The organism is Enterobacter sp. SCRI0065 (assembly GCF_059766475.1).
Genome location: NZ_JCBAJB010000006.1, coordinates 1 through 57,671, shown reverse-complemented (window position 1 = coordinate 57,671; position 57,671 = coordinate 1). Strand labels below are relative to the sequence as shown.

47 protein-coding genes and 1 rRNA gene (1 of these 48 running past the window's edge) are annotated in these 57,671 nt (G+C 53.9%); 13 read left to right on the top strand and 35 right to left on the bottom strand.

Going from position 1 to position 57,671, the window contains the following annotated elements; translation table 11 throughout:
* Nucleotides 1–1,023 carry the 3' portion of an MFS transporter gene (locus AC6EMZ_RS16180; protein WP_498403648.1) on the top strand. The gene continues 300 nt to the left of window position 1, outside the view, so the window shows 1,023 of its 1,323 coding nt (coding positions 301–1,323); its start codon lies off the left edge, out of view; the stop codon is at nt 1,021–1,023.
* A gap of 412 nt (nt 1,024–1,435) precedes the next feature.
* Here AC6EMZ_RS16180 and AC6EMZ_RS16175 read toward each other — a convergent pair whose 3' ends face one another.
* Nucleotides 1,436–3,496 carry an AsmA family protein gene (locus tag AC6EMZ_RS16175; RefSeq protein ID WP_498403645.1) on the bottom strand — a complete coding sequence of 687 codons (2,061 nt, stop codon included), beginning with the start codon at nt 3,494–3,496 and terminating at the stop codon, nt 1,436–1,438.
* Nucleotides 3,497–3,563: 67 nt separating this feature from the next.
* Nucleotides 3,564–4,337, bottom strand: coding sequence for a cyclic-guanylate-specific phosphodiesterase (gene pdeH, locus AC6EMZ_RS16170; RefSeq protein ID WP_498403643.1), 774 nt, complete (start codon nt 4,335–4,337; stop codon nt 3,564–3,566).
* A 236-nt stretch (nt 4,338–4,573) separates the two neighbouring features.
* On the opposite strand from pdeH, the gene kdgK reads away from it, so the two are divergent.
* Nucleotides 4,574–5,503: a 2-dehydro-3-deoxygluconokinase gene (gene kdgK / locus AC6EMZ_RS16165; RefSeq protein WP_498403641.1), complete on the top strand. Its 930-nt coding sequence runs from the start codon at nt 4,574–4,576 to the stop codon at nt 5,501–5,503.
* Between the two features lie 99 nt (nt 5,504–5,602).
* Here the strand turns inward: kdgK and ssb1 are convergent, their stop codons facing one another.
* Entirely contained in the window at nt 5,603–6,133 is a 531-nt protein-coding gene (gene ssb1 / locus AC6EMZ_RS16160) for a single-stranded DNA-binding protein SSB1 (protein WP_498403639.1), read from the bottom strand.
* A gap of 245 nt (nt 6,134–6,378) precedes the next feature.
* Here ssb1 and uvrA point away from each other — a divergent pair, with 245 nt between their 5' ends.
* Nucleotides 6,379–9,201: an excinuclease ABC subunit UvrA gene (gene uvrA / locus AC6EMZ_RS16155; protein ID WP_498403637.1), complete on the top strand. Its 2,823-nt coding sequence runs from the start codon at nt 6,379–6,381 to the stop codon at nt 9,199–9,201.
* Between the two features lie 3 nt (nt 9,202–9,204).
* Here uvrA and AC6EMZ_RS16150 read toward each other — a convergent pair whose 3' ends face one another.
* The 5 genes from AC6EMZ_RS16150 to dnaB form a co-directional block, all read right to left on the bottom strand.
* On the bottom strand, nt 9,205–9,558 hold the full coding sequence (locus tag AC6EMZ_RS16150) for an MmcQ/YjbR family DNA-binding protein (protein WP_498403636.1): 354 nt from the start codon (nt 9,556–9,558) through the stop codon (nt 9,205–9,207).
* 112 nt (nt 9,559–9,670) lie between these two features.
* Nucleotides 9,671–10,384, bottom strand: a complete 714-nt coding sequence (aphA, locus tag AC6EMZ_RS16145; protein ID WP_498403634.1) for an acid phosphatase AphA — start codon at nt 10,382–10,384, stop codon at nt 9,671–9,673.
* Nucleotides 10,385–10,577: 193 nt separating this feature from the next.
* Entirely contained in the window at nt 10,578–11,771 is a 1,194-nt protein-coding gene (gene tyrB, locus AC6EMZ_RS16140) for an aromatic amino acid transaminase (RefSeq protein WP_498403632.1), read from the bottom strand.
* Between the two features lie 119 nt (nt 11,772–11,890).
* The gene (gene alr / locus AC6EMZ_RS16135; RefSeq protein WP_498403631.1) at nt 11,891–12,970 is read right to left on the bottom strand and encodes an alanine racemase; all 1,080 of its coding nucleotides are present in this window, start codon (nt 12,968–12,970) and stop codon (nt 11,891–11,893) included.
* A 16-nt stretch (nt 12,971–12,986) separates the two neighbouring features.
* The gene (gene dnaB / locus AC6EMZ_RS16130; RefSeq protein WP_498403629.1) at nt 12,987–14,399 is read right to left on the bottom strand and encodes a replicative DNA helicase; all 1,413 of its coding nucleotides are present in this window, start codon (nt 14,397–14,399) and stop codon (nt 12,987–12,989) included.
* A gap of 62 nt (nt 14,400–14,461) precedes the next feature.
* Here dnaB and AC6EMZ_RS16125 point away from each other — a divergent pair, with 62 nt between their 5' ends.
* Nucleotides 14,462–15,445: a quinone oxidoreductase gene (locus AC6EMZ_RS16125; RefSeq protein ID WP_498403627.1), complete on the top strand. Its 984-nt coding sequence runs from the start codon at nt 14,462–14,464 to the stop codon at nt 15,443–15,445.
* A gap of 185 nt (nt 15,446–15,630) precedes the next feature.
* On the opposite strand, the gene pspG is transcribed toward AC6EMZ_RS16125, so the two are convergent.
* From pspG to AC6EMZ_RS16105, 4 genes are all read right to left on the bottom strand, one after another.
* A complete protein-coding gene (pspG, locus tag AC6EMZ_RS16120; RefSeq protein ID WP_498403625.1) occupies nt 15,631–15,873 on the bottom strand; it encodes an envelope stress response protein PspG in 243 nt (80 codons plus the stop codon).
* Between the two features lie 136 nt (nt 15,874–16,009).
* A complete protein-coding gene (gene dusA, locus AC6EMZ_RS16115; RefSeq protein WP_498403623.1) occupies nt 16,010–17,005 on the bottom strand; it encodes a tRNA dihydrouridine(20/20a) synthase DusA in 996 nt (331 codons plus the stop codon).
* A gap of 81 nt (nt 17,006–17,086) precedes the next feature.
* The gene (locus AC6EMZ_RS16110; RefSeq protein WP_498403622.1) at nt 17,087–18,397 is read right to left on the bottom strand and encodes a conjugal transfer protein TraF; all 1,311 of its coding nucleotides are present in this window, start codon (nt 18,395–18,397) and stop codon (nt 17,087–17,089) included.
* A 167-nt stretch (nt 18,398–18,564) separates the two neighbouring features.
* A complete protein-coding gene (locus AC6EMZ_RS16105; RefSeq protein WP_498403621.1) occupies nt 18,565–19,056 on the bottom strand; it encodes a cupin domain-containing protein in 492 nt (163 codons plus the stop codon).
* A 115-nt stretch (nt 19,057–19,171) separates the two neighbouring features.
* Between AC6EMZ_RS16105 and zur the strand changes: the two genes are divergently transcribed.
* Nucleotides 19,172–19,687: a zinc uptake transcriptional repressor Zur gene (gene zur / locus AC6EMZ_RS16100; protein WP_498403620.1), complete on the top strand. Its 516-nt coding sequence runs from the start codon at nt 19,172–19,174 to the stop codon at nt 19,685–19,687.
* 83 nt (nt 19,688–19,770) lie between these two features.
* On the opposite strand, the gene AC6EMZ_RS16095 is transcribed toward zur, so the two are convergent.
* The 4 genes from AC6EMZ_RS16095 to AC6EMZ_RS16080 all read right to left on the bottom strand — a co-directional run bounded on the left by AC6EMZ_RS16095 (nt 19,771) and on the right by AC6EMZ_RS16080 (nt 22,597).
* On the bottom strand, nt 19,771–19,980 hold the full coding sequence (locus AC6EMZ_RS16095) for a CsbD family protein (RefSeq protein ID WP_498403619.1): 210 nt from the start codon (nt 19,978–19,980) through the stop codon (nt 19,771–19,773).
* Between the two features lie 145 nt (nt 19,981–20,125).
* Entirely contained in the window at nt 20,126–21,445 is a 1,320-nt protein-coding gene (dinF, locus tag AC6EMZ_RS16090) for an MATE family efflux transporter DinF (RefSeq protein ID WP_498403618.1), read from the bottom strand.
* A gap of 65 nt (nt 21,446–21,510) precedes the next feature.
* Complete coding sequence (gene lexA / locus AC6EMZ_RS16085; protein ID WP_498403617.1) at nt 21,511–22,119, bottom strand: transcriptional repressor LexA; 609 nt, start codon at nt 22,117–22,119, stop codon at nt 21,511–21,513.
* Nucleotides 22,120–22,228: 109 nt separating this feature from the next.
* Nucleotides 22,229–22,597 carry a diacylglycerol kinase gene (locus tag AC6EMZ_RS16080; RefSeq protein WP_498403616.1) on the bottom strand — a complete coding sequence of 123 codons (369 nt, stop codon included), beginning with the start codon at nt 22,595–22,597 and terminating at the stop codon, nt 22,229–22,231.
* A gap of 154 nt (nt 22,598–22,751) precedes the next feature.
* Here AC6EMZ_RS16080 and plsB point away from each other — a divergent pair, with 154 nt between their 5' ends.
* Nucleotides 22,752–25,172, top strand: coding sequence for a glycerol-3-phosphate 1-O-acyltransferase PlsB (plsB, locus tag AC6EMZ_RS16075; protein WP_498403615.1), 2,421 nt, complete (start codon nt 22,752–22,754; stop codon nt 25,170–25,172).
* Between the two features lie 39 nt (nt 25,173–25,211).
* Here the strand turns inward: plsB and ubiA are convergent, their stop codons facing one another.
* The 5 genes from ubiA to malK all read right to left on the bottom strand — a co-directional run bounded on the left by ubiA (nt 25,212) and on the right by malK (nt 30,299).
* The gene (gene ubiA, locus AC6EMZ_RS16070; RefSeq protein WP_498403614.1) at nt 25,212–26,081 is read right to left on the bottom strand and encodes a 4-hydroxybenzoate octaprenyltransferase; all 870 of its coding nucleotides are present in this window, start codon (nt 26,079–26,081) and stop codon (nt 25,212–25,214) included.
* Between the two features lie 12 nt (nt 26,082–26,093).
* Nucleotides 26,094–26,591, bottom strand: a complete 498-nt coding sequence (gene ubiC / locus AC6EMZ_RS16065; protein WP_498403613.1) for a chorismate lyase — start codon at nt 26,589–26,591, stop codon at nt 26,094–26,096.
* Between the two features lie 181 nt (nt 26,592–26,772).
* Nucleotides 26,773–27,723, bottom strand: a complete 951-nt coding sequence (gene malM / locus AC6EMZ_RS16060) for a maltose operon protein MalM (protein ID WP_498403612.1) — start codon at nt 27,721–27,723, stop codon at nt 26,773–26,775.
* Nucleotides 27,724–27,836: 113 nt separating this feature from the next.
* Entirely contained in the window at nt 27,837–29,147 is a 1,311-nt protein-coding gene (locus AC6EMZ_RS16055; RefSeq protein WP_498403967.1) for a maltoporin, read from the bottom strand.
* Between the two features lie 42 nt (nt 29,148–29,189).
* On the bottom strand, nt 29,190–30,299 hold the full coding sequence (gene malK, locus AC6EMZ_RS16050; RefSeq protein ID WP_011915502.1) for a maltose/maltodextrin ABC transporter ATP-binding protein MalK: 1,110 nt from the start codon (nt 30,297–30,299) through the stop codon (nt 29,190–29,192).
* Between the two features lie 372 nt (nt 30,300–30,671).
* On the opposite strand from malK, the gene malE reads away from it, so the two are divergent.
* The 3 genes from malE to malG all read left to right on the top strand — a co-directional run bounded on the left by malE (nt 30,672) and on the right by malG (nt 34,376).
* The gene (gene malE / locus AC6EMZ_RS16045; RefSeq protein ID WP_498403611.1) at nt 30,672–31,862 is read left to right on the top strand and encodes a maltose/maltodextrin ABC transporter substrate-binding protein MalE; all 1,191 of its coding nucleotides are present in this window, start codon (nt 30,672–30,674) and stop codon (nt 31,860–31,862) included.
* 64 nt (nt 31,863–31,926) lie between these two features.
* On the top strand, nt 31,927–33,471 hold the full coding sequence (malF, locus tag AC6EMZ_RS16040) for a maltose ABC transporter permease MalF (RefSeq protein ID WP_498403610.1): 1,545 nt from the start codon (nt 31,927–31,929) through the stop codon (nt 33,469–33,471).
* 14 nt (nt 33,472–33,485) lie between these two features.
* Nucleotides 33,486–34,376 carry a maltose ABC transporter permease MalG gene (gene malG, locus AC6EMZ_RS16035; protein WP_498403609.1) on the top strand — a complete coding sequence of 297 codons (891 nt, stop codon included), beginning with the start codon at nt 33,486–33,488 and terminating at the stop codon, nt 34,374–34,376.
* Nucleotides 34,377–34,591: 215 nt separating this feature from the next.
* On the opposite strand, the gene psiE is transcribed toward malG, so the two are convergent.
* The 6 genes from psiE to pgi all read right to left on the bottom strand — a co-directional run bounded on the left by psiE (nt 34,592) and on the right by pgi (nt 40,949).
* A complete protein-coding gene (gene psiE, locus AC6EMZ_RS16030) occupies nt 34,592–35,002 on the bottom strand; it encodes a phosphate-starvation-inducible protein PsiE (protein ID WP_498403608.1) in 411 nt (136 codons plus the stop codon).
* A 157-nt stretch (nt 35,003–35,159) separates the two neighbouring features.
* Complete coding sequence (locus AC6EMZ_RS16025) at nt 35,160–37,256, bottom strand: YjbH domain-containing protein (protein ID WP_498403607.1); 2,097 nt, start codon at nt 37,254–37,256, stop codon at nt 35,160–35,162.
* A complete protein-coding gene (locus AC6EMZ_RS16020; protein ID WP_498403606.1) occupies nt 37,256–37,993 on the bottom strand; it encodes a capsule biosynthesis GfcC family protein in 738 nt (245 codons plus the stop codon). Before AC6EMZ_RS16020 ends, AC6EMZ_RS16025 begins: the two co-directional genes overlap by 1 nt.
* Nucleotides 37,990–38,628, bottom strand: coding sequence for a YjbF family lipoprotein (locus tag AC6EMZ_RS16015; protein WP_498403605.1), 639 nt, complete (start codon nt 38,626–38,628; stop codon nt 37,990–37,992). The genes AC6EMZ_RS16020 and AC6EMZ_RS16015 overlap by 4 nt, the downstream gene beginning before the upstream one ends.
* Nucleotides 38,629–38,691: 63 nt before the next feature.
* The gene (gene yjbE, locus AC6EMZ_RS16010) at nt 38,692–38,934 is read right to left on the bottom strand and encodes an exopolysaccharide production protein YjbE (protein ID WP_498403604.1); all 243 of its coding nucleotides are present in this window, start codon (nt 38,932–38,934) and stop codon (nt 38,692–38,694) included.
* 365 nt (nt 38,935–39,299) lie between these two features.
* Nucleotides 39,300–40,949, bottom strand: coding sequence for a glucose-6-phosphate isomerase (pgi, locus tag AC6EMZ_RS16005; protein ID WP_498403603.1), 1,650 nt, complete (start codon nt 40,947–40,949; stop codon nt 39,300–39,302).
* A gap of 303 nt (nt 40,950–41,252) precedes the next feature.
* Here pgi and lysC point away from each other — a divergent pair, with 303 nt between their 5' ends.
* The 3 genes from lysC to AC6EMZ_RS15990 all read left to right on the top strand — a co-directional run bounded on the left by lysC (nt 41,253) and on the right by AC6EMZ_RS15990 (nt 43,974).
* Nucleotides 41,253–42,602: a lysine-sensitive aspartokinase 3 gene (gene lysC, locus AC6EMZ_RS16000; protein WP_498403602.1), complete on the top strand. Its 1,350-nt coding sequence runs from the start codon at nt 41,253–41,255 to the stop codon at nt 42,600–42,602.
* 92 nt (nt 42,603–42,694) lie between these two features.
* Nucleotides 42,695–43,639 carry a ketopantoate/pantoate/pantothenate transporter PanS gene (gene panS / locus AC6EMZ_RS15995; RefSeq protein ID WP_498403601.1) on the top strand — a complete coding sequence of 315 codons (945 nt, stop codon included), beginning with the start codon at nt 42,695–42,697 and terminating at the stop codon, nt 43,637–43,639.
* A gap of 62 nt (nt 43,640–43,701) precedes the next feature.
* Complete coding sequence (locus AC6EMZ_RS15990) at nt 43,702–43,974, top strand: YjbD family protein (protein ID WP_498403600.1); 273 nt, start codon at nt 43,702–43,704, stop codon at nt 43,972–43,974.
* Here AC6EMZ_RS15990 and rluF read toward each other — a convergent pair whose 3' ends face one another.
* The 3 genes from rluF to metH form a co-directional block, all read right to left on the bottom strand.
* A complete protein-coding gene (rluF, locus tag AC6EMZ_RS15985) occupies nt 43,975–44,844 on the bottom strand; it encodes a 23S rRNA pseudouridine(2604) synthase RluF (RefSeq protein ID WP_498403599.1) in 870 nt (289 codons plus the stop codon). It abuts the gene before it with no gap.
* A gap of 168 nt (nt 44,845–45,012) precedes the next feature.
* Complete coding sequence (locus AC6EMZ_RS15980; protein WP_498403598.1) at nt 45,013–46,644, bottom strand: Na/Pi cotransporter family protein; 1,632 nt, start codon at nt 46,642–46,644, stop codon at nt 45,013–45,015.
* Nucleotides 46,645–46,765: 121 nt separating this feature from the next.
* Complete coding sequence (gene metH / locus AC6EMZ_RS15975; RefSeq protein ID WP_498403597.1) at nt 46,766–50,449, bottom strand: methionine synthase; 3,684 nt, start codon at nt 50,447–50,449, stop codon at nt 46,766–46,768.
* A 192-nt stretch (nt 50,450–50,641) separates the two neighbouring features.
* Here metH and iclR point away from each other — a divergent pair, with 192 nt between their 5' ends.
* The gene (gene iclR / locus AC6EMZ_RS15970) at nt 50,642–51,472 is read left to right on the top strand and encodes a glyoxylate bypass operon transcriptional repressor IclR (RefSeq protein ID WP_498403596.1); all 831 of its coding nucleotides are present in this window, start codon (nt 50,642–50,644) and stop codon (nt 51,470–51,472) included.
* Here the strand turns inward: iclR and aceK are convergent.
* The 5 genes from aceK to rrf form a co-directional block, all read right to left on the bottom strand.
* Nucleotides 51,426–53,189 (bottom strand): bifunctional isocitrate dehydrogenase kinase/phosphatase, encoded by a 1,764-nt coding sequence (gene aceK / locus AC6EMZ_RS15965; RefSeq protein ID WP_498403595.1) that lies wholly within the window; start codon nt 53,187–53,189, stop codon nt 51,426–51,428. The genes iclR and aceK overlap by 47 nt on opposite strands.
* Before the next feature lie 45 nt (nt 53,190–53,234).
* Nucleotides 53,235–54,539, bottom strand: a complete 1,305-nt coding sequence (gene aceA, locus AC6EMZ_RS15960) for an isocitrate lyase (RefSeq protein WP_498403594.1) — start codon at nt 54,537–54,539, stop codon at nt 53,235–53,237.
* A 33-nt stretch (nt 54,540–54,572) separates the two neighbouring features.
* Complete coding sequence (gene aceB, locus AC6EMZ_RS15955; RefSeq protein ID WP_498403593.1) at nt 54,573–56,174, bottom strand: malate synthase A; 1,602 nt, start codon at nt 56,172–56,174, stop codon at nt 54,573–54,575.
* 270 nt (nt 56,175–56,444) lie between these two features.
* Nucleotides 56,445–57,374 (bottom strand): homoserine O-succinyltransferase MetA, encoded by a 930-nt coding sequence (gene metA / locus AC6EMZ_RS15950; protein WP_498403592.1) that lies wholly within the window; start codon nt 57,372–57,374, stop codon nt 56,445–56,447.
* Between the two features lie 172 nt (nt 57,375–57,546).
* Nucleotides 57,547–57,662: ribosomal RNA gene (gene rrf, locus AC6EMZ_RS15945) — 5S ribosomal RNA — on the bottom strand.
* Nucleotides 57,663–57,671: the final 9 nt, after the last annotated feature.

Here is a 57,671-nt window from a genome sequence, read left to right as displayed (position 1 = left end):
CTGCTGACGATGGGGATCTCCACCGTTGCGATTGGCCTGCTGCCAACCTACGAAACCATTGGCATTCTGGCTCCGGTGCTGCTGGCGCTGGCACGTTTTGGTCAGGGTTTGGGTCTTGGCGGGGAATGGGGTGGCGCGGCGCTGCTCGCCACCGAGAACGCACCACCGCGCAAGCGTGCGCTGTATGGTTCATTCCCACAGTTAGGTGCGCCAATTGGCTTTTTCTTCGCGAACGGCACTTTCCTGCTGCTCTCGTGGCTGCTGACCGACGAACAGTTTATGAGCTGGGGCTGGCGTATTCCGTTTATCTTCTCTGCTGTGCTGGTCCTGATTGGCCTCTATGTCCGCGTTTCGCTGCATGAGACACCGGTTTTTGCCAAAGTTGCCGCCGCAAAAAAACAGGTCAAAATCCCGCTGGGAACGCTACTGACCAAACACGTTCGCGTGACCGTACTCGGTACGTTCATCATGCTGGCAACCTACACGCTGTTTTACATTATGACGGTCTATTCCATGACCTACAGTACCGCAGCAGCCCCGGTAGGCTTGGGTCTGCCGCGTAACGAAGTGCTATGGATGCTGATGATGGCGGTGATCGGCTTTGGCGTAATGGTGCCGATTGCGGGTCTGCTGGCAGATAAATATGGCCGTCGTTCGAGCATGATCGTGATTACTTCATTGATCATCCTGTTCGCGCTGTTCGTGTTCCCGCCGCTGTTAAGCTCGGGGAGCCCGGCGTTAGTGATGGCGTATCTGCTGATTGGCCTGAGTCTGATGGGGCTGACGTTTGGCCCGATGGGCGCACTGTTACCTGAGCTGTTCCCAACCGAAGTGCGCTACACCGGAGCATCGTTCTCGTATAACGTCTCTTCTATTCTGGGCGCGTCCGTAGCGCCGTATATCGCCACATGGTTGCAATCGAACTATGGCCTGTTCTACGTCGGTGTCTATCTGGCATCGATGGCGGCTCTGACGCTGATTGCGCTGCTGCTGACGCATGAGACTCGGGATCAGTCATTGTGATTTGGTGATGATTTGCACAAATGGCTCCCTCTCTATTTTTAGGGAGAGGGATGGTGTGAGGGGGAATATGCAGCTCTGCTGGCTATTCCGTTCACTTCCAGACCAGTGCTTCTCTATGATTTCGGAACCGGTGAACGTGCCATGGCGGCTCAATCGCCGCCGCCCTGGCGACCCGGGCTCCCGGCAAGAAAATCGTCGCTACGCGATACCTTCGTCTTATTCCCTACAGCTTCGGGTCGGGCGCGATCCTGCATCCATGCAGGTCGCACCCTCTCCGCGCTTCCATGCGCGTCGCCCCGGCCTTCGGTCAACAACTCAGCGATTTACAGCCGGACCATGGAGCCGCTTTTATTGCTGAATCTCCATAAACACTTTTCTTGCTGCTGGAAATAGTAGCCATTACACAGGCTCCTTATTTCTTCATCTGCGACAAGATCGTCCGGCACTGATTTGCCTCGCCTTCAGACGGGGAGATCAGCGCCAGTAGCGCAGCGGCTGGCGTTACCAGCGTCGCCAGTGCTGCCGCGACGGCACCACGTGCAATCAACGGCCCAGCTTTTACACCCGCCTGCGGATTTTTGAACGAGCCACGCACGTACAGCGGTGAGCGTAAGGTGATAATGCGGAAACCTTTGCTCTCCGGATCGATCGTTAAATCCAGCTGTTCCGATGCCAGACTCGCCGTACCCGTGACGTTAATCACTGAGTTTTCGGTATCGAACGCAAAGATTTGCGGACGCGCAACGCCGTTGACCAAATCCAGATTAGCTGCTGCGCAATTGACCCTGACTTCATCATCACCAAAAATCTGCCCGACGATAAAGTTGCCCACATTCAGCCCCAGAATCTCCATCAGGTTACGGCTGACCAGTCCGTCATTCATCAGTAGCTTAAGGTTACCGTTACTGCTGCCCAGCAAGGCGGCCACTGAGTTACCGACGCCACGAATATCCGCATCACCGTTCATTTCACCCAGCGTTTTCTGCATCAGTTCCACGTCTGGCATCAGCGCTTTCAGCTTCAACCTGCGCGCCTGAATATCCGCCCGGCCCTGCATTGGCTTTTTATCGCCTTCAAGGTGAATGTTCGACGAAATGGTTCCACCTGCCATGCCAAATTTCAGCGGCTGTAAGCGCAGGTCAGCATTTTTGAGGATGATATGCGTTGAGAGGTCACTGAGCGGCAATGAGCTGCCGTGCTCAATTTTACGCCCTTTAAAGCGCACGTCGGCATCCATTACGTCCCACTTGTCGGTTTCGAAACGATCGTAAGGCAACACTTTGTCCGCAGGCTGGAGGTCTTTCTCACCCTTTTTCTGCTCCGAGCTTTTTGCCTGCTGCGCGCCTTTACCGGAATCAACGCCAATCAGTGGGCCAAGATCCGCCAGACGCAGCTGGCGAGACTCCAGGTCCCCTTCCAGTTTCGGGCGCGGCTTGCCGGTGGTGTAGGTCAGCGATCCGTGAATATCGCTGTCGCCGATGCGACCGTTAAAACCGCGGTAGTCAAATACGGAGGATTTTTCAGTATCGATTTTTGCCACCAGCCGTCCATCGGTTTCAAACGGCGGGGTATCTGGCAGCAGCACGCCAGTGAGATCGTAGAGTTCGCCCAGCGAGTCGCCCGCAAATTTCAGCTGAAGGTCAACTCCGCCCATGTTCATCGGGTCATTAACGGTGCCGACAAACGCCACGCGGGTATTACCGGATCGGAAATCAGCCTGTACCGGGAAAGGTGTGCCTTCGCTACGCAGCGCCAGCACACCACCCATTTTTCCCGTACCCGTAAGAGGTTGCCCGTTGTAGCGCCCTTTCGCCTTCAGCCCAAAAACATAATCGCCGACCTGGCTATTATCGTCTTTGCCTTTGTTACCCGTCACCTCGCTAAAGGGCAGCGGTTTACCTAACGGATCAACCAGGATCTCTACATCGGCTTTGCTGACTTTATCATCGATCGCGATGCGCCCTTGATCGAAGAGAATATTGTCCAGACGGAAGGACCAGGATGACGGCTGCGCATTGGGATCGTTATCGCCATTGCTCGCCATGTCGAAGGTCCAGTTGTTATTTTTTTCCGACAGACGGATCAGGCGTGCATCCGGTTTTTGCAGTTTGATCCAGGGTAAATAGACCGTCTTTGTGAGGAGTGCCAGCGGCGCTAACGTCGCTTCCACGCGCGGCAGATGCACCATTGTCACTTCAGGAATATCAGGCGGATTGCCGAGAATAATATCGTTGGCATGAACGTGCGGCCAGGGAACCCAACTGCGCCAGCCGGTTTCGTCTTTCTGACGTTCCCACACCACGCCAAGATCGCCGCGAATGGCGAAGGGTCGGTTAAGTTCGGTTGAGACTTTCTGGTTGATGGTCGGTTTGAGACGGTTCCAGTCGAACGTCGCAATAATGATGATTGCTACCACAATCAACAACAAGAAAATCCCTACCACCCAGGTGATGATCCTGGTTGTTTTTGTCATCGTCGTCCCCTTTATTTATTACCTTGCCTTTCATCAATATAGTTCAGACCAAGGCAAACGGCAGGGGCTACAGGGTGATAATGACGTTATCCAGGGTATCCATAGGAACCGGACGAGATAGGAAATAGCCTTGTGCTGCCGCCGCTGGGGAATTTTGGACATCACGCCACTCTTCCAGCGTTTCGACCCCTTCAACAATGACGCCCTGGCAATAGCGGTTCATCAACTGCAATAAGAGGGTAAACAGGTTACGGCCTTCAGGGGTCTGTCGCAGCATGATAAACAGGTCGCGTGCCACCTTGATATAGTCGTAACGCACCTCACTCAGCGCGGAGAAGTTCGCCATTCCTGTCCCGAAATCATCCAGCCACAGCGGACCAAACTCACATATTGATGCAAACGAAGAATCTTGCGGCAACCGCACGTGTTCGACCAGCTCAAAGCGCATCCATGACAACGACGCGACGAGTTTTTGCAGCCCCGAGTTCTGGCGCAGGGCAATTAGGGTTGGGCCATCGACGTTGACCGAGGCGAGAATATTATGTCTCGCAAAGAACGGCTGCTTCGTCGCCAGCATTTCAAGCTGTTCTTCCAGCACATCCAGGCGCTGACGCACGCTGACTTCCGCAAAATAGCGATCCGGAGCGATACGCTGTGTCGGATTAGACGGATGCGTGACAACCGTGAGAATTTCAATCGCCATCAGCGTACCGTCAATACGGTAGATAGGCTGATAAGTATAAGCACGCTCACATTGCAGCCAATAACGATGCTCCTGCAAGCTTTCAATACTTGCTTCTGGAGTGGTGCATAGCCGCTGGATAACCTGCTCTGACTTCATTTCAGATGTCCTGTTGAAAAGAGATGACCTGTCTGGACTCGTCAAAGGGTTATCGGCCTGGGGTTTGAGAACTTTATGTCCAGTTAGTTTGGAAGATGAAATTAAGATGACAAGAATCTTTCAAGAACACGCGCTGGCTCAAAATAATTTTTGGAACGTCGTTTTAATATGGTTGACCATAAATTCCCCACAGCGCACACTATCTTTAATTAACTTATCTGTTCAGGTTCACGACTATGTCCAAAAAAATTGCCGTGATAGGCGAATGCATGATTGAGCTGTCACAGAAAGGTGCGGAAGTCAGCCGCGGCTTTGGTGGCGACACGTTAAACACCTCGGTTTACATTGCCCGTCAGGTTGCGCCTGAAGCACTGGCCGTGAACTACGTGACCGCTCTCGGCACCGATAACTTCAGCCAGCAAATGCTCGAAGCCTGGCAGAGTGAAAACGTTAAAACGTCGCTGATTCAGCGCATGGAAAACCGCCTGCCAGGGTTGTATTACATCGAAACCGACAGCACTGGCGAACGGACGTTCTACTACTGGCGCAATGAAGCCGCCGCTAAATTCTGGCTGGAAAGCGAAAACACCGCCGCCATTTGTGAAGAGTTAGCGACCTTTGATTATCTTTACCTCAGCGGTATCAGCCTTGCCATTTTAAGCCCGACCAGCCGCGAGAAACTGCTTTCCCTGCTGCACGAATGTCGCGCCAATGGCGGGAAGGTGATCTTTGATAATAACTACCGTCCGCGTCTGTGGGCCAGCCGCGAAGAGACGCAGCAGGTTTATCAACACATGCTGCAATGCACCGATATCGCGTTCTTAACGCTGGATGACGAAGATGCTTTGTGGGGTGAGAAACCGGTTGAAGAGGTGATTGCCCGTACGCATGAAGCAGGCGTGACAGAAGTGGTTATCAAGCGCGGCGCGGACTCTTGTCTGGTGTCCGTTGCGGGTGACGCTGTGGTTGACGTGCCAGCAGTCAAATTAGCCAAAGAGAAAGTCATTGATACGACGGCGGCGGGTGATTCGTTCAGCGCCGGATATCTGGCAGTACGTCTGACGGGCGGAACGCCTTCTGACGCGGCAAAACGCGGTCACCTGACGGCAAGCACGGTGATTCAGTATCGTGGGGCCATTATCCCACGCGATGCCATGCCTGATTAATTCACTAAAGCATCGGGAAACGGGTGCTTTAAGCTGGATAACAAAAAACCCTGCATTGCAGGGTTTTTTTTGAGAATAGCAAATGCGCTTCTCGTGTTATCAGAACGGAATATCGTCGTCGAAGTCCATCGGCGGTTCGTTAGACGGTGCCGGTGCAGACTGTTGCTGTGGACGAGACTGCGCGCCGCCGCTGAACTGGTTGCCGCCGCCCTGTGGCTGCTGAGGCTGACCCCAACTGCCCTGCTGCTGCTGACCGCCACCTGCCGGAGCACCACCGCCCTGACGTCCACCCAGCATCTGCATGGTGCCGCCAACGTTCACTACCACTTCCGTAGTGTATTTCTCAGCGCCGGCCTGATCGGTCCATTTGCGAGTACGCAACTGGCCTTCAATATAAACCTGAGAACCTTTACGCAGATATTCACCGGCCACTTCTGCCAGTTTGCCAAACAGCACAACACGGTGCCATTCAGTCTGCTCTTTCATCTCACCGGTCGCTTTATCACGCCAGGATTCGGAAGTAGCCAGCGTAATGTTGGCAACTGCGCCACCACTCGGCATGTAGCGTACTTCCGGGTCCTGGCCCAGATTACCGACGAGAATCACCTTGTTTACGCCTCTGCTGGCCATGATCGTGTCTCCTGAATACGTTTCTTAATAGTGTAACGCGCGAGTGTATCATTTCCATGTAGCATTTTGATAGTTGCGTAGCATGTTCCAGAGTTCTCTCGCGAACTCGACATTGTTACATAGCCAATCCGAAAATGCATTCCAATACTGTATATTCAAACAGGTCAGATTGTGTCATAATTAGCCGTTTCTGCCGTTTGTCCTTCAAACAAACCAGGCATCCGAGTCTCTACCGGGAAAGGTGAATGGATAAGATCGAAGTACGGGGCGCCCGCACCCATAATCTCAAGAATATCAACCTGATAATCCCTCGCGACAAGCTAATTGTCGTGACCGGGCTTTCGGGGTCTGGCAAATCATCACTGGCTTTCGACACCTTGTATGCCGAAGGACAGCGCCGTTACGTTGAATCGCTTTCCGCCTATGCGCGTCAGTTCCTGTCGCTGATGGAAAAACCGGACGTTGACCATATTGAAGGGTTGTCGCCTGCCATTTCTATTGAGCAGAAGTCGACGTCGCATAACCCACGCTCAACGGTCGGCACCATCACAGAAATTCATGACTACCTGCGCCTGCTGTTTGCTCGCGTGGGTGAGCCGCGCTGCCCTGACCACGACGTGCCGCTGGCGGCACAGACCGTCAGCCAGATGGTGGATAACGTGCTGGCACAGCCGGAAGGCAAACGCCTGATGCTGCTGGCACCTATCATCAAAGAGCGTAAAGGCGAACACGCGAAAACGCTGGAGAATCTGGCAAGCCAGGGCTACATCCGCGCCCGTATCGACGGTGAAGTGTGCGATCTCTCTGATCCACCTAAGTTAGAACTGCAAAAGAAACACACCATTGAGGTGGTCATCGATCGCTTTAAGGTGCGTGACGATCTCACGCAGCGTTTGGCTGAATCGTTCGAAACCGCGCTGGATCTTTCCGGTGGCTCGGCAATCGTGACCGACATGGACGATCCAAAAGCGGAAGAGATGCTCTTTTCTGCCAACTTTGCCTGCCCAATTTGCGGCTACAGCATGCGCGAGCTGGAACCCCGCTTGTTCTCGTTCAACAACCCGGCGGGCGCATGTCCAACCTGTGACGGCCTGGGTGTGCAGCAATATTTCGATCCGGATCGCGTGATCCAGAACCCGGAACTGTCGCTGGCGGGTGGCGCTATTCGCGGCTGGGATCGCCGTAATTTCTACTACTTCCAGATGCTTAAATCGCTGGCTGAACATTATAAATTCGACGTTGATGCGCCTTGGGGTAGCCTGGGTGCAACCGTACATAAAGTCGTGCTGTACGGTTCCGGTAAAGACAACATCGAATTTAAATACATGAACGATCGCGGTGATACCTCCGTGCGCCGTCATCCGTTTGAAGGCGTGTTGCATAACATGGAGCGCCGTTACAAAGAGACCGAGTCCAGCGCGGTGCGCGAGGAGCTGTCGAAGTTCATCAGCAATCGCTCCTGCACCTCCTGTGAAGGGACTCGTCTGCGTCGCGAGGCTCGTCACGTCTTTGTTGAGAACACTGCGCTGCCGACCATCTCCGATATGAGCATTGGTCATGCAATGGACTTCTTCACCAATCTGAAGCTTGCTGGCCAACGTGCGCAAATTGCAGAGAAAATATTAAAAGAGATCGGCGATCGCCTGAAGTTCCTGGTGAACGTTGGTCTGAACTATCTGTCACTTTCCCGCTCAGCAGAAACGCTGTCCGGCGGTGAGGCGCAGCGTATTCGTCTGGCGAGTCAGATTGGCGCAGGCTTGGTCGGCGTGATGTACGTTCTGGATGAGCCGTCTATCGGCTTGCATCAGCGCGACAACGAACGTCTGCTCGGTACGTTGATCCACCTGCGAAACCTCGGCAACACCGTGATTGTGGTGGAGCACGATGAAGACGCAATCCGCGCCGCTGACCACGTTATCGATATCGGTCCGGGCGCAGGCGTACACGGTGGTCAGGTGGTGGCAGAGGGTACGCTGGAAGACATTATGGCCGTGCCGGAATCCTTGACCGGCCAGTTCATGAGCGGCAAGCGCAAAATCGACGTGCCGAAACAGCGCGTAGCGGCTAATCCGGAAAAAGTGCTGAAGCTGACGGGTGCCCGTGGCAACAACCTGAAAGACGTAACGTTGACGCTGCCGGTGGGCCTGTTCACCTGCGTGACCGGCGTGTCCGGCTCGGGTAAATCCACGCTGATTAACGACACGCTGTTCCCGATTGCCCAGACCCAGCTCAACGGTGCAACCCTTGCGGAACCCGCGCCGTATCGCGAGATTCAGGGACTGGAACATTTCGATAAGGTTATTGATATCGACCAAAGTCCGATTGGTCGTACGCCGCGCTCTAACCCAGCAACCTATACGGGTGTGTTTACGCCGGTACGTGAACTGTTTGCCGGTGTGCCGGAATCCCGTTCGCGCGGGTATACGCCAGGACGTTTCAGTTTTAACGTGCGCGGCGGACGCTGCGAGGCCTGTCAGGGCGATGGCGTTATTAAAGTCGAGATGCACTTCCTGCCGGATATATATGTGCCGTGCGATCAGTGCAGGGGTAAGCGCTATAACCGCGAAACCCTTGAGATCAAATACAAAGGCAAAACAATCCACGAAGTGTTGGATATGACCATTGAAGAAGCACGTGAGTTCTTTGATGCGGTACCTGCACTGGCGCGTAAGCTGCAAACGCTGATGGACGTAGGGTTGACCTACATTCGTCTGGGACAGTCTGCTACGACGCTGTCCGGCGGCGAAGCACAGCGCGTGAAGCTGGCGCGTGAGCTGTCAAAACGCGGCACTGGCCAGACGCTGTATATCCTGGATGAACCTACCACCGGCCTGCACTTTGCCGATATTCAGCAGTTGCTTGAAGTACTGCATCAGTTGCGCGATCAGGGCAACACGATTGTGGTTATCGAACACAACCTGGACGTCATCAAAACCGCAGACTGGATTGTGGATCTTGGCCCGGAAGGCGGCAGCGGCGGCGGTGAAATTCTCGTCTCCGGTACGCCAGAGACGGTCGCAGAGTGCGAAGCCTCGCACACCGCGCGCTTCCTCAAACCCTTGCTGTAGTTTCTAGACTGAGAGCTGCTGTCGGGTATTTTGCGGCAGCAGCTCAATAGCCTGCTGATAAGACGCGTCCACCAGATAGTAAATTTGCGAATCCGGGAGCGATCCGTCGAGATAAATCGTACTCCAGTGCGCTTTGTTCAGATGCTGACTGGGCCGCACATCGCTGTGCTGTTGGCGCAACAAATCTGCCAGTTCCGGGCTGGTTTTCAACGATGCCGCCGGACGCCCTTCCACGTCTTTCACCATGGCAAACAAAACGTCCGCCACTTTAATCTGCGTGGCTTTCCAGTCGCTGTGAACGCTTTGCTCGGCACCGGTTTTGTTCATGCAATATTGCAATATCTCCGAAATTGTCATCTGAGCTCCCCTATGGGTAGGTTGAGTACGGCCTTTTCCTGCCTTTAAGTGTGCAGCAAGACGACAAAAGGTAAACCCGGCAGGCCAAATTTGTTCAAAAAACCAGCGCAGCTTAGTATTCGGAATTCACAATCACCTCTTCACCAAAGGCACCTGCCATCGGCAACGGTCGATAAGTGGAGTTTGAAGCGCGTAATACGCGAATGCCTCTGATCCCGACATCGCGAGCCGCTGTAATGTCGTTATCCGAATCGCCATAAAACACTTTGATATTTTTCTGTTCCAGCCATTGGGTTTTGGTGTTTTGCCCTGCTTTATCACCTGCAAAAATCACCGGATTCATGTTGGCGGCTGGGATAGAAAAAGCGCCTTGCAGCGTTTTAGAGACCGTTTCGGTTTTAGTCTGGCTACGGCCAGTAACGAAAAAGATGCTGTCGCCGCGCTTAACGTGCATAGCGATGAGCGAACGGGCCACCTCTTTCGGGATGCTGAATTCATCCCAGCCGTTATTCATCTTTTCCCAGAATTCTGGATTTTTTAGATAGTCCTCACTGCCCGGCGAGAAGGTTTTTTTACCGCGCCAGAAGCCTGGACTAGAGAAAAGGACGGTGTCATCAATGTCGAAACCGACAGCCATTGGCGCGCGGCCCATCAGACTGTTTTCAATTTGTGCCACAGAGACCCAGTGAATGGGGGCTTGTTCAGCCAGAATGGCGGCGGTCGTTCCGGTGTAAAGCGGCGTCGGTGCTGAAGCTCGGGCACCCACTGCACTATTAAGTGAGAACAATAAGCAGGCGGCGCTGAGCGCCAGTGTGATCTTGCGCATGTATTCCCCTGAATATTCAATTTGTTATCGTTATGGATTGAACAAATGGTCAAAAAACTATCAGACCTTAACCCCTGAGTCAGGTGAAGGGAAGGTAATTTTTTATATAAACCTGAATAAAAGGAGGGATATCACAGGAACCAGAGATCATCGTCCGGGGAATGAATTTCCTCCGGACGATGTAAGTGAGCACTTACATTACAGCAGCAAACGCCTGAGCCACGCGATGCACGTTGTTGACGTTCAGACCTGCCACGCACATACGCCCGCTGGCGATCAGGTAGACGCCAAACTCGTCACGCAGACGATCGACCTGCGCCGCCGTGAATCCGGTGTAGCTAAACATGCCGCGCTGCTTAAGCAGATAGTCAAAGTTATGACCCGGAACGGCCACTTTCAGCACATCAACCAGCTCCTGACGCATTGCCAGGATTCGCTTACGCATCGCTTCAACTTCTACAAGCCAGACCGTTTTTAGCTCATGGTCACCCAGCACTGTCGCGACCACTTGCGCGCCAAAAGCTGGCGGGCTGGAATAGATACGACGCACGGTAGCTTTAAGCTGTCCCAGCACGCGTCCGGCGGCGTCTTCATCTTCACAAACGATGGATAATCCGCCAACGCGCTCACCGTACAGCGAGAAGATTTTAGAAAATGAGTTACTGACCAACGCAGGTAGCCCGGCGCTGGCAATGGCGCGAATGGCATAGGCATCGTCTTCCATGCCTGCGCCAAAACCCTGGTACGCGATGTCGAGGAACGGGATCAGGTTGCGCGTCTTTAGCACCTCAATCACCGCATCCCATTGATCGTGAGTCAAATCGGCACCGGTTGGGTTATGGCAACATGGGTGCAGTAGCACAATGCTGCGTTCCGGCAGGGTATGCAGTTTTTCCAGCAGTGCATCGACGCGTACGCCATTGGTTTGGTTGTCAAACCACGGATACGTATTGACGACAAAACCCGCGCCTTCAAAGATTGCCACGTGGTTTTCCCACGTCGGGTCGCTGACCCATACGCCGGATTCCGGAAAATACTTTTTCAAGAAATCGGCACCCACTTTCAGCGCACCGGAACCGCCCAGCGTCTGGATAGTCGCCACACGCTTTTTCTGCAACACCGCATGATCGGCCCCAAACAGCAGCGGAGCGATGGTGTTACGGTAGGTATTGAGTCCTTCCATCGGTAGATAAAGCGACGCACCGTGCGGTGTGGCATTCAAACGCGCTTCGGCTTCGGTTACCGCCTGCAACTGAGGAATAATGCCATCTTCATTGTAATAAAGACCAATGCTGAGGTTCACCTTGTCGCTGCGAGGATCTTCTTTGAAACGCTCCATTAAGGAGAGAATGGGGTCGCCGGTGTAGGCGTCTACTTTCTGAAACACGCGATGGTTCTCCGGATATCGATGAGGCAGGAAATTCAACAATAAACCGGAAGTGAAAGAAGGTCGAGAGGATGTTAATAAAGATGGAGTGAAGACAGATTCCTCACTCCATTCAGGCGTTAATCCACGTACTTCATTGCCACGCGAGACGTGAGCCGGGTGATAAGTTCGTAAGCACTCACTTTCGTGATTTCCGCGATGCGTTCAACGGGTAAACCTTCACCCCACAACACCACCGGATCGCCCGCTTTATCCTGCGCTTCGGGTCCTAAATCGACGCAAATCATGTCCATCGCTACGCGACCGACAATGTTCACTTCGCGACCGTTGACCAGCACCGGCGTACCGGACGGTGCCGCACGTGGATAACCGTCGCCGTAGCCCATAGCGACGACGCCGAGGCGAGTATCGCGCTCGCTGGTCCAGGTTCCGCCATAACCGACCGGCTCACCCGCCTTGTGCTCGCGCACAGCAATCAGGTTAGAGACCAGCGACATCACCGGCTGTAAGCCAAAATCTGGCCCCCAGGGCTTGCTCTCAAGCGGCGATACGCCGTAAAGAATGATGCCCGGACGCGCCCAGTCAAAGTGCGATTGCGGCCACAGCAGAATACCACCCGATGCAGCAATCGAGCGCATTCCTGGCTTGCCTTCGCAGAAGGTATTGAAGATATCGAGCTGCTGCTCGGTAGCACCACATTCAGGCTCATCGGCACGGGCAAAGTGGCTGACGATATTCACCGGCTGGCGCACGTTTTTGCACTGACTTAGGCGCTGATAGAACGCATTCGCCTGTTCCGGGCGCACGCCCAGACGGTGCATGCCGGTGTCGAGCTTCATCCAGACGGTGACCGGCTCGCTCAGTTCAGCCGTTTCTAATGCTGCCAGCTGTTCTTCGTTATGGACCGAGGTCTGCAGTTGCTGGCTGGCAATCGTTGGCAGATCGCTGGCTTCAAAGAAGCCTTCCAGCAGCAGAATCGGTTGGGTGATGCCGCCCGCACGCAGGCGCAGGGCTTCTTCGAGACGGGCAACGCCAAAGGCGTCGGCATCGGGGAGCGTTCGCGCGGTCTCAAGAAGACCGTGTCCGTAAGCGTTCGCTTTCACGACTGCAACAAGCTTGCTGGCAGGTGCCAGTTCACGCAGACGTTGCAGGTTGTGTCGCAGAGCGCGGCGATTAATGACTACTGTTGCCGCTTGCATTTGAATTCCTTAGAAATTATTCGTCATCGTACTGAGGGCCGGCATAATTATCAAAGCGCGACCATTGTCCGTTAAAGGTCAGACGCACCGTACCGATCGGGCCGTTACGCTGCTTACCAATAATTATTTCTGCGATGCCTTTCATGTCGCTGTTTTCGTGATAAACCTCATCACGGTAAATGAACATGATTAAGTCGGCATCCTGCTCGATGGAGCCCGATTCACGTAGGTCGGAGTTAACCGGGCGCTTATCGGCACGTTGTTCCAGAGAGCGGTTAAGCTGCGACAGTGCGACGACCGGAACCTGCAACTCTTTGGCTAACGCTTTGAGAGAACGCGAGATTTCAGCAATCTCCAGCGTACGGTTATCGGACAGCGACGGTACGCGCATCAGTTGCAGGTAGTCGATCATGATAAGGCCGATACCGCCGTGCTCACGCGCGATACGGCGCGCGCGGGAGCGCACTTCCGTTGGCGTCAGACCGGAGGAGTCATCAATATAGATGTTCCGTTTTTCCAGCAGGATACCCATGGTGCCAGAGATGCGCGCCCAGTCCTCATCGTCGAGCTGACCGGTACGAATGCGGGTCTGATCCACGCGTGACAGCGACGCCAACGTACGCATCATAATCTGGTCAGATGGCATCTCCAGACTGAAGATAAGCACCGGTTTATCCTGCAACATCGCCGCGTTTTCGACGATGTTCATCGCAAAGGTCGTTTTACCCATCGATGGACGGGCAGCAACAATAATCAAATCCGACGGCTGTAAACCAGCGGTTTTCTTGTTCAGATCGTCATAACCGGTATTAACGCCGGTGACCCCGTCGTGCGGCTGCTGAAAGAGCTGCTCAATACGTGCGACCGTGGAATCGAGTACCTCGGCGATATTTCGCGGGCCTTCGTCTTTATTCGCGCGGCTTTCGGCAATTTTGAATACACGAGACTCCGCCAGATCGAGCAGGTCTTCGCTGGTACGGCCCTGCGGATCGAAACCGGCTTCGGCGATTTCGTTCGCCACGGCGATCATCTCACGCACGACTGCACGTTCGCGCACGATGTCAGCGTAAGCGCTGATATTCGCCGCACTTGGCGTGTTTTTAGATAACTCGGCCAGATAGGCGAATCCGCCGCAGCTGTCGAGCTGCCCCAGTCGCTCCAGCGATTCCGCGAGGGTGATCAGGTCAATCGGGCTACCCGATTCCTGCAGGCGCGCCATTTCAGTGAAAATATGGCGGTGCGGACGGGTATAGAAATCGTCGGACACCACGCGTTCGGCGACGTCGTCCCAGCGTTCGTTGTCCAGCATTAAACCGCCCAACACCGACTGTTCCGCTTCAATCGAGTGCGGCGGGACCTTTAGCCCAGCAACCTGGAGGTCGCGGTCACGGGGTTCAGTCTGTTTGTTGAAGGGTTTATTTCCTGCCATAGTAAATGGAGTTACCGAGATAAAGAATGGGTCGAAAGATTACCACATTTTCTGGAGGAATCATGGCAACGCGCATTGAATTTCACAAGCATGGTGGCCCCGAAGTACTCAACGCGGTGGAGTTTACGCCAGCCGCACCTGGCGAGCATGAAGTCCAGGTAGAAAATAAAGCGATTGGCATCAATTACATCGACACTTATATTCGCAGTGGGCTGTATCCACCACCGTCAATGCCGAGCGGACTGGGAACCGAGGCGGCGGGCGTCGTCGTAAAAGTGGGCAGCGCCGTTAAGCATATTAAAGAAGGCGATCGCGTGGTGTATGCGCAGTCGGCGTTGGGCGCATATAGCTCAGTCCACAATGTTCCCGCCGATAAAGCAGCGATTCTGCCGAACGCTATCTCTTTTGAACAGGCTGCGGCCTCATTTCTGAAAGGGCTAACCGTCTTCTATTTACTGCGCAAAACCTACGAAATCAAACCGGACGAGCCGTTTCTGTTTCACGCCGCCGCGGGTGGTGTGGGGTTGATTGCCTGCCAGTGGGCGAAAGCGCTGGGAGCAAAACTGATCGGCACCGTCGGCAGTGCGCAAAAGGCCCAGCGTGCGCTACAGGCTGGCGCCTGGCAGGTGATTAACTATCGCGAAGAAAGTATCGCGGAACGCGTGAAAGAGATAACCGGCGGCAAGAAACTGCGCGTCGTGTATGACTCGGTAGGCAAAGACACCTGGGAAGCCTCGCTGGACTGCCTGCAACGTCGCGGTCTGATGGTGAGCTTCGGTAATTCATCCGGCGCGGTGACCGGAGTGAATCTTGGCATTCTCAGTCAGAAAGGTTCGCTGTATGCCACTCGCCCTTCCCTGCAAGGCTATATCACCACGCGTGAGGAATTGACCGAAGCGAGCAACGAACTGTTCTCACTGATCGCCAGCGGCGTGATTAAAGTCGATGTGGCCGATGCGCAGAAGTATGCGCTCAGTGACGCGCAGCGTGCGCATGAAGTGCTGGAAAGTCGGGCTACGCAGGGGTCGAGTCTGTTAATTCCCTGAACCCTAAAAGAAATTGGGCTTCCTTTTCAGGAAGCCCTTTCTTTTTTTAGTTCGGCTGTATGTAGGGTACAGCTCGATGAATTCTTTAGCGGCAGCAATAGTGACAGATTCAATAAGTAAATCCTATTCTGTTCTAAGCAAAGCTGCCGTAAAAGTTGCAGGTATGTGACGAATACCTCAATACCTTAGTAACGGAAGCGGTTATTGCGCTGATATTGTGGAATTTTTGGCTTTTTAACGGCGCGAATCACCCACACCACCGCAACGGCCAAGAGCAGCCACGGCAGCAGTTTAATCATCAGCGCAAACAGCCCGCCGACGAACATCAGCGCCGTTGCCACAACCAGTGCGGCGATAATTCCGAGCAGTGAAATGCCGGTGACCATCAGCATGACAAAAAAACCAATCACAAAAAGTAGTTCCAGCATGTCTTTCTCCCCGTTAATACCGTTACGATAGCAAGAGCATTACAAGAAACGTGCCAATATTAATGTATTGATTTAAAAGCAAAACGCCCCGCATAGGTTTGCAGGGCGTGGTGAATTTGACGAACTTTTAGTGAAATTATCGCTTATCGGCAACCAGTCGCAGCGCGTGCTCCAGCACTTCAATATCTGCCCCGGCTTTATGCGCGTTCTCACTCAGATAGCGACGCCACTGACGTGCGCCAGGGATCCCCTGGAACAGCCCTAACATGTGGCGGGTGACGTGGCCAAGATAGGTCCCATTGCTCAGCTCGCGCTCAATGTACGGATACATGGCACGTACGACCGCGACCGGATCGCTATCCGCGCCTTCGACGCCGAAGATTTCACGATCGACCGTCGCGAGAATCCCAGGATTCTGGTACGCCTCGCGTCCCACCATCACGCCGTCTAAATGTTCCAGATGCGTTTTGGCTTCTTCGATGGATTTGACGCCACCGTTGATCGACATGGTCAGATTCGGGAAATCACGCTTAAGCTGGTAAACGCGCGGATAGTCGAGCGGTGGAATTTCGCGGTTTTCTTTAGGGCTAAGGCCAGACAGCCAGGCTTTTCGCGCATGGATGATAAACATCTCACACTCGCCTTTCCCCGCAACGGTGCTAATAAAGTCACACAGGAATTCGTAGCTGTCCTGATCGTCAATGCCGATGCGCGTTTTGACCGTAACCGGAATAGAGACCACATCCCGCATCGCTTTCACGCAATCCGCGACCAGCTGGGCATTACCCATCAGGCAGGCACCAAACATTCCATTTTGTACGCGATCGGAGGGACAACCGACGTTAAGATTGATTTCGTCATAGCCGCGAGCTTCAGCAAGTTTCGCGCAGTGCGCCAGCGCAGCCGGATCGCTTCCGCCAAGTTGCAAGGCAACCGGATGCTCTTCTTCGCTATAGGCCAGATAGTCGCCTTTACCGTGAATAATCGCTCCGGTGGTCACCATTTCGGTGTACAGCAACGTATGGCGAGACAGCTGGCGCAGGAAATAACGGCAGTGTCTGTCCGTCCAGTCAAGCATCGGCGCAATAGAGAAACGGTGTGCAGGAAAAGCGGGCTGTAATTCTGACGACATGGCGAAGTTTTAAGCATCTGGGGGAAAAGGGGCGCTACTATAGCATAAGAAAAGCCGGAGGCGCAGAGCCTCCGGTTTACCTTAGAACGTCACGCTGAGCTGCGCACCTGCGCCCCAGGTTTCGTCTTCGCCATACAGCCCCATCAGGTCGACATGCACAGCGTTAAACGGCGCAAAGCCAACACCGCCGGTAAAGACGTTGCTGTCGTTGCCTTTCACGTCCGCGCGATAACCGGCGCGCACTGCCAGCCAGCTCAGCGGCGTGACTTCGGCACCCACGCCTACGTACTGAGAGTTCTCCTCGCTTTTGAAACCTTTGGTCTCAGTCAGATCGCCATCAGCCGTCAGCGTCACGAGGTCGTTGTGCCAGGCCGCGCCTGCGGTCACTAATGGACGAATCTGGTAGGTATCTTTGTAGCTCACCACCTCACCCGTGCGACCATTGCGAATGCGAATATCTTTGGTATCGATATCACGGGACATCAGGTTTTGCCCGCTCAAGCCTATCGTCCAGTTTTCACCAAAGTCTGCTGCGATACCCGCATCCACGTTGAATCCGGTGTCATCATTGCGATAGCGGCTGCTATTCCAGTCATTACTGTCATAGTCATAGATAGAAGTGGTGTAGTTGTAGAGCCAGGTTTTTTGCAGTTTTGGCGTCACACCGACGGAAACCGGGACCTCGCCAATGTCGAACTGACGGGCTACGGCAATCCCGTAGTCCGAGACAATGGCGACGCGTCCCGATGCCGTTGAATTCAGGTTTTTGGTGATTTCATCGGTACCGTTTATTGCTGCATCCAGCGCTACGCCAGCGGCCACCAGATCGCTTTTCTGAATACCACGAAGATAATCGATATCCTGCTGGTCGATTGAAGAACTCACGCGACCATGCGCGTAGCCTTTAGCCATAAAGGCTACCGACAGAACATCGTTGGGAATGCTAACGGCAATCCCGGCACCCGCGGTGGCGCGGGCCGTTTTGCCTTTGAGATAATCCAGTTCGTCGGCTAAGTCTTTTGCCGCACCCTGGAACTGATTAATTGAACCCAAAGGATTAGCAATAATCTCACCAGGCGTGAGGCTATTAATCACATCATCGTAATAATTGATCTTATCGTTAATGGTGTCGATTTCGTCCTGAAGGTTATCTTTATCCGAAATTTGCGCGCCTACGGCTGGCAGAATAACGGTGATAGCATCATCAGGTTTTGCCTTTGCCAACAATGCCGGGTTGATCAATGCCCCGCTACCATAGCTCCCAGAAGCCACGCCGGTGCCACCCATCGCGTCACTACGCGATTCCGTCCAGGTATTGGCTGCTCCCGCTTGATTTGCCACAAAAAAGGAGACAGCAAGGCTAATCACCGAATATTTAAAATGTTTTTTCACAGTTTGCCCGTCAAATAGTTGTTATGACTTAACCCCTGTCTGTTATCGCCCAAACAGGAACGAACTATTGCTGTGAATAAGGACAAAAAGACCCGCTATTTCCTTAAGTTAAATCGGTATCAAGGCCTATTGTATTTTGTGACGGCCCTCAATATTTATAGAAGAGGTTATGACTTTCGCCCAGATTTTCCATCGTGAGGCCCAAAAAATTGCGGAGGATGGTCGACCCAGCGGTCCTCACGGGTGGCGGCGTATGCCGGATTTAACGGGTAGTAAATGCGATTATGTTTTTTGTTGGCCTCTCCCACCACTAACAGTCGCACCTCTTCATCCGTATTGTTGATAAAGGTATGGCACTGCCCTGTTCCGGCCGGAAAACCCACGCTATCGCCCGGTTCAAGCTTCCACAAATAACCGTTGATCCACGCTTCTGGATGGCCTTCAAGCACGTAGATAAATTCTTCTTCATCGCTTTCTGCATGCGGGTAGGAGGTACGACGGCCTGGCGGCAAGCGCTCATGATGAATACCAAGCCGGCCAAGCCCTAGTCTTCTGGCCAGCGGCGCGCCAATAGAAAAAAGTTCGTCGCTGTCGGGATAAGTGGAATCATCAGCGCCTTCAATATCGCGCCAGTGTCGAATACAGTCGGGTCTTTTCATGGTTTGTGTCCAGAGTGGCAATGCGTCAGGTATAGCACAGGGTGCGGGATCTCGGCGTTTTTAACAGAACATGATAAAGTGAAGGCTTCAAACCTAAACATATCCGAGGTGCTAAATGGATGAGACCACAATGCCGGAGCTGTTAGCGCAAGCTGAGAAGCTTTGCGCGCAACGCAATGTGCGCCTGACTCCGCAGCGCCTGGAAGTATTGCGTCTGATGAGTCTGCAAAAAGGGGCGATAAGCGCCTACGATCTTCTCGATCTGCTGCGTGAAAGCGAGCCGCAGGCTAAGCCACCTACCGTTTATCGGGCGTTAGATTTTCTGCTAGAGCAAGGCTTTGTGCATAAAGTTGAATCGACCAATAGTTACGTGCTGTGTCATTTGTTCGATCAGCCCACACACACCTCGGCGATGTTTATTTGCGATCGTTGTGGAGCGGTGAAAGAGAAAGGTGCAGAAGGCGTTGAGGATATCATGCATTCCTTAGCGGCAAAGATGGGCTTTGCGCTACGCCACAATGTGATTGAAGCGCACGGATTATGTTCCGCCTGTGTGGAAGTGGAAGCGTGTCGCCATCAGGATGCCTGCCAGCATGACCATTCAGTGCATGTGAAGAAAAAACCGCGCTGAAAATAAAAGTGGGCGGCTAATAGCCGCCCCCAGGGATTGTACGTCCATGTACTTTCGGGTAGAAAAGGTCGGTAAGTGTTCGATTACCAGCGATAATCGTTACGTTTTTCCCAATCACCGACTTCTTTCTCAGCCTGATCTTTCTGGTAGCCATAACGTTCCTGGATTTTACCCACCAGCTGATCGCGCTTACCTTCGATGATCGTCATGTCATCATCAGTCAGCTTACCCCACTGTTCTTTCGCTTTACCTTTGAACTGTTTCCAGTTACCACCGAGTTCGTCTTTATTCATAATCAAATCCTCATCGTTCGGGTATCACGTCAATTTGTATCGTCCGTAACGTTCATTTCCTGCTGGACTTGATAATAATTGTAGATGAGGATGCGGCACACGTTTCGTTATTCAGAATCTTTAACCATTTCCCCCAACGAAGCCGCTAGGCAAACCAGGTTTGATTGCGCCAGTGACGACGCCAGATCAGCGCAAGCGACAGCCCACGCAGAGCAAGAAAAACGGCAAGCGCCAGCCACAACCCGTGATTACCAAACCAGGGTACGGTAAACAGCGTGAGCCCAAAACCACCCGCCGCCACTGCCATGCTGTTGCGCATTTCGGCTCCTCGGGTTGCACCGATAAACATGCCATCCAGCAAATAGCACCAGACACCGACCACCGGAAGTACAACCTGCCAGATGATGTAGTGGCCTGCCAGCTCACGCAGTTCAGACATCGAGGTCAGTAACGCCACAATCTGACTGCCAAAAAGCGCATAGATCAGAGCAAAAACCAGCGCCACCAGGCCAGATTGCCGACACGCTGCGCGCCAGACCTCCTGCAATTGTCCCGTCTGTTTTGCGCCGTATGCCTGCCCAGAATGGGCCTCAACGGCATAAGCAAAACCGTCAAGCGCATAGGCGGTAAAGGTCAACAACGTCATCAATACGGCATTGACGGCGACGATCTCCGGGCCAAGCCGCGCGCCCAGTACCGTCAAGGCACCGAAACAGAGCTGAAGAAGTAAAGAGCGAAGCATAATATCGCGATTAAGTGCCAGCAGTTTTCGGACGTTCCCACGCCATGCTGTTTTCAACATCGCCAGGGAGATTCCGCGCATCGCCAGCACGCGCTTGACCATCCATAAGCCGATGAAAAACGTGGCGTATTCTGCAACGACCGTTGCCAGCGCGGCGCCCTGCACGTTCATGTGCAGCCCCATCACCAGCCACAGATCCAGAACAATATTGAGGACGTTCCCCACGACCAGCAGGATCACAGGAGCACGTGCATACTGCACACCCAACAGCCAGCCGAGCAGGACCAGATTAGCCAGTGAGGCGGGAGCGCTAATCCAGCGAATATCCAGAAAGCGACGAGCCTGTTCCAGTACTGCTTCATTGCCACCAACGATATGCAGTGCCAGGTCGATCAGCGGCGTTCGCAGCAGAACAATGAGCAATCCGGCACCAAGTGCAAGAATAAGAGGTTGAATAAGCGCTCGCGCCAGGCGCACGGGATCTTTCGCGCCGAACGCCTGAGCGGTCAACCCTGTGGTGCTCATCCGTAAAAAGAGTAACAGCATAAAGAGGAAGCTGGTCGCCGTTGCGCCAATCGCCACGCCACCCAGATAGACTGGCGAGTCCAGATGACCAATGACGGCCGTGTCGACCAATCCCAGTAAAGGAACCGTGATATTCGAAAAGATCATTGGCAGCGCGAGACGCCATAATGCCTTGTCTGAGATTGTCAGCAGAGACATGAGAGAGTACCGGAGCAGGAAAAAGAGAGTCAGGCTACGGGAGACCGTAGCCTGTCAGGAAGAGATTACAGCCATTCACCGTTGCGGATGACACCTACCGCTAAACCTTCAATGGAGAAGGTCTGTTCGCGCAGGTCAACCACAATGGGGGAAAACTCGTTGTTTTCAGGTAGCAGTTGCACCGTATTACCCTGTTTTTTAAGGCGTTTTACGGTCACTTCATCATCGATACGTGCGACGACAACCTGGCCGTTGCGTACATCCTGAGTTTTGTGAACCGCCAGCAAATCGCCATCCAGAATGCCAATATCTTTCATGGACATACCGCTAACGCGCAGTAAAAAGTCTGCACTCGGTTTGAACATGGCAGGATCGACCTGATAATGACCTTCGATGTGCTGCTGCGCCAGCAGTGGCTCGCCAGCCGCAACGCGACCCACGAGAGGGATCCCCGTTTCTTCTTCCACCAGCAGGCGAATGCCGCGTGACGCGCCAGATACAATCTCAAGAACGCCCTTACGAGCCAACGCTTTGAGATGCTCTTCAGCGGCGTTTGGAGAACGGAAACCCAGACGCTGCGCGATTTCCGCTCGCGTAGGTGGCATTCCCGTCTGGCTGATGTGATCCCTGATAAGATCAAACACCTCTTGCTGTCTGGCCGTTAACGCTTTCATTCCGCCCCCTGGGTGTATATACAGTTATGCTGTGAGTATATACAGTCAAAGGTGAATTTGGAACCAAAAACTGCACAAAAAACCAGAGACTTATTCGATTCCTGAAGGCTTATCGTAAATGCGACCAAAGTAACGTGCCCCAGGTAATGGCAGCGGTGATAATCGCCAACAGTACCGCAGCCGACCCCATGTCTTTGGCACGCCCCGAGAGTTCATGGAAATCAGAACCGATACGATCTACCACCGCTTCGATAGCACTGTTGAGAATTTCCACTATCATCACCAAAAGAACCGAACCAATGAGAAGTACGCGGGTTACAGCATCAACATCAAGGAAACAAGCGATAATGACCGCGATGATAGCGGCTACGCCCTCCTGACGAAATGCAGCCTCATTGATCCAGGCAGCGCGGAAACCTTTCCACGAATAACCAGCAGCTTTGATGATACGGGTAAACCCAGTGGTATTATTGGCCATTAAAAGAACCTTTTTTTAGATTTAGCGTCAGTAACTATAGCTGTAGCGCGTTTCGCAACAGCCTGAAGTATGACGGGTAACAACAGAAATTTTGCGCGCTTTCTGTTATCCTTGCGCCGCAATTGCATTATTAACCAGAGGCTTTACATCGTTTATGTCCGGCTGGCCAAGAATCTACTACAAATTACTTAATTTACCATTAAGCGTCCTGGTAAAAAGTAAGTCTATCCCGGCGGAACCTGCGCTGGAATTAGGGCTCGATACCTCGCGCCCTATTATGTACGTTTTGCCTTATAACTCGAAGGCAGACTTACTGACGCTTCGCGCCCAATGTCTGGCGCACGACTTACCCGATCCGTTGGAACCGCTGGAGGTTGACGGTACTCTGCTGCCGCGCTACGTGTTTATCCACGGCGGCCCGCGCGTGTTTACCTATTACACGCCGAAGGAAGAGTCCATTAAGCTGTTCCACGACTACCTTGATCTGCACCGCAGTAACCCCAGCCTGGATGTCCAGATGGTGCCGGTGTCGGTGATGTTTGGTCGTCGTCCAGGGCGTCAAAAAGGCGAAGAAAACCCGCCGCTGCGTATGCTTAACGGTATACAAAAATTCTTTGCGGTGTCATGGCTTGGTCGCGATAGCTTCGTCCGATTCTCTCCGTCTGTTTCTCTGCGCCGTATGGCTGATGAGCACGGAACCGACAAGACTATCGCGCAAAAATTGGCCCGCGTCGCGCGTATGCACTTCGCTCGCCAGCGCCTGGCAGCCGTGGGACCACGCCTTCCTGCTCGTCAGGATCTGTTCAACAAACTGCTGGCATCCAAAGCGATTGCCCGCGCCGTTGAAGATGAAGCCCGTAGCAAGAAAATCTCTCACGAGAAGGCACAACAAAACGCTATCGCACTGATGGAAGAGATTGCAGCGAACTTCTCTTACGAGATGATCCGCTTATCCGATCGCATCCTGAGCTTTACGTGGAACCGGCTCTATCAAGGCATCAACGTGAACAATGCTGAGCGTGTTCGCCAGCTTGCGCACGATGGCCATGAAATTGTGTATGTGCCCTGCCACCGCAGCCACATGGACTATCTTCTGCTCTCGTACGTGCTGTATCACCAGGGGCTGGTCCCGCCGCATATTGCCGCCGGTATCAACCTGAACTTCTGGCCAGCAGGTCCGATCTTCCGCCGTCTGGGTGCGTTCTTTATTCGTCGTACCTTTAAAGGCAACAAGCTCTATTCCACCGTATTCCGCGAATATCTGGGCGAACTGTTCAGCCGTGGCTATTCCGTGGAGTACTTTGTTGAAGGTGGCCGCTCCCGTACCGGTCGTCTGCTCGATCCGAAAACCGGCACGCTATCGATGACGATTCAGGCGATGCTGCGTGGCGGTACGCGCCCCATTACGCTGGTGCCGATTTACATCGGTTACGAGCACGTCATGGAAGTGGGGACTTACGCCAAAGAACTGCGCGGTGCGACGAAAGAGAAAGAGAGCTTGCCGCAAATGCTGCGTGGTTTGAGCAAGCTGCGTAATCTCGGTCAGGGCTACGTTAACTTTGGCGAACCGATGCCGCTGATGACGTATCTGAACCAGCATGTGCCGGAATGGCGCGAGTCTATCGATCCGATCGAAGCGATTCGCCCTGCCTGGCTCACCCCAACGGTGAATAATATCGCTGCTGACCTGATGGTGCGCATCAACAACGCAGGGGCCGCTAACGCCATGAACCTGTGTTGTACGGCGCTGCTGGGCTCTCGTCAACGTTCGCTAACCCGCGAGCAACTGACTGAACAGCTCGACTGCTATCTGGACATCATGCGTAATGCGCCCTATGCCGCCGACGCGACCGTTCCGTCAGTCACTGCCAGCAAATTGATCGACCATGCGTTGCAGATGAACAAGTTCGAGGTCGAGAAAGACACGATTGGCGACATCATTATTCTGCCGCGCGAGCAGGCAGTGCTGATGACGTACTATCGCAACAACATCGCGCACATGCTGATGCTGCCGTCTCTGATGGCGGCCATCATCACGCAGCATCGTCGTATTTCCCGCCAGGAATTACTGCGTCATGTTGAGGTGCTCTACCCGATGCTGAAAGCAGAACTGTTCCTGCGCTGGAGCAAGGACGAGCTGGCGGTTGAACTGGATAAACTGACGGAAGAGTTGCTGCGTCAGGGCCTGATAAGCGTGAAAGATGATGAGCTGTATATCAATCCATCACGTTCCCGCACGCTGCAATTGCTGGCCGCCGGGGCGCGTGAGACGTTGCAGCGCTACGCTATCACCTTCTGGCTGCTGAGCGCGAACCCGTCGATTAACCGTAGCACGCTGGAAAAAGAGAGCCGCACGTTGGCTCAGCGTTTATCCGTACTGCACGGCATTAATGCACCAGAGTTCTTCGACAAAGCGGTGTTCAGTTCGCTGGTGTTGACGCTGCGTGATGAAGGCTACATTAGTGATACCGGAGATGCCGAGCCTGGAGAGACCATGAAGGTTTACCAGATGCTGGCAGAGCTGATTACATCTGATGTGCGCCTGACGATTGAGAGCGCAACGCAGGACGAGTAAAAAAAACGCCCGGTAGCGCTAGCGCCACCGGGCATTTTTTCAGGCAAAATAACTCATCGCCAGCCCTAAAAACAGCACCAGGCCAACATAGTTATTGTTCAGGAAAGCTTTAAAACAGGCATCGCGATCGCGGTTGGCAATGAGTTTCTGCTGATACGCAAATAGCAGTCCCGCCACCAGCACCGACCAGTAAAACTCCCAGTTCAGCCCGTTCAAACGACCAATTATCGCCATCAACGCCAGCACGGCGACCTGCAAAATCCCAATGATCAGCTTGTCATGACGACCAAAGAGAATGGCCGTTGATTTGATGCCAATCTTTACATCATCGTCTCGGTCGACCATCGCATACTGGGTATCATAAGCCACCGCCCACAGGATGTTGGCGAGGAACATCAGCCAGCAGCTTAACGGTACCGTTTCGCTCACCGCGGCAAAGGCCATGGGAATCGACCAGCCGAACGCCGCGCCCAAAACCACCTGCGGAAGATGGGTATAGCGCTTCATAAATGGATATACCCACGCCAGCGCAAGTGCCGCTACCGAGAGTAAAATCGTCATGGTGTTTAGCGTCAGCACCAGAATAAATGAGAGCACCACCAACACCACAAACAGCGTGCGGGCCTCTTTTTCCGACACCTGACCGCTGGGCAGAGGACGGTTAGCCGTGCGTTTGACGTGGCCGTCAAATTTGCGGTCGGCATAATCATTCACCACGCAACCCGCTGCACGCATCAACCACACGCCCGCAACGAAGACCGCCAGGATCCACAGCGGTGGCAGGCCTGGGGTAGCAACCCACAGCGCCCATAACGTCGGCCACAGCAGCAGTAATGCGCCAATGGGTTTATCAGTACGCATTAAGCGGTGAAACGCCAGCAGCTTATTCTGCGTCAGACTCCACTCCATTTTCTTTTCCTCTTAGTACAACGGCGATGCGGGCAAAAACAGTTCCGTTAGCATTAACGGCTTTCCGCTCAGGCGCAGGCGGGAACGACGTCCCCACAAATCAGCATCGCGACCTATCTCAATAAAATCTCGGGTCAGCTCGGACGATGTAAAAAGATAGCGTCCCAGCGGTGTTTTGCCCAGCTGTTGCAGCGCCAGTTCCGGGCCGGAAAGCGTGGATTCAGGCACGACGGTGCGCCCAGCAAGCCAGGGTTCGCCATCAGCGCAGAGCAAAATTTCACGCAGCCAGTAACGCGCTTCCTTCGGCAGCAATGGCAGTTCATCGGTTACGGCTTCAGGTGAGACAAAGCCTTCCTGGATAAGCGTCACCGTGACTTTTTTGCCCTGTTGCTCAAAACGTTTCGTCATGGAATCTTCCAGCAGCAACCAGTCGAGTTGCGAAGGGCTCAGCGCGGGTATGTGGTCAAAATAGCGCAGCGCACGCAGTTGCGTTAGCGCAGGGTGTGACATGCCAGACTCTCCGTTACATAACGAATGGCTATTGTATCGCAGAAACGGCACTTGAGGGCGGTCAAACATGGTTTGGCGATCATTATCGCAACAGTGATGCAACAGCGTTTGCAGCACAAAAAAAAGTGCGCCCACTCAGGCGCACTAAACTACTGACAAAATCAGCACTGTGGGGAGACGATCACCCCTTGCCTTTTACACTGCTGATAAAGGTGGAACGGGCAGTGGTTGAACCTAAACGCTCGGCTTCATCAAGCAGTTTCAGTGCTTTATCGACATCACCGCTATCAACGGCCTGCTTGATAGCTTTGTTGAAGTACGTTTCCGTATCGTTCAGCACCGGAGCAGATTTCTTGGTTGGGGCTGGCGCGGCAACCGGAACCACAGCGGGCGCTGGAGCGGTATAAGCCGTGGCAGGTGCAGCGGTGTTACCCACCGTCACCGGGCCTGGGCCAGAAGAACCAAACAACGGCCCCACCAGCACGCTTGAGGCGCTATTCGTGGAGACTTTCAGCTTCACTACACCGTCGGTGATGTGACGGGCAATGGGGTCTGGAATATCCGGTACCGAGTTGCCGGTGCCTTTGGCGTAGGCTTTTGCTGGGTCAATCAGCTTTGTCGTCTGCTGCAGATCTTTGTCGGTGGTGAAAACCAGTACATACAGTTTTTGCTGCCCCAGCGCAGGAGTCAGGCGCATAACGCCCTGCAAACGATCGGCACTCATCACGCCGGGCTCCTGATAGGAGAAATATTCGCTAGGGAAATAGGCTGATGGCGTCAGGTTCTGATCAAGGATCAGCACGTTCGGCGCAAAAACACTGGTTTGTTTGTTCACTTCACTGGTGAGCGTTAAGGTCAACTCACCGATGTTTGCGGGTACGCTGTAGGCAACCACAGGGCCAGAAATACCGGGCACGTTTAGCTGTTGCCCACCGGTTGCCACTTGAGTGGTCTGGGTTTTGGACTGATCAACCGGGGTCCACGCTAATTGTTGTAGCGCCGCCGCTGGGATAGCAGGGGCAGAGCTGGTGTTTTGTGGTACGAAATTCACATCTGCGAACGTGATGGCCGGAATGCTAGCCAGCAGCCCCGCAGTGAGGCACAGCGCGACGAGACTTTTTTTCATTTTCATTGTTATTACCTCAGATAGCGTGAGTACTGCGGTGGCCAGGCAATAGCGCGCAGCACCCTAAGGAGAGAGGGGCTTGCGCCCCTCTTTTAGGTCATTACGTCAAATACTACGTATTACCACCAGATTTCCATCTGGGCACCGAAGGTCCACTCGTCGTTGTCGCCACGGCTGAAGGTTTTCGCAGAGGTGTCGTTATAAGCAACGCCTGAGGTGTAACCTGCGCCAGAATCGTTGTTCGCGTAGCCCCATTTCTCATCCCACTTCGCGTAGGTTGCGAAGACGCGGATAGCCGGACGAGACCAAATGCTGTCGCCTGCCTGCCATTGTTGCGCGAGGGTAATTTTGTACTGGTTGTTGCTATCGTCAGTTTTCTGAGATTTAACGTTGTCGTAGCCCACTTCCAGCAAGGTGCTCATGATTGGCGTCCATTTGTACATAGGACGAACGCCCACGGTCCACCATTTGGTACCGTTGTTATTATCCAGATCGATATTCTGATACATACCGACGTACATCAGGTCCCAGGAGTCGCCCAGAGAGATCGCACCGTGATCCAACACGCGCATCAGGGAACCGTCGTTGTTCAGACCTGCACCCTGCGGAATGCCTTTACCGTTAGAGGTCATTGAATCCGTTGCGTATTGCAGTACGAATTTGTTGAAGCCCTTCAGCATGCTCTGAGTGTGTTCTGCGGTAAACATCCAGCCATCTTTCGATGCGCCTGGCTGCAGATAATAATCATCAGGAATGTTGGTGTGGCCGTAATCAACACCCAGTTCAAGCGTACCGCCTGGGTTGATTTCCATGCCAGCTAAACGGACATCGAAGACATCGTTCGGAACGATGTTGTCATAAATACGGTTGCCCAACGCATCACGATCGGCGAAAGCAGAAGAACCGCCGGACTCAGAAGAACGGGTCGCTGCCATAGACAGTTTACCGAAGCCCAGATCGATGTTTTCGATACCCGCACCAGGACCAGAAATATCCCAGTAGTAGAAGTCGATCATGTGAACGTCATGACGTTGATAGAAGCGCTTACCGGCCCAGATAGTTGAACCTGGCAGCCATTCAATCAGGTTTTTACCCTGCACGTTCGCTTCGCGGAATGCCGGGCTGGTTGCTTCCCAGTCATTTTGCTGAGAAACGGAATACGCTACGTTGGTGTCGAAATAGAAGCTCTTATCGCCTTCTTTCCACACTTCCTGACCCAGTTTAATCTCAGCATAGGTTTCACATTCGTTACCGAGACGATATTTACTTTGGGCACCCGTTGCCTGGAAACACTGTTGTTCACCGCCACTCCCGGTCCAGCCGATACCGGAACGAGCATAACCTTTGAAGTCGACAGCACCGGCTTGAGCAGACAAAATGCCTGCCGCAATGGCGACCGCCAGAGGGACTTTGCGCAGAGTAATCATTATTCTATCTCCTGAGATCATTGCTTTTCTTTATTTTGGGAATGCTTAAACGCCCGGCTCTTTATGCAACCGACGACATGCAGTGCCATCTTCACGGAACAGATGGCAACGCTCTGGCGGCAAACCGATAGCGAATGTGGCACCCTCTTCTACCAACACCACGTCATTCTGGCGGTAAACCAGGTTCTGACGGATGGCGGGGATCTGGATATGAATCTGTGTTTCGTGACCAAGTTGTTCGACGACCTGAACCTCACCTTCTAACGTGACATCAGCAATTTGGCTCGGCAGTAAGTGTTCAGGACGAATGCCCAGAGACATGTTCGCTCCGACCTGTACGTTGGCGCTGTCCACCGGCAGCCAAATCTGCTGACGGTTAGGCAGTTCCACCTGCACCTGTTCGATGGCTGTTGCCGTGACTTTTACCGGCAGGAAGTTCATCTTTGGCGAGCCAATAAAGCCCGCAACAAAGCGGTCAGCCGGATAGTGATACAGCTCAAGCGGCTTACCCACTTGCGCAACACGACCGGCGTCCAGCACCACAATTTTGTCGGCAAGCGTCATCGCTTCGACCTGATCGTGGGTGACGTAAATCATCGTGCGGCCAAGACGCTTGTGCAGACGTGATATTTCGATACGCATCTGGACGCGCAGTGCCGCATCCAGGTTAGAAAGAGGTTCATCGAGCAGGAACACGCGAGGTTCCGCCACCAGCGTACGGCCAATTGCCACTCGCTGACGCTGTCCGCCGGACAGCGCTTTTGGCTTACGCTCCAGCAGATGTGCCAGTTGCAGCACTTCGGCAACCTGGTTAACACGCTGGTTAATGACATCTTTTTTGGCACCGGCCAGCTTCAGGCCAAATGACATGTTCTCGGCAACGGATAGGTGGGGATAAAGCGCATAAGACTGGAACACCATACCTACGCCGCGTTCGGCGGGAGGAATGTCGTTCATGCGGGTTTCACCAATAAAGAGGTCGCCGCTGGTGATGGTTTCAAGACCGGCAATCATACGCAGCAGAGTCGATTTACCACAGCCCGATGGACCGACAAACACCACGAACTCACCTTCGTGGATGTCCAGATCGATGTCTTTCGACACCACTACGTCGCCCCAGGCTTTCGTTACATTACGCAGCTGTACGCTCGCCATGCCCTTCTCCCTTCGTTACAACCTGTCACCGACAGAAACATTCAAGATAAGTTCACTATGGGGTATCCATTACTTCCGTGAATCCTCCACCCCTCGTCTTTTTTATGGGGGAGGAGGCGGGAGGATGAGAAATCGGGTTCTGCCACCGCATGAGGCGGGCTCAGGCTAAATTCGTGATGAATGCGGCAAAATTCAGAGTGCTTTTGTGTGCGCCAGGACTCATAACTTAAATTTATGCAACAGAGATCACACAACGCGGGGGTGGGGCGTAGGCCCAAGGAGGATGGAAAGAGGATGTCAAATAAGGAGACTGAGTCACGTTGAACTACCAAAGTCGTCTCCACGAGCACATCACCAAAAAGGATGGCAGATATGAAGATCAATACTGGCGCACGCGTTTTCGCATTGTCCGCCCTGGCAGCAATGATGATTTCCGCACCGGCTCTCGCCAAAATTGAAGAAGGTAAGCTGGTTATCTGGATTAACGGCGACAAAGGCTATAACGGCCTGGCCGAAGTGGGTAAAAAATTCGAAAAAGACACCGGCATTAAAGTCACCGTTGAACATCCGGACAAGCTGGAAGAGAAATTCCCTCAGGTTGCGGCAACCGGTGACGGCCCGGACATCATCTTCTGGGCGCATGACCGTTTCGGCGGCTACGCGCAGTCTGGCCTGCTGGCTGAAGTGTCCCCAGATAAAGCGTTCCAGGACAAACTGTTCCCGTTCACCTGGGATGCCGTGCGTTACAACGGTAAGCTGATTGCTTATCCGGTTGCTGTAGAAGCACTCTCTCTGATCTATAACAAAGACCTCGTACCGAACCCGCCGAAATCCTGGGAAGAGATCCCTGCTCTGGATAAAGAGCTGAAGGCTAAAGGTAAGAGCGCGCTGATGTTCAACCTGCAAGAACCGTACTTCACCTGGCCGCTGATTGCTGCCGACGGCGGTTATGCGTTCAAGTTTGCTAACGGCAAATATGACGTGAAAGACGTGGGCGTAGACAGCCCAGGCGCAAAAGCCGGTCTGACCTTCCTGGTTGACCTTATCAAGAACAAACACATGAACGCGGATACCGATTACTCCATCGCGGAAGCGGCGTTCAACAAAGGCGAAACCGCGATGACCATCAACGGTCCGTGGGCATGGTCTAACATCGACAAGAGCAAAATCAACTACGGCGTCACGCTGCTGCCAACCTTTAAAGGCAAGCCGTCTAAACCGTTTGTTGGCGTGCTGAGCGCCGGTATCAACGCCGCCAGCCCGAACAAAGAGCTGGCGAAAGAGTTCCTCGAAAACTACCTGCTGACCGATCAAGGTCTGGATGAAGTGAACAAGGACAAACCGTTGGGTGCCGTCGCACTGAAATCCTTCCAGGATACGCTCGCGAAAGACCCACGCATCGCCGCCACCATGGATAACGCCCAGAAAGGCGAAATCATGCCAAACATCCCGCAAATGGCGGCGTTCTGGTATGCCACTCGTACCGCGGTTATTAACGCAGCAAGCGGTCGTCAGACTGTCGATGCCGCGCTGAAAGACGCACAAGGACGTATTACTAAGTAAAGCTTTTATCCCCTCTCCCTTTTAGGGAGAGGGAGAACAAAATATGTTGTAGAGGAAGATCCCCATGGATGTCATTAAAAAGAAACACTGGTGGCAAAGCGACACGCTGAAATGGTCAGTGATCGGAGCGCTTGGCTTACTGGTGGGCTACCTTGTTGTTTTAATGTACGTACAGGGGGAGTACCTGTTCGCCATCATGACGCTTATCTTAAGCTCAGTTGGCCTGTATATTTTTGCCAATCGTAAAGCCTACGCGTGGCGCTACGTTTATCCGGGCGTGGCGGGGATGGGGCTATTCGTTCTGTTCCCACTGATTTGTACTATCGCCATCGCCTTCACCAACTACAGCAGCACCAACCAGTTAGCTCAGGAGCGCGCTCAGCAGGTGCTGATGGATCGCTCCTACCAGGCGGGAAAAACCTTTAACTTCGGTTTATATCCAGCGGGTGATGAGTGGAAGCTGGCGCTGAGTGACGACGCGAGCGGAAAATATTATGTCTCCGACGCCTTCAAATTTGGCGGCGCACAGAAGCTGACGCTGAAAGAAGCGGATGCCCTACCTGAGGGCGAACGCGCCAATCTGCGCATTATCACCCAGAACCGTCAGGCGCTGACCCAGCTCACCGCCGTTCTGCCGGATGACAGCAAAGTCACGATGAGTTCGCTGCGTCAATTCTCCGGCACGCAGCCGCTGTATGCGCTGGCAGACGACGGCACGCTGACCAATAACCAGAGCGGCGTGAAGTATCGTCCGAACAACGACATCGGCTTCTATCAGTCTGTGAATGCCGACGGCAACTGGGGCGATGACAAACTCAGCCCGGGTTATACCGTCACCATCGGCTGGGACAACTTTACCCGCGTCTTTACCGACGAGGGCATTCAAAAACCGTTTATGGCGATTTTCGTCTGGACGGTGGTCTTCTCGGTCCTGACGGTGATCCTGACTGTGGCAGTCGGCATGGTGCTGGCGTGCGTCGTGCAGTGGGAATCGCTCAAGGGCAAAGCGATTTATCGCGTGCTGCTGATCCTGCCCTACGCCGTGCCATCGTTTATCTCGATTCTGATTTTCAAAGGGTTGTTCAACCAGAGCTTTGGTGAGATCAACATGATGCTCGGCGCGCTGTTTGGCATCAAGCCGGCCTGGTTCAGCGACCCGACTACCGCGCGTTCGATGATTATTATCGTCAACACCTGGCTCGGCTATCCGTACATGATGATCCTGTGCATGGGCCTGCTGAAAGCGATTCCGGATGACCTGTACGAAGCCTCTGCGATGGATGGCGCGGGCCCGTTCCAGAACTTCTTTAAGATTACCTTGCCGCTGCTGATCAAACCGCTGACGCCGCTGATGATTGCCAGCTTCGCCTTTAACTTTAACAACTTCGTTCTGATTCAGCTTCTGACCAACGGTAGCCCGGACAGGCTCGGGACCACCACACCAGCGGGCTATACCGACCTGCTCGTGAGCTACACCTACCGTATCGCCTTTGAAGGCGGCGGCGGGCAGGACTTCGGTCTGGCGGCGGCGATTGCCACCCTGATCTTCCTGCTGGTTGGCGCACTGGCGATTGTGAATCTGAAAGCAACACGCATGAAATTTGACTAAGGAGGGCATTGAACATGGCTATGGTACAACCCAAATCTCAAAAGATGCGCCTCTTCGCCACGCATTTAGGGCTGCTGATTTTTATCGCGGCGATTATGTTCCCGCTGCTGATGGTTATCGCCATCTCCCTGCGTGAAGGTAACTTCGCAACCGGGAGCCTGATTCCAGACCAAATCTCCTGGGAACACTGGCGTCTGGCGTTAGGCTTTAGCGTTGAGCACGCCGATGGTCGCGTTACCCCGCCGCCGTTCCCGGTGCTGTTATGGCTGTGGAACTCGATCAAAGTGGCCGGTATCACCGCCATCGGTATCGTCGCGCTCTCCACCACCTGTGCTTATGCCTTTGCGCGTATGCGCTTCCCGGGTAAAGCGACACTGTTGAAAGGGATGCTGATTTTCCAGATGTTCCCGGCGGTGCTGTCTTTGGTCGCGTTGTACGCGTTGTTTGACCGCCTCGGTCAGTACGTTCCGTTCATCGGCCTGAACACCCACGGTGGCGTGATCTTCGCCTATCTCGGCGGTATCGCACTGCATGTGTGGACCATCAAAGGCTATTTCGAAACCATCGACGGCTCGCTGGAAGAAGCTGCCGCACTGGATGGTGCGACGCCGTGGCAGGCCTTCCGCCTGGTACTGTTGCCGCTGTCGGTACCGATTCTGGCGGTGGTGTTTATTCTGTCGTTTATCGCGGCCATTACTGAAGTGCCGGTCGCCTCGCTGCTGCTGCGTGATGTGAATAGCTACACGCTGGCAGTGGGAATGCAGCAATATCTCAACCCGCAAAACTACCTGTGGGGTGACTTTGCCGCTGCCGCTGTTCTTTCCGCCATCCCGATTACCGTAGTGTTCCTGCTGGCTCAGCGCTGGCTGGTGAACGGCCTGACGGCGGGCGGTGTGAAAGGTTAAGTTTCATTGTGTTATGCCACTGCAACCCTCAACTTTGACGTATTGACCCAAAACTCTAAATATTTCGGGGTGCTGGAAGGCGGCAAGCGAGTGAGCCCCAGGAACTTACACTAGTAAGTGACTGGGGTGAATAAGTGTAGCCAACGCATCAGCAGCGTGAAATATGACGAGTTAACTTGTGACTGTTGTTCGGCGGCCTTGTGGCCGCCATTTTTTTATTCACGTTTCAGCCGCTTAGTGTTGCACAGCCACAGCGTAATCACTAAAAGCAGGATCGCGGCCGAGTAGATCAGTACGTCGAGAGGAGATTTATGATCGACGATGATCAGCCGCACAATCGCGGTGATCCCGATATAAACAAAGTAACGCAGCGGGAAGTGATAGCCGGACTGAAAGTACTTCACAATCAGGGCGATAAATTCGAAGTAAAGAAAGTAGACCACCAGCCCTTCGACCAGCTCATATTTGCTGGTTTGCTCGGGGGCAAATAGCACATCCGCCAGATGCACGGTTTCCTTGCCCAGAAAGACCACCAGTATCAGGCCAAGGCACAGCAGGCCGAGGTTCAGCACGGTCTGGAGAATGGTTGAGATAAACTCAACGCGCGGACGAGTCAGGGATGTCATACAGCACCTCAATCTCAGGGGCGAGGTACCTGTATAACGCAGAATTGTGACGGGGATCTATATTTTTTGTTTATGTTTGATGGAATGCGGAAAATTCTCCCCTCACCCCGGACCGTACACCCCAAAGGGGAGAGGGTTAGGGTGAGGGGGAAAAGCCTTAGCGGAAGTTAATATTCTTATCGCTGGTCATGTCATACAGCTGGAATTTCCGCCCAAGCTGCTGACCACCGTCACGCGTTAACGGCGTCCAGCCGATTGCCGCACGGCTACGCGTTGGGCCAGATGAGAACAGATCCAGCGGAATCGACACATACACGCCTTTGGTGAAATCTCCTTCGCCGTATTCGTCCGGCGAGACGTTGGTAATAGTAGCGTAACCACCGACTACCACACCGCTGTCGAAGTGTTTGGAGATATCCAGCGTGCCGCCTTTATCGCCTGCCAGATATTGGCCGACGCTGGCTTTCACCAACAGATCCTGCGCAAATGACGGCGTCCAGTAAGCGCTCAAATGACCGGTTTTTACGCTGTAATCGGTGAACTTCATCATGTCCTGCGCGCTGCGCCAGTCACGCTGCTTCACGTAGTTAGCGTCAAGCCCAAACGCCCAGTTACTGTCGACCGGACGGTACAACACTTCTGCCCCCGCCCCGCCGTACATGGTTTCCAGATAACCGCCGTAGACCTGGCCGTAGAAACCATTACCGAGATACTGGAAGTAGTTGGCCTGCAGGTTATTCACGTAGGCGTTGTTCTGCACATATTCACGCACGCGGGTACGTACGCGCGGCAGCTTGGAGTCATTCGGCGGATTGGTGTAGTTAAATTTGTCATAGTTGTTGGCGATGTTGCCAAACAGGCTACCAGTGGTCAGCAGGTGGTCGGTCACCCATAGATCCGCCGTTGCCATCACGCCCAGCTGATACATGTAGAAGTTTTCAGGCCCGCCAACCGACTGGTTTAGCACCGGATCGATATGGAAATCGAAACGAGACTTGTCGATATACCAGCCCTGCTCCGTGCTGTCAGGCACCACCGGCTCAACGCGTTTTTGCACCAGCTCAGTTTCATGCCCCAGCGGTTCGCCTTCGAGATGACGTTTGAGACTGGCCACGTCCGTTTCGGTGGTCACCTGTGGCATATTCAAACGATTTTCCGTTACGCGGATCGTACGGATCCCGTCCGGCAGATCGTTCATGATGATCCTGTTGGCGCGCTCGATTCCTTCGCGGGAGTCACGATATTTCACTTGCTCACCGGTGACATAGAGCGTGTCACCTTTTGTCTGAATCTTAGGATCGGCAAGCCCCGCGTTGTACTTCAGCAGCGTCAGCTGATTTGCCACCACCGAGTGCTGGATGATGGCATCCTGCGGCTGCGGCTGATACGCAGGCCGTGCATTGTCGTTATACGACGGTCGCATATCGTTGAAGTTGGTCCGCAGCGTGAAGCCGAACATCACGGTATTGCCGCGCTCATAGCTGAGGTTAACGTCGGCCCAATCGGTGACGCGATAAATCGCGCCGACGTTAAACTTGCTCTTCTGCTCAATCTTGCCGGCGAAGTCCTCGGTGTAGTTGTTGCCTTCGTATTCCAGCTTCAGGCGCAGCGGCTGCCACGGTGTTTGATACTCTACGCCGCCAAACAGCGACGCCGGGCCGTGGAACATCTGGTCGCCGTTGACCGAACCGGCCTTCTTGTAGCTGTTGTCGCGATAGCAATATTTGTCGCTGTAGGAGCAGAATGGGTTCTTCACGTTGCCGCTGGTACCGAGATAACCCCAGCCCAGACCGAGCGAGAAGTCGAACGGTCCCCAGGCTTTGCTGGCGACCACGTATTCGGCATCGAACAAGCCAGTACCGCCGATATCGCGCGCCCCGACGGAAACCTGCGGCATCCAGTAGCTCTCTTCCCACAGGCGCGCCTTGACGTCGAACGCTTTATCTTTGTAGGTCTGATCGCCGGAGAACGCATCGACGCTGCTGTACTGCTTCGTTCGCACATCGGTGTAGCGCAGCGTCGTTTCCAGCCACGGGAAAAGCTGTACGGAGGCAGAGTAGTAACGATACTGATCGTTATCGCGATAGTTGAGGCTGATCTCCCCCTCGCGCGCCATCCGTGCGGTGGGAGTTTGCAGCAGCCCGACGCCACCGAAATCCGACTGCGAGGGGCCAACAGGAGCCGGATAGGTTTCGGCATGGCAGGCTGCACTCACGCACAGCGCCAGCATGCTGTAGAGATAATGTTTTTTCATTAATCCGGTATCCGCTGCGTCAGGGAGCGAAGGATGTCGGCATTGAGTCCGTCATAAGCCTTCGTCCAAAAATGATCGGCAAAGCCGACAAAAATCACGCTGCCCGGCATGGGCTCGATATGGCGTTTATTCCAGTACGCCACCGGTGCTTGTTGCGTGCGACCATCGGGATAAATGACCCACGCGTAGCTTTTCTCGGCCCCTGCCAGCAGGCTTTGCTCATCGAGATAGCTCGCCAGATCCCGACCGGGGGTGAACGGTTTTTTACCCGGGCGGCTGACCAGCCCCATCACCGTAACGGTCGAAGGCTGCGTCGGTATCCACAGCTGGTATTCCCCTTCCAGGGTGGGATTCCCGTTCTCCGCCACGCGCACCTTGTCGGGATCGAGGTTCACCCGCTGACGGCCCGTCACTTTTATCGCCTGCAACTGCTGGCGTAGCGCATGAATAGCCGCGGCCGTATCGCCCTCTTCCTGTCCGGCAAGGCCGGTCAGCCTTGCCAGCAGCGCCTTGTGCTGTTGTTCCGCCCGCGCGGTGGCCTGATGTTCGCTAATGACGGCACCCGTCCACCAGCTGTTTGCCAGACGCGGCTGCCCGACCAGGTCGATCAGGTGCTCTACGTTAGTGAGCGTTTTAGGGTCTTTGCTTTCAGGGGTATAGACTTTGACCGTGCCCGCCGACCACGCCAGCGGCGCGGCAAGACTCAGTAACAGCGCAACGCTTATTCTGGTTTTCATGGTTTCGCTGCCTTGATCAGGGTGGCCTTTACCGGGAAGAAGTTCGCGCCCAGGTATTGCACCGACTGGCGAATCTGCCCTTCTTCATCAATCCAGAAGCGGTTATGCCAGGTTGCCTGGTCAGTCGTGATTTCTTCGTCCAGCACGCGAACCTGAGTTTCATCGCTGCCGACGTTGATGCTGTCGGTGCCATCCCAACGGAAGACGGAACGCGCTGTGGCGTAGCGCACCTGTTTGTGTTCGGTCCAGCCCAGGGTGCGCGTCCAGTTTGCGCCATCGACGATTTGATTGGGTTTGATAAGCGGATCAGCCGCGAGGTTGTTCACCTCAAGCAGGTTGTCCCCCCCCAGCAAGGTTTTAACGATGCGGCCATGCTGCGTCACGATAGTCGCCTGATCCTGCGTGACCCATTTCTGCTGTCCGTTTTCGGCGAAAGCGAGCACCACAAACAGCTGCGGGCCGCCGTTTAACTGCATGTACTGGCTGGCGTACGGCATATTCTGGATATCGTCATCGGTGAGATGCACACCAGGTGTGCCGAAGACGCTGTCCCACAATGAGTGTCCCAGCCCTTTGGTGGTGGCTGAGCAGGCCTGTAAAAGCAGGCAAATCAGGATAATGACGGGTCGCTTCACGACTCTTCTCCGAAGGGGCGAAATAACCACACCGAAGTGTGGTTATGATTAGAACACCCGGTATTACTGGGTGCTGGTCGTCGTGGTGGTCGTGGTTCCGGTATTGGAGCCATCACCGCCACCGGTTGCCGCAAGAGCAACACCTACGGCTGAGCCTACGGTGCTCGTCGCGGTCGCGGTAGAACTTCCCGCAGACGCAGACGTTGCCGCCGAGCCTGCTGCTTCACCGACCTGAACCGGTGCTGCATAGACAGACGACGCCGCAAGCGCAGTGAGGGCAAAAATGCCACACAGTACTTTCTTCATATCAATTTCCCTTCAATGAATGAATGGAGATTTGCCCGAAAAGAAATTCAGGCGGATTCGAGTATACACAACTAAAGCAGGCGGATTGCCGTATGGGGAAATAGCAGAAGGGTTTTAGGACTAATGGATGAAAGCGAATTAATAAAATAATTATCTTAATTTAAATACATTAAAAATCAGCCAGTTACAATATAAGCAAATATCTTTAATGTCCGTAAAATCCTAAAATAACACAGAGTGATTAACGGGTTATTCGGTTTTTTCAGATTAAACTCATAATAGAAATCTGCGCCAAATAACAGACATCAGGAATTATCCGATAAAAAAATGCCGGCATATCGCCGGCATTTTTCAGGTCATGTTAATTATGCGCGCCAGGATTTATAGCGGTTAATCAGACCATTTGTCGAGCTATCGTGGCTCTCGATATTTTTATCATCACCCAGTTCCGGCAGAATGCGGTTTGCCAGCTGTTTGCCCAGCTCAACGCCCCACTGGTCAAAGGTGAAGATGTTCAGGATCGCGCCCTGAGTAAAGATTTTGTGCTCGTACAGGGCAATCAACGCCCCCAGGCTGAACGGCGTGATTTCACGCAGCAGGATGGAGTTGGTTGGGCGGTTACCTTCGAACACTTTGAACGGTACCACGTGATCCAGCGTCGCCGGATCTTTACCCTGGTCGCGGTATTCCTGCTCAACCACGTCGCGCGCTTTACCAAACGCCAGCGCTTCGGTCTGGGCGAAGAAGTTAGACAGCAGCTTCTGATGGTGGTCAGACAGCGCGTTATGCGTCGTTGCCGGCGCGATGAAATCGCACGGTACCATTTTGGTGCCCTGGTGAATCAGCTGATAAAACGCGTGCTGACCATTGGTGCCAGGCTCGCCCCAGATGATTGGGCCAGTCTGGTAATCCACGGCGTTGCCGTTACGGTCAACGTATTTACCGTTGGATTCCATGTTGCCCTGCTGGAAGTAGGCCGCAAAGCGGTGCATGTACTGGTCGTACGGCAGAATCGCTTCGGTCTCAGCGCCGAAGAAATTGTTGTACCAGATGCCAATCAACGCCAGCAGCACCGGCAGGTTTTTCTCTGGTGCCGTCGTCGCGAAGTGCTTATCCATCGCGTGCGCGCCAGAGAGCAGTTCAACAAAGTTCTCATAGCCCACGGACAGGATGATTGACAGACCAATCGCAGACCACAGGGAGTAGCGACCGCCAACCCAATCCCAGAATTCAAACATGTTCGCGGTGTCGATACCGAACTCGCCTACCGCTTGACCGTTGGTCGACAGCGCCGCGAAGTGCTTCGCCACGTGCTTGTTGTCGCCTGCAGTTTTCAGGAACCAGTCGCGCGCGCTGTGGGCGTTGGTCATGGTTTCCTGGGTGGTGAAGGTTTTAGACGCGACCAGGAACAGCGTGGTTTCCGGGTTCACTTTTTTCAGCACTTCGGCGATGTGGGTGCCATCGACGTTGGAGACAAAGTGCATGTTCAGATGGTTTTTATACGGGCGCAGCGCTTCGGTCACCATGAACGGGCCGAGGTCAGATCCGCCGATACCGATGTTGACCACGTCGGTAATCGCTTTACCGGTGTAGCCTTTCCAGCTCCCGGAAATAATGGCTTCAGAGAAGGTTTTCATCTTCTCAAGCACCGCGTTCACTTCCGGCATGACGTCTTTACCGTCAACGATAATCGGGGTATTGCTACGGTTACGCAGCGCAACGTGCAGCACGGCACGGTCTTCGGTACGGTTGATTTTCTCACCGGAGAACATGGATTTGATCGCACCGGCCAGGTCGGTTTCTTTCGCCAGATCCTGCAGTTTCGCCAGCGTCTCTTCGGTGATGCGGTTTTTGGAGAAATCCACCAGCATTTGGTCATCGAAGGTGGCGGAGAATGTGTTAAAACGATCGCCGTCTTTCGCGAACAGGTCCGCGATGGAGACATCTTTCATTTCTTCGAAGTGTTTTTGTAGTGCCTGCCAGGCAGAAGTCTGCGTTGGGTTGATGTTTTTCATTAGCAATACTCTTCTGATTTGAGAATCTCGACTGCGTTCGATTGTAGCGCCTGCGAACAGAAATTGTGATGGTTTTTATGCCATTGCCCTGGCCTGTATCAAACGCCAGTGAAAAGACCCGAAAAGTATAGACGTTATAAGTCCTGTTACTGAGGGGGTACCCCCCATGAATAATCCGCATAATCCCAGCATTGACAGGACTTCCCCCGCATTTTATTTATAGGACGGTATTTGCGCCTGCACCTGTTCTCATTTCGTTCTTGTGCCAGGGTCGCTCTATTTTTTTCCTGACACGAGGATGTTATGACGAGTTTTGTTGTCGCCAAATTTGGCGGTACCAGCGTGGCCGATTATGCAGCCATGAACCGCAGCGCCGATGTGGTGCTGGCCGATCCCCATACCCGCCTGGTCGTCCTTTCTGCCTCCGCTGGTGTCACCAATTTGCTGGTGGCTTTGGCGGAAGGACTGGAAGCAACAGAGCGCTTCGCGAAGCTTGATGCGCTGCGAAAAATTCAGTTCGACATCCTCGAATGCATGCAAAACCCGCACGTCATTCGTGAAGAAGTCGAACGCCTGCTGGAAAATATCACCACCTTAGCGGAGGCCGCTTCTCTGGCGACCTCGACCGCATTGACCGACGAACTGGTCAGCCACGGCGAACTGATGTCGACCCTGCTGTTTGTCGAAATTCTGCGTGAGCGTCAGGTGCTGGCCCAATGGTTTGACGTGCGTAAAGTGATGCGCACCAGTGACCGCTTTGGCCGTGCCGAGCCGGAAGTAGACGCACTTTCTGAGCTAGCGACTCAACAACTGGCACCGCGTCTGGCCGAAGGTATCGTCATCACCCAGGGCTTTATCGGTAGCGAAGCGAAAGGCCGCACCACTACGCTGGGCCGTGGTGGCAGTGACTATACCGCCGCGCTGTTGGGCGAAGCTCTGCATGCTACCCGCGTAGATATCTGGACCGACGTACCGGGTATCTACACCACCGATCCGCGCGTGGTTCCGGCGGCAAAACGTATTGATGTTATCGCCTTTGAAGAAGCAGCCGAAATGGCCACCTTCGGTGCAAAAGTGTTGCACCCGGCCACGCTGCTGCCCGCCGTTCGTAGCGATATCCCGGTGTTTGTTGGTTCAAGTAAAGACCCGAAAGCGGGTGGAACGCTGGTGTGCAAAACCACCGAAAATCCACCGCTGTTCCGCGCCATCGCCCTGCGTCGCAAGCAAACGCTGGTGACGTTGCACAGTCTGAGCATGTTGCACTCACGCGGCTTCCTGGCCGAGGTGTTTGGCATTCTGGCGCGCCACCATATCTCGGTGGACCTGATCACCACTTCCGAAGTAAGCATCGCGCTGACGCTGGATACGACCGGCTCAACCTCGACTGGTGATACGTTGCTCACGCAGTCGCTGCTGATGGAGCTGTCAGAGCTCTGTCGTGTGGAAGTTGAAGAAGATCTGGCTCTGGTGGCCATTATTGGTAACAAGCTGTCACGCGCCTGCGGCGTGGGCAAAGAAGTTTTCGGTGTCCTGGACCCGTTCAGCATCCGCATGATTTGCTACGGCGCTTCCAGCTACAACCTGTGCTTCCTGGTGCCTGCCGATCAGGCGGAGCAGGTCGTGCAGAAACTTCATCGAAATTTGTTTGAATAAAATTCGTTAGCAGGATAAATAATATCGATAAGCCGGGCACAGACCCGGCTTTTTTATAACTAAACAACACAACATAATCGCAAGGAATACCCATGTTATCGACCCTCACCCGGCTGTTCCCGCTGTGGGCGCTGCTGCTCTCTGTGCTCGCGTATTACACCCCCACCACCTTCACCCCTATCGGCCCCTGGGTGACTACACTGCTGATGCTGATCATGCTCGGCATGGGCGTACACCTGAAGATTGACGATTTTAAGCGCGTGCTGTCTCGCCCGGCCCCTGTGGCGGCGGGGATTTTTCTGCACTATCTGGTGATGCCGCTGGCCGCCTGGCTATTGGCCATGGCGTTTAAGATGCCGCCAGATTTATCCGCTGGAATGGTGCTGGTCGGTAGCGTGGCGAGCGGGACGGCGTCAAACGTGATGATCTATCTGGCGAAAGGCGACGTGGCGCTCTCCGTTACCATCTCTTCCGTGTCCACGCTGGTCGGCGTGGTGGCAACACCACTGCTGACGCGCCTGTACGTGGATGCGCATATTCAGGTAGACGTGATGGGCATGCTGCTGAGCATCCTGCAAATCGTGGTGATCCCCATCGCGCTGGGCCTGGTGATTCATCATCTGTTCCCACGCGTGGTGAAGGCGGTTGAACCCTTTCTGCCGGCATTTTCGATGGTGTGCATTCTGGCTATTATCAGCGCGGTGGTAGCGGGATCCGCTTCGCATATTGCCTCCGTGGGCTTTGTGGTGATTATCGCAGTGATCCTGCACAACACCATCGGACTGCTGGGCGGCTACTGGGGTGGCAAGCTGTTTGGGTTTGACGAATCAACCTGTCGCACGCTGGCGATTGAAGTCGGCATGCAGAACTCTGGCCTGGCGGCGGCACTGGGTAAAATCTATTTTTCCCCGCTTGCGGCACTGCCCGGCGCGCTCTTCTCGGTGTGGCATAACCTTTCCGGCTCGCTGCTGGCTGGGTATTGGTCCGGTAAACCGATTGAAGAACAACAGAAAAAAGAAGTCGCGAAAGAGGGTTAATTCGCTTCGCGCCGCCTCTTGCTTGCTTTACACTGAAGCCTCTTTTACAGGAGGCTTCAGCGATGGCTACACCGAGATTGACCCAGAAAGACATGACGGAAAGCGAGCAGCGTGAGCTGAAAACCCTGCTCGATCGCGCCCGCATCGCACATGGTCGTACGCTGACCAATGCCGAAACCAATCAGGTAAAAAAAGAGTACATCGACAAACTGATGGCTCAACGTGAAGATGAAGCGAAGAAAGCCCGCAAACTTAAAAAAGCGCAGGCTTATAAACCAGATAAAGAATCAACGTTCTCCTGGACTGCCAATACCTCACCTCGTGGAAGGCGCTAATTAGCGCCCTTTCTTTTTACGCCCCGGCTGCACAAACTTTTTGCCCGCGGGCTTGCTGCGCTCTTTCTCAGCCGATTTCGGGGCGTTCACGACAGGTCGTTTAATCCCCTGCGTTTTAGGCTTCGCTTTTGCTTTAGGCTTCGCCTCCGACGACGAGCCTTCGATGAGCTTAAACAGCTCAATCAGCTCATCACCCGAGAGATCACGCCACTCGCCCAACGGGATGCCCGACAGGCTGACGTTCATGATGCGCGTGCGTTCAAGCCTGGTAACTTCAAAGCCAAAATGCTCGCACATGCGGCGGATTTGTCGGTTTAAGCCCTGAACCAGCGTGATGCGAAACGCAAATGGCGCTTCCTTTTTGACTTTGCACTTCTTGGTCACCGTTCCGAGAATCGGCACGCCCGCCCCCATTCCACGGATAAAATCATCCGTTACCGGCTTGTTGACCGTGACCACATACTCCTTCTCGTGATCGTTTCCTGCTCGCAGGATTTTGTTCACCAGATCGCCGTGGTTGGTGAGGAAAATCAGCCCCTGCGAATCTTTGTCCAGACGCCCAATCGGGAAGATACGACTACTGTGGTTTACGTAATCTACAATGTTATCCCGCTCGCCATCTTCCGTGGTGCTGACAATGCCCACCGGTTTGTTCAATGCGATAAACACCAGATCTTCTTCGTCTCTGGGCTCGATAAGCTGGCCATTCACTTTGACCACATCGCCAGGCACAACCTGATCGCCGATGGTGGCGCGTTTGCCGTTGAGGAACACGTTACCTTGCTCGATGTAGCGGTCGGCTTCACGGCGTGAGCAAATCCCGCTCTCGCTAATGTATTTGTTTAATCGTGTTGATGAGGTGGGTAGCATAATTTCTCCTTGATAGGCGAAATATACCTTAGGTTTGCGCTGGTAAAAAGATTAGCCAACGGGAAGTGAGGCCGGTTTTTTTTCGTTTGCGAGGCACTTTCAGGAGCTGATGGCACATCATTTACCGGTTTCCACGCTCCTTCTACAGCGCTCAAAAGGAACTGAGAATTAATACTCATCCCGCTCATCGTCTTCGTCCGGCTGTTCCATCACGCTGTAGGCCACAGAACAGAACAACGAGTTGAGACGCTTCATGTCGCCCAGAAGCCCCAGGTGCAGCGAACTGGTTTCGATACTTTGCACGTTCTGCTGATGCAGACGCTCAACATGCGCGTGCGAGTAGCGGCGGTTAAGGATGCGGAAACGATGCTTGCTGCGACGCAGGCGGCGAGCGCTCGGCACGTCGCTTGAGAAAAATACCGACATGGCCAGGCGAAGATTGCTGAGCAGTTGCTCCAGCAGCGCATCCAGCTCCGCGATGCCTTCGAGGGAGAAGGCGCGGCGGGCGGCCAGCGATTTGTCAGCGATTTCGCTACCCATGCGTTCGACGATATCAGACGCCTGCTCAAGGTTGAGCGACATCTCGATGATCTCTGCCCAGCGGCGAGATTCTTCTTCGGCCAGTTCATCCTGCGGCATTCGCGCCAGATAGAGTTTGATCGCGGTGTAGAGCACGTTGATGTCATCGGCCAGCTTGCGCAGCTCTTTCTCCTGGCGCGGTTCACCGTGCATCACCTTTTTCAAACCGTCGAGCATGGTTTCCATCGCATCGCCCATGCGCAGCGTTTCTCGTGCGGCATTTGCCAGCGCCAGCGCGGGGGTGTCCAGCGCAGAGCTATCCAGATGCTTCGGCTTAAGCCGCGCGTCCAGCTCCGGCTCGTCGCGAATAAGGCGTTCGCAGAAGCGGGCCATTGGCCCCGCAAACGGCACCATCGCCAGACAACGCACCAGGTTGTAGAAGACGTGGAAATAGATAACCAGCTCGGCTTTTGGCAGCGGCAAGTTATCCATAAGGTTCGCCAGCGGGTGGACAAACGGCAGAATGATCAGGCTCCCCACCAGCTTAAACAGCAAGCTGCCCAAGGCTACACGGCGAGCGGCAGCGTTTGCCCCGCTGTTGTTGATCATGGCCAGCAGGCCAGAACCCAGGTTTGCGCCAATCACCAGGCACAGCGCTACAGGGAAAGAAATTGCGCCAGCAGTGGTAAGGGTCGCGGTCAGCAGCACCGCCGCCAGGCTGGAGTAGCTGATGATGGCAAAGACGGCACCGATGAGTGCATCGAGCATGATGTCACCCGTCAGCGAGGCGAAAATCACCTGCACGCCATTCGCCTGGGTGATCGGCGTGACGGCCTGAACAATCAGCTCCAGCGCCAGCAGGATTAAACCAAGACCAATTCCCACGCGCCCCAGTTGACCTTCTCGGGTCTGTTTGCGTCCCAGGAAGAAAATTACACCAATAAAAATGAGCAGTGGCGACAGCCAGGAGAGATCGAAGGTCAGGATACGCGCCATTAGCGCGGTCCCCACGTCGGCCCCGAGGACAATCACCAGCGCGGGTGCCAGCGCCACCAGATCCTGCGCCACAAACGAGGTGACGAGCATAGTGGTAGCGTTGCTGCTTTGGACCAGCGCGGTCACGCCAATGCCCGCGCAGAAAGCGAGCGGTTTTTTCTCAACGCTGTGGCTGAGAACGGTGCGTAAGCGCGCGCCATATACGCGCATGACGCCGGTACGGACGATATGAGTGCCCCATACCAGCAGGGCCACTGCGGATAGCAGGTGTAACAGTGTCAGCACGGAAGTGGATTCCCCTTATCGTTATGCATTTTCCTTTGGTCCACTTCAGTATAAGGGTTTAAACGTAAGAAAGAGACAGGGCGCCCAATGAGCGCCCTGTATGTTGTAAGAAAAGGTGACGTTAGTCGGCGTCGTAGCCCAGATTAGGCGCTAACCAGCGCTCGACTTCAGCCACGGGCATCCCTTTACGCAAGGCGTAATCTTCCACCTGATCGCGTTGGATCTGCGCCACTGCATAGTATTTGCTGTCAGGATGGCTGAAATACCAGCCCGAAACGGAGGCGCCTGGCCACATCGCGAAAGACTCAGTGAGCTTCATGCCGGTATGGGTTTCGACGTCCAAAAGCTGCCAGATAGTGCCTTTTTCTGTGTGCTCCGGACACGCCGGGTAGCCGGGCGCTGGGCGAATGCCCTGGTAGTTCTCGCGGATAAGTTCCTCATTGCTCAGGTTCTCATTCGCGGCATAACCCCAGTGGACTTTACGCACACGCTCGTGCAGGTATTCGGCAAACGCCTCTGCCAGACGGTCTGAGAGTGCTTTCACCATGATTTTATTGTAATCATCGAGCTGCGCTTCATAAGCCTCTGCCAGGGCATCTTCTTCAAGACCACCAGTCACGGCAAAGGCCCCGAGATAGTCCGCTTTACCGCTGAGTTTAGGTGCGACAAAATCGGCCAGACAGTAGTTGGCGAACCCGACTTTCTCGGTTTGCTGACGTAGGTGTCGGCTGACCGCCAGCACATGCGTGCGCGTTTCATCCCGATAAATTTCAATATCATCCCCCACACGGTTGGCCGGGAACAGGCCGACCACCCCGCGCGGATTTAGCGTTTTTTCGGCGCTTAGCATATCGAGCATGTCGTTGGCGTCTTTGAACAGCCGCTTCGCTTCCTCACCGACCACTTCATCTTCGAGGATGCGCGGATATTTCCCCGCCAGCGACCAGGTCATAAAGAACGGTGTCCAGTCGATGTAATTACGCAGCGTTTCGATGCTGGCGGTGACGTCCTGTACGCCCAGGCGATGAGCGACCGGCGGCGTATAGCTTGACCAGTCAAAGGCCAGATCGTTATCGCGCGCGGCCACCAGCGTGACCGGCGGCGTGCGCGGTTTTTTACGTGCGTGCTGAATGCGCACGGTGTCGTACTCTTTGCGGGTTTTTGCCACAAAATCGTCGTGCTGCGTCGCAGAAAGCAGCGCGGAGACGACGCCAACGGTGCGCGAGGCGTTTTGCACATAAACCGTCGGCCCGCTGTAGTTTTGCTCGATTTTAACCGCGGTGTGCGCTTTTGACGTGGTCGCCCCACCAATTAACAGCGGGATAGTAAAGCCCTGACGCTCCATCTCTTTCGCAACGTTGACCATTTCGTCCAAAGACGGCGTGATCAACCCTGAAAGGCCAATCAGGTCGGCGTTCACTTCACGCGCGGTTTTGAGGATTTTGTCTGCGGGCACCATTACACCCAGATCGATGATTTCATAGTTATTGCACTGCAGCACCACGCCAACGATGTTTTTACCGATATCGTGGACATCGCCCTTCACGGTCGCAATCACCATCTTGCCGTTGGTAGAGCCTTTCTCTTTGCTGGCCTCAATATACGGCTCAAGATAGGCCACCGCCTGCTTCATGACGCGGGCAGATTTAACCACCTGCGGCAGGAACATTTTGCCTTCACTGAACAGGTCGCCAACTACGTTCATACCGTCCATCAACGGCCCTTCAATTACTTCAATCGGGCGTGATGCCTGCTGGCGGGCTTCTTCGGTATCCAGCTCGATAAACTCGGTGATGCCTTTGACCAGCGAATACTCCAGGCGCTTTTTAACGTCCCATGAGCGCCATTCCGCCTGCTGAATATTGACGCTTTCATCGGCTTTGCTGCCGCGATACTTTTCAGCCAGATCCAACATGCGCTCGGTCGCGTCATCACGACGGTTTAAAACCACGTCCTCAACGCCATCGCGCAGTTCGGCAGGCAGGTCGTCATAAATCGCCAGTTGTCCGGCGTTGACGATGCCCATGTCCATGCCGTTACGAATGGCGTAATAGAGGAATACGGCGTGAATCGCCTCACGCACCGGGTCATTACCACGGAACGAAAAGGAGACGTTGGAGACACCGCCGGAGATCAGCGCGTGTGGCAGTTCCCGCTTGATGTCTTCACAGGCACCGATAAAGTCCTGCGCGTAGTTGTTGTGCTCTTCGATGCCGGTCGCCACGGCGAAGATATTCGGGTCGAAAATGATATCTTCTGGCGGGAAGCCGACCTCTTCGGTCAGAATTTTGTAGGCACGACGGCAAATCTCAATTTTACGCTCGCGGGTATCGGCCTGCCCCACTTCATCGAAGGCCATCACCACCACCGCCGCGCCATAGCGGCGCACCAGTTTGGCATGATGGATAAACGGCTCCACGCCCTCTTTCATCGAGATGGAGTTGACGATGCCTTTACCCTGAATGCACTTCAGCCCTTTTTCGATGACGTCCCATTTCGAGGAGTCGATCATGATGGGCACACGAGCGATATCCGGCTCACCCGCAATCAGATTGAGGAAACGCACCATCGCCGCTTCGGCGTCGAGCATCCCCTCATCCATATTGATATCGATAATCTGCGCACCGCTTTCGACCTGCTGACGGGCAACGTCCAGCGCTTCGTTGTATTTTTCTTCTTTGATCAGGCGCTTGAACTTGGCGGAACCGGTGACGTTAGTACGTTCACCGACGTTCACAAACAGGCTGTCTACGCTGATGGTTAGCGGCTCAAGGCCCGCAAGGCGACAGGCAACCGGCAGATCGGGAAGCTTACGCGGCGGTAGGCCCGCCACCGCATTGCTCATGGCGGCAATGTGTTCCGGCGTGGTGCCGCAGCAGCCGCCAACAATATTGAGGAAACCGGATTCGGCCCATTCGCGAGTTTGCGCGGCCATGGTCACGGCGTCGAGATCGTATTCACCAAAAGCGTTTGGCAGGCCAGCGTTCGGGTGCGCGGTGACGTAACAATCCGCGATGCGCGAGAGTTCCTGTACGTACTGACGCAGCTCATCCGGCCCCAGTGCGCAGTTCAGACCGAAGGTCAGCGCATCGGCGTGGCGCAGAGAGTTGTAAAACGCCTCGGTGGTTTGACCGGAGAGCGTGCGCCCGGAGGCATCCGTAATCGTGCCGGACACCATGATGGGTAAGTCGACGCCCAGCGCTTCCATCTCTTCTTTTACCGCAAAGATGGCGGCTTTGGCGTTAAGCGTATCGAAGACCGTTTCAATCATAATCAGATCGGAACCGCCTTCCACCAGCGCTTTGGTTGATTCCCGGTACGCTGACACCAGTTGGTCGAAGGTAACGTTTCGGTAAGCGGGATCGTTCACGTCCGGCGATATCGACGCGGTACGGTTGGTTGGACCAAGCACCCCAGCAACATAGCGCGGTTTTTCCGGCGTGCGGGCGGTCCATTCATCAGCACAAGCGCGAGCCAGCTTAGCCGCCGTGTAGTTGATTTCCGCCGACAGGGATTCCATCTGGTAATCCGCCATCGCGATGGTCGTCGAGTTAAAAGTATTGGTTTCGACGATATCCGCACCTGCCTCGAAATAGGCATTGTGAATTGCCGCAATAACGTCTGGTTTGCTGAGTACCAAAAGGTCATTGTTGCCTTTCAGGTCGCAGGGCCAGTCGGCAAATCGCTCACCGCGGAAATCGTCTTCGCTCAAACGGTAGCTTTGGATCATGGTGCCCATGCCGCCGTCCAGCACAAGAATTCGTTCATTTAACTGCGCACGCAGTTGTTCTACTTTGCTGCTCACACTCGCTCCCGACAACGCTCAACAAGGCCAAAAGGCTGCGGTCCATACTGGCATATTCTCGCAGAGTGGAGAAGTCACACAGCGGTAACATGAGACATGTTCACCATCACTCATCCGATCAGTCAGGATACGGTTGCAAATTCATCAAATAAAACGAAAATGATTTCCACGATACAGAAAAAGGAGTTCGCTATGGTTGCCACCGTTCCCGCCAAGCGCGGCAGAAAACCTGCTGCCACTACGTCCACTGCCCAGCCAACCGGTCAGGTTCAGTCGCTGACGCGCGGATTGAAACTGCTGGAATGGATCGCGGAATCGCACAGTAGCGTGGCGTTAACCGAACTGGCACAGCAGGCGGGTTTGCCGAACTCCACAACGCATCGTCTGTTGACCACCATGCAGCAACTGGGCTTTGTGCGCCAGGTCGGCGATCTGGGCCATTGGTCCGTTGGGGCACACGCGTTTATCGTCGGCAGCAGCTTTTTGCAGAGCCGTAATCTGCTGGCCATCGTGCATCCCATCCTGCGCAAACTGATGGAAGACTCCGGCGAAACGGTGAATCTGGCGGTGCTGGACCAGAGCGATCATCAGGCGATTATCATCGACCAGGTTCAGTGTACGCAGCTGATGCGCATGTCAGCACCAATCGGCGGCAAGCTGCCGATGCACGCCTCCGGAGCAGGAAAGGCTTTTCTGTCGCAGCTGACTGAAGAACAGGTCACGGGCCTGCTGCATCGCAAGGGGCTGCATGCCTATACCCATGCCACGCTGGTTTCACCCGTGCATTTGAAAGAAGATTTAGCCCAGACCCGCAAACGTGGTTATTCCTTCGACGATGAAGAACACGCCCTTGGCCTGCGCTGTATTGCCGCGTGTATTTATGATGAGCATCGCGAACCGTTCGCCGCGATTTCCATTTCCGGACCTATTTCTCGCGTCACTGACGATCGGGTGACTGAGCTGGGCGCTCTGGTGATCAAAGCAGCGAAGGAAGTGACGCTGGCGTATGGTGGCATTCGTTAAACCGGATGCAGAAACGTTGTCGTCTGCGGTAAGCGTAGACGTCTTCTACATGCCCGTTTTTGATCCGCGTTTGTAGACCGCGCCAGTAATCGGCGCGGAACAGATCGGCGTGCATCTCTTCAAACAGCGGACCAATGCGCGGATCGGCGCATAGCCAGTGGCGAAACTCTTCCGGGAAAACGTCGCCCGGGGAGACGCTGTACCACGGCTCGCTGGCGAGTTCGTCCTCTGGATATCTTGCTGCCGGAATAGTGCGAAAATTCACTTCGGTCATGTAGCAAATTTCATCGTAATCGTAGAAAACCACCCTTCCGTGGCGTGTCACGCCGAAGTTTTTAAACAGCATGTCGCCGGGGAAGATATTGGCAGCCGCCAGCTGGCGGATCGCGTTGCCGTATTCTTCAATCGCATCACGCAGTTGCGCTCCTTCTACCTGCTCCAGCCAGAGATTCAGCGGCACCATGCGACGTTCAATGTAGAGATGGCTGATGACAATCTTATCGCCCAGATCGGTGATTTTCCCCGACGCTTCCTGAAGCAATAGCGCCATTAACGCAGGTGAGATCTGGTGTTTATCCAGCACAAAATTTTCGAACTCCTGGGTATCGGCCATGCGCCCAACGCGATCGTGTTCTTTCACCAACTGATAGCAGGCGCGAACGTGTGCGGCAGTCATCTCCTTTTGTGGCGCAAATTGATCTTTGATGACCTTAAACACCCGGTCAAAACCCGGCAACGTGAACACCAGCATCACCATGCCGCGGATGCCGGGCGCTTCGACAAACTGCTCGTGGGTGCTGAAAATATACTGGAGATATTCTCGATAGCTTTCCGTTTTGGCGTGTTTCTGACAGCCAATCGCCATATACAGTTCAGCCGTCGTTTTCACCGGTAACAGTTCTCGTAGCCACTCAACCAGTGCGGCGGGCTGAGGGGCATAAACCATAAAATAGGAACGGGCGAAGCCGAAAACGATGCTGGCTTCGGCGCTGGTCGTTAAGCAGGTATCGACGAACAGTTCTCCATCATCCGTACGATGGATCGGCAGTAAAAACGGTATTACCGTATCTGGCGCGATCAGTTTCCCGACCAGCCATGCGGCTTTATTACGGAAAAACAGTTCATTAGCGACCTGCAAATGGCAGCGTTCCAGGACTTCTGCGCTAAACGTTTCTTTGAGATGCTGCGTAATGTAGCCAACGTCCCGCGCTTTGTTTTGCCACGGCAGGCGTAAAGGCAGGTCGGATAATACTTTGGTTAACAGGCTTTCCCAGCCGTGGTCTGGATAAAAATCTTTTGCCAGCGGGCGGGGGATCGTCCGAAACCGCCGTTCAGGCTGGGAACTGAAAATAAATAACCGCTCAGGAGACAGCGAGCGGTGGTCAAATAACCGACAATAGACGGAGTTGAAAAAGCTCTCCGCAATCTCGAAGCGAGGGTAATCCGGCAGAAGTTGGGTGTAATTCTCTTTCACACGCAGCAAAAAGGCGGCGTCGGTGCTTTTTCCATCGGTGATACAACGAAGCTGTTCCACCACCAGACCAACATGGTGATCGTAGAGGTGGATACGCTGCTTCATGGCCTGCTGTACGGCGTGCCAGTCGGCATGTTCAAAGCGCTGCTGTGCCCCGGAAGTTACCTCAAGAAAACGACCATACTGCGCATCGAATCCTTGCAGAATGGTTTGTGCAATCAGTAATTCCAGGCCACGCGACATATATTCCCCTCACCTTCTCCCCCCAGGGGAGAAGGTTCATAGCGGTTAGAACTGTGATTCTTCGGTTGATCCCGTTAAGGCGGTAACGGAAGAGGCACCGCCCTGGATAATCGTCGTGACTTTATCGAAGTACCCGGTTCCCACTTCCTGCTGATGCGAAGCAAAGGTGTAGCCTTCTTTGCTGGCGGCGAACTCAGGCTGTTGGACCTTTTCAACGTAGTGTTTCATGCCCTCACCCTGCGCGTAGGAATGCGCCAGGTCGAACATGTTGAACCACATGCTGTGAATACCTGCGAGCGTGATGAACTGGTATTTGTAGCCCATTTCAGACAGCTGCTGCTGGAAGCTGGCGATAGTCTTATCGTCCAGATTCTTCTGCCAGTTAAAGGACGGCGAGCAGTTATAAGCCAGTAATTTGCCAGGATATTGGGCATGAACGGCATCAGCAAAGCGTTTTGCTAACGCCAGGTCCGGCGTGGAGGTTTCGCACCACACCAGATCGGCATACGGGGAATAAGCAAGACCGCGGCTGATGGCCTGCTCAATACCAGCATGCGTGCGGTAGAAGCCTTCGCTGGTGCGCTCGCCGGTAATGAATTCGCTATCGTAGGGGTCGCAATCTGAGGTGATCAGATCCGCCGCATCGGCGTCGGTACGGGCGATCACCAGCGTCGGAACGCCTAACACGTCGGCAGCCAGGCGCGCGGCAACCAGCTTCTGAATCGCTTCCTGAGTCGGCACCAGCACTTTACCGCCCATGTGCCCGCATTTCTTCACCGATGCGAGTTGATCTTCAAAGTGAACCGCCGCTGCACCGGCTTCAATCATCGATTTCATCAGCTCGAACGCATTCAGCACGCCGCCAAACCCGGCTTCTGCATCGGCAACGATCGGCAGGAAATAATCCACAAAACGCGGATCGTTCGGCTCGATACCGGACGACCATTGGATCTGATCCGCACGACGGAAGGTGTTGTTGATCCGATCCACCACCGACGGCACGGAGTTAGCCGGATAGAGTGATTGATCCGGATACATACTGGAGGCCAGGTTCGCATCTGCCGCTACCTGCCAGCCGGAAAGATAGACCGCTTCAATACCTGCTTTCGCCTGCTGTAACGCCTGGCCGCCGGTTAACGCGCCGAGGCTGTTGATGTAGCCTTTCTTCGATTCGCCGTGCAGCAGACGCCACATTTTAGCCGCACCGAGCTGCGCCAGCGTGCATTCTGGGTTGACCGAACCGCGTAATTTCACCACTTCCTCAGCGCTATAAGGGCGGTTGATGCCCTCCCAGCGCGGTTGCGTCCACTCTTTCTGTAAATCCTGGATTTGTTGGGTACGGGTTTTCATGATGCAGATGCTCCATATTATTATGTGGTGGATTTATGCAAGCAGGCGGTAACCTGGCAGGGTGAGGAAGTCGATGAGCTCGTCTGACGTAGTGATTTGCTCCATCAGGCGCGCGGCATCGTCAAAGCGCCCACTGCTAAAGCGGTGCTCGCCTAACTCGTCCTGGATCGTCAGCATCTCTTCGGCCAGCATTTGGCGGAATAGAGATTTGGTTACAGGCTTGCCGTTACTGAGCGTTTTCTGATGGTGGATCCACTGCCAGATAGAGGTACGGGAAATCTCGGCAGTGGCGGCATCTTCCATAAGGCCGTAAATCGGTACGCATCCGTTACCCGAAACCCACGCTTCGATGTAATGCACCGCCACGCGGATATTGGCACGCATACCTTCTTCCGTGCGCTCGCCTTCACAAGGTGCTAATAATTGCTCTGCTGTGATAGGGGCATCTTCTTCACGGGAGATAAACAGCTGGTTTGGGTTATCACCCAGCGTGCGGCTGAACACCTCCATCGCCGTGTCTGCCAGGCCTGGATGGGCAATCCACGTGCCGTCATGACCGTTGCGCGCTTCCAGCTCTTTGTCTGCTTTCACCTTGCTCAACACCTGGCTATTGCGTTCGGCATCTTTGCTTGGAATAAACGCCGCCATACCGCCCATCGCAAACGCGCCGCGCCTGTGGCAGGTTTTGATCAGCAGACGTGAATAAGCGCTGAGGAAAGGCTTGTCCATAGTGACAACCTGACGGTCGGGCAGCACGTGGTCTGGATGATTCTTAAGGGTTTTGATGTAGCTAAAGATGTAATCCCAACGCCCGCAGTTGAGGCCAACGATGTGGTCACGCAACGCATGCAGGATTTCATCCATCTGGAAAACAGCTGGCAACGTTTCGATCAACAGCGTGGCCTTGATAGTTCCACGCGGCAGATCAAAACGGTCTTCTGCGTAGCTAAATACTTCGCTCCACCAGGCAGCTTCTTGCCAGGACTGGGTTTTCGGCAGGTAGAAGTACGGACCACTGCCTTTTGCCAGCAGACTTTTATGGTTATGGAAAAAGTAGAGCGCAAAATCAAACAGGCTGCCGGGGATGGCTTCGCCACGCCAGGTGACATGCTTTTCAGGCAAATGCAGGCCGCGCACACGGCAGACCAGCACCGCTGGATTCGGTTTGAGCTGATAGATTTTCCCAGCTTCATTGGTGTAGCTGATAGTACCGTTAACCGCATCACGCAGGTTAATCTGGCCTTCGATCACTTTACGCCAGTCCGGTGCCAGCGAATCTTCGAAGTCTGCCATAAAGACTTTGACGTTGGCGTTCATGGCATTAATCACCATCTTGCGCTCAACCGGGCCGGTGATTTCGACGCGGCGATCCTGTAAATCTTGAGGGATACCGCGGATTTTCCAGCCACTGTTTTTAATGGAAGTAGTTTCCGAAATAAAATCTGGCAACTTGCCGTTATCAATATCCTGCTGCTGTTGAACGCGTGCCGCCAGCAACTTATTGCGTTTTGGCGCAAAGTGCATCACCAGCTCGGTGAGAAATTCGACGGCCTCTGGCGTCAAAATCTGCTGTTCTTGCTCGCCATACGGCTGGTTAAAAGCCAGTTCGTCTGCTGTCGTTGCCTGTTGAGTCATTACGCTGCTCCTCATCGAAGATCCAAACACATTCCCCTAATGCGAGCGAAAGATCGTTGTGCGGTTTTCGCTCAGCAGAATTAAGATTATCCATTATTGATTCAAAATCAAAAACTATTTCCATTTTAAATACAAAATGTATTTAATTACTTGATAATTAATGAATTAAATATTTTTAATATGATGAATTGGATTTCGGAAATAAAAAAGGCACCCGAAGGTGCCTATTCTGGAGTGCTGAAACGCTTTAGGATCGTTTGAAGCAGAAGATTAATCCAGAGTTGGATTCATATGACGAAGATCGTACGGGGTAATCTGGTAAACATAATAATTCAGCCAGTTAATAAAGAGCAGATTGCCATGGCTACGCCAGGATGCTTTTGGTGTGTTCTGCGGGTCGTCTTTAGGGAAATAGTTGTACGGTACTTCTGGGGTAAGCCCCGCTTCTACATCACGGAAGAACTCACTCGCCAGCGTGTGGGCATCGTATTCAGGATGACCAGTAACAAAGGCAATGCGCTTGTCTTTGCTGGCAAAAAGGTAGGCATCGCCTTCTTCCGTTTCGGCCAGAATTTCCAGATCGGTGTAATCGCGTATCACTGTCGTGGGGAAATCCGCATAGCGAGAGTGAGGGGCCAGGAAGGAATCGTCAAAACCACGGGTCAGCAACGCATGTGGATGGAGAATATGATGCTCATATACGCCAGAAAGCTTGTCATTACGGGTCTGCTTAGGAATGCCGTAAAGGATATTGAGGGCAGCCTGTACCGCCCAACAGACAAATAGCGTGGAGGTGACATGATCCTTGGCCCATTCCAGCACTTGTTTGATCTGCGGCCAGTACGCGACATCGTTAAATTCCACCAGGCCGAGCGGCGCGCCAGTGACGATTAAGCCATCGAAGTTATCATCACGGATATCGTCGAAGTTACAGTAGAAGTTATTCAGATGCTCGGATGGTGTATTACGCGACTCACGAGCATCTATCCGCAGCAGCTGGACATCAACCTGCAGCGGAGAATTTGAAAGTAGACGAAGGAACTGATTTTCCGTTTCGATCTTTTTGGGCATTAGATTGAGGATGAGGACTTTCAGCGGACGAATTTCCTGACCTGTCGCGCGCGAGGCTTTCATCACAAAGACGTTTTCTTCTCGCAAGAAATTGACGGCTGGTAGCTCGTCCTGCACCCTAATCGGCATAACCTTACATCCTCACAGCATACGTATAAACGTTTAGACATCCAGATAGCTGACAATAACGAAGAATGGGGTGAATGTCGAGTCTGCAAATGGAAGGTGAGAAAGTTTCAAGGAGGAAATTACGCATGCAAAAAACCCCGCACCTTTCGGTACGGGGTTCTTCTTAATTAATGCCTGGCAGTTCCCTACTCTCACATGGGGAGACCCCACACTACCATCGGCGCTACGGCGTTTCACTTCTGAGTTCGGCATGGGGTCAGGTGGGACCACCGTGCTAAAGCCGCCAGGCAAATTCTG

Excerpts from the sequence above, each read along its gene's own strand:
- AC6EMZ_RS16175 (WP_498403645.1), bottom strand. The coding sequence starts at position 3,496 with ATGACAAAAACAACCAGGATCATCACCTGGGTGGTAGGGATTTTCTTG.
- pdeH (WP_498403643.1), bottom strand. The coding sequence starts at position 4,337 with ATGAAGTCAGAGCAGGTTATCCAGCGGCTATGCACCACTCCAGAAGCA.
- kdgK (WP_498403641.1), top strand. The coding sequence starts at position 4,574 with ATGTCCAAAAAAATTGCCGTGATAGGCGAATGCATGATTGAGCTGTCA.
- ssb1 (WP_498403639.1), bottom strand. The coding sequence starts at position 6,133 with ATGGCCAGCAGAGGCGTAAACAAGGTGATTCTCGTCGGTAATCTGGGC.
- uvrA (WP_498403637.1), top strand. The coding sequence starts at position 6,379 with ATGGATAAGATCGAAGTACGGGGCGCCCGCACCCATAATCTCAAGAAT.
- AC6EMZ_RS16150 (WP_498403636.1), bottom strand. The coding sequence starts at position 9,558 with ATGACAATTTCGGAGATATTGCAATATTGCATGAACAAAACCGGTGCC.
- aphA (WP_498403634.1), bottom strand. The coding sequence starts at position 10,384 with ATGCGCAAGATCACACTGGCGCTCAGCGCCGCCTGCTTATTGTTCTCA.
- alr (WP_498403631.1), bottom strand. The coding sequence starts at position 12,970 with ATGCAAGCGGCAACAGTAGTCATTAATCGCCGCGCTCTGCGACACAAC.
- dnaB (WP_498403629.1), bottom strand. The coding sequence starts at position 14,399 with ATGGCAGGAAATAAACCCTTCAACAAACAGACTGAACCCCGTGACCGC.
- AC6EMZ_RS16125 (WP_498403627.1), top strand. The coding sequence starts at position 14,462 with ATGGCAACGCGCATTGAATTTCACAAGCATGGTGGCCCCGAAGTACTC.
- pspG (WP_498403625.1), bottom strand. The coding sequence starts at position 15,873 with ATGCTGGAACTACTTTTTGTGATTGGTTTTTTTGTCATGCTGATGGTC.
- dusA (WP_498403623.1), bottom strand. The coding sequence starts at position 17,005 with ATGTCGTCAGAATTACAGCCCGCTTTTCCTGCACACCGTTTCTCTATT.
- AC6EMZ_RS16105 (WP_498403621.1), bottom strand. The coding sequence starts at position 19,056 with ATGAAAAGACCCGACTGTATTCGACACTGGCGCGATATTGAAGGCGCT.
- zur (WP_498403620.1), top strand. The coding sequence starts at position 19,172 with ATGGATGAGACCACAATGCCGGAGCTGTTAGCGCAAGCTGAGAAGCTT.
- AC6EMZ_RS16095 (WP_498403619.1), bottom strand. The coding sequence starts at position 19,980 with ATGAATAAAGACGAACTCGGTGGTAACTGGAAACAGTTCAAAGGTAAA.
- dinF (WP_498403618.1), bottom strand. The coding sequence starts at position 21,445 with ATGTCTCTGCTGACAATCTCAGACAAGGCATTATGGCGTCTCGCGCTG.
- lexA (WP_498403617.1), bottom strand. The coding sequence starts at position 22,119 with ATGAAAGCGTTAACGGCCAGACAGCAAGAGGTGTTTGATCTTATCAGG.
- AC6EMZ_RS16080 (WP_498403616.1), bottom strand. The coding sequence starts at position 22,597 with ATGGCCAATAATACCACTGGGTTTACCCGTATCATCAAAGCTGCTGGT.
- plsB (WP_498403615.1), top strand. The coding sequence starts at position 22,752 with ATGTCCGGCTGGCCAAGAATCTACTACAAATTACTTAATTTACCATTA.
- ubiA (WP_498403614.1), bottom strand. The coding sequence starts at position 26,081 with ATGGAGTGGAGTCTGACGCAGAATAAGCTGCTGGCGTTTCACCGCTTA.
- ubiC (WP_498403613.1), bottom strand. The coding sequence starts at position 26,591 with ATGTCACACCCTGCGCTAACGCAACTGCGTGCGCTGCGCTATTTTGAC.
- malM (WP_498403612.1), bottom strand. The coding sequence starts at position 27,723 with ATGAAAATGAAAAAAAGTCTCGTCGCGCTGTGCCTCACTGCGGGGCTG.
- malK (WP_011915502.1), bottom strand. The coding sequence starts at position 30,299 with ATGGCGAGCGTACAGCTGCGTAATGTAACGAAAGCCTGGGGCGACGTA.
- malE (WP_498403611.1), top strand. The coding sequence starts at position 30,672 with ATGAAGATCAATACTGGCGCACGCGTTTTCGCATTGTCCGCCCTGGCA.
- malF (WP_498403610.1), top strand. The coding sequence starts at position 31,927 with ATGGATGTCATTAAAAAGAAACACTGGTGGCAAAGCGACACGCTGAAA.
- malG (WP_498403609.1), top strand. The coding sequence starts at position 33,486 with ATGGCTATGGTACAACCCAAATCTCAAAAGATGCGCCTCTTCGCCACG.
- psiE (WP_498403608.1), bottom strand. The coding sequence starts at position 35,002 with ATGACATCCCTGACTCGTCCGCGCGTTGAGTTTATCTCAACCATTCTC.
- AC6EMZ_RS16025 (WP_498403607.1), bottom strand. The coding sequence starts at position 37,256 with ATGAAAAAACATTATCTCTACAGCATGCTGGCGCTGTGCGTGAGTGCA.
- AC6EMZ_RS16020 (WP_498403606.1), bottom strand. The coding sequence starts at position 37,993 with ATGAAAACCAGAATAAGCGTTGCGCTGTTACTGAGTCTTGCCGCGCCG.
- yjbE (WP_498403604.1), bottom strand. The coding sequence starts at position 38,934 with ATGAAGAAAGTACTGTGTGGCATTTTTGCCCTCACTGCGCTTGCGGCG.
- pgi (WP_498403603.1), bottom strand. The coding sequence starts at position 40,949 with ATGAAAAACATCAACCCAACGCAGACTTCTGCCTGGCAGGCACTACAA.
- lysC (WP_498403602.1), top strand. The coding sequence starts at position 41,253 with ATGACGAGTTTTGTTGTCGCCAAATTTGGCGGTACCAGCGTGGCCGAT.
- panS (WP_498403601.1), top strand. The coding sequence starts at position 42,695 with ATGTTATCGACCCTCACCCGGCTGTTCCCGCTGTGGGCGCTGCTGCTC.
- AC6EMZ_RS15990 (WP_498403600.1), top strand. The coding sequence starts at position 43,702 with ATGGCTACACCGAGATTGACCCAGAAAGACATGACGGAAAGCGAGCAG.
- rluF (WP_498403599.1), bottom strand. The coding sequence starts at position 44,844 with ATGCTACCCACCTCATCAACACGATTAAACAAATACATTAGCGAGAGC.
- iclR (WP_498403596.1), top strand. The coding sequence starts at position 50,642 with ATGGTTGCCACCGTTCCCGCCAAGCGCGGCAGAAAACCTGCTGCCACT.
- aceK (WP_498403595.1), bottom strand. The coding sequence starts at position 53,189 with ATGTCGCGTGGCCTGGAATTACTGATTGCACAAACCATTCTGCAAGGA.
- aceA (WP_498403594.1), bottom strand. The coding sequence starts at position 54,539 with ATGAAAACCCGTACCCAACAAATCCAGGATTTACAGAAAGAGTGGACG.
- aceB (WP_498403593.1), bottom strand. The coding sequence starts at position 56,174 with ATGACTCAACAGGCAACGACAGCAGACGAACTGGCTTTTAACCAGCCG.
- metA (WP_498403592.1), bottom strand. The coding sequence starts at position 57,374 with ATGCCGATTAGGGTGCAGGACGAGCTACCAGCCGTCAATTTCTTGCGA.